This is a genomic window from Allobosea sp. TND4EK4 (assembly GCF_900156025.1).
In the GTDB taxonomy this organism is placed as follows: Bacteria; Pseudomonadota; Alphaproteobacteria; order Rhizobiales; family Beijerinckiaceae; genus Allobosea.
Genome location: NZ_FTMO01000011.1, coordinates 1 through 56399, shown reverse-complemented (window position 1 = coordinate 56399; position 56399 = coordinate 1). Strand labels below are relative to the sequence as shown.

Here is a 56399-nt window from a genome sequence, read left to right as displayed (position 1 = left end):
GCCGCCATGGCCCAGCAGGATTGCGGGCAGTGCGGCTATGTCTGCGAAAGCTATTCCGCCGCGATCGCCTCCGGTGCCGAGCCACGACTGAATCTCTGCGCGCCTGGCGGCAAGGAGACGCTGCGGGCCGTCAAGGCCCTCGTGGAGGAGACCGGCGCGACGCCTGCGGCCGCCGCCGATGCCCGGCCGGCTTCCGCGGAGCTGGGCCCGCCCGGCCGCTGCCGCGAGAACCCGGCCCTCGCCACCTTCCTCTCCCGGCGCAAGCTGAACGGCCCCGGCTCGGAGAAGGAGACCTGGCATGTCGAGTTCGATCTCTCGGAATGTGGACTCGATTACGTCGTCGGCGACGCCTTCGGCATCGTGCCGCAGAACGATCTACGGCTCGTGGATGCGGTCATCGCCCTGCTGGGCGCGAGGCCCGGTGCCGATATCGGCGGCAGGACGCTGCGCGAGCGCCTTCTGACCGACCACGCGCTGGGTCCGGCACCCGACGCCCTGTTCCAGCTCATCTCCTATGTCACGGGCGGGCAGACGCGGGCCAAGGCCCGCCTGCTCGCCGCGGGCGAGGACCCCGACGGCGATCTCGACCGGCTCGACGTGCTCGGCGCGCTGCATAAATTCGGGCAGGCGCGTCTCTCGCCGGAAGCCTTCGTCGAAGCGCTCGATCCCCTGCAGCCGCGGCTCTACTCGATCTCGTCCTCTCATGTCGCGACGCCGGGGCGGGTTTCGCTGACGGTGGACGCGGTCCGCTACCGCATCGGCACGCGTCCGCGCTGGGGCGTCGCCTCGACCTTCCTCGCCGAGCGTGTCCAGCCCGGCGAGGCGGTGCCGGTCTATGTCCAGCGCGCGCATGGCTTCGGCCTGCCGGACAATCCGGAGACGCCGGTGATCATGTGCGGGCCGGGCACCGGCATCGCCCCGTTCCGGGCATTCCTGCACGATCGCCGGGCGACGAAGGCTCCGGGCCGCAACTGGCTGTTCTTCGGCCACCAGCGCCGGACCAGCGACTTCTTCTACGAGGACGAACTGGACGCCATGAAGCAGGAGGGCGTCCTGACCCATCTCACGCTCGCCTGGTCGCGCGACGGCAGGGAGAAAATCTACGTCCAGGACCGCATGCGCGAGCGCGGGACCGAGCTCTTCGGCTGGCTGGAGCAGGGCGCGCATTTCTATATCTGCGGCGATGCCAAGCGCATGGCGAAGGATGTGGAACTCGCACTGGTGGATGTCGTCGCTGCGCATGGCGGGTATTCGGCCGAGCAGGCGCTGGCTTATGTCGCGGGTCTGAAGAAGGCGGGGCGCTACCAGGCCGACGTCTATTGATCGCGTTGGCGAAGGAGCGACGCAGGACGACGGGCGGCCGGAACGAGAGGCCTTATCACCGCTTCAATACGCTCTCCAACGCCTTGGCCGCCTCGGTGATGTCCTCCTGCAGCGCCACCTTCGCCGCCAGGCGATCCCCACTGCGCAAGGCGTCCCGGATTGCCTTGTGGTCCTCGTTGGCCCGCGACCAGTTCTCGGTTTCCTTGAGCAGATTGATATAGGGGCCGATCTGCAGCCAGAGCGATTCGATGATCGCCATCAGCGCCGGCGAGCCCGCGGCCTTGTAGATCGTGAAGTGGAAATCGCGGTTTGCCGGGACATAGCGAGCCCGGTCCTTTACCGCCTTGGCGGCCTCCATGATCGCGATCAGATCGTCGAGATGGCGCAGATCCGCAGGCGTGATCGCGGCCGCGGCCCATTCGGTCGCCATGCCCTCGATCTCGCACCGGACCCGCCGGAGATCCTCCAGCCGCGCGGCACTCAGCGTCGGGATGCCGACCGAGCGCCCCGCCACAACTTTCAGTGCCTTTTCGGCGACGAGCCGGTGCATCGCCTCGCGCACCGGCATGGCGCTGACGCCGAAGGCCTCTGACAGGCTGCTGACGGTCACGGTGCGACCCGGCTCGATGTCGCCATTCAGGATCATCTCCCGGATCCGGCCGTAGACGTTCTCCTGGATGGTCGCGCGGGAGATCGGCGAATAGGGCAGCTCCTGAGGGCGCACGAGGCTCATCGTCTTGAAATCCAAGGTGTTCGTTCGCCCGGACCATAGCGAGGACCGGATCGAACTCAAATCGGCATTGCCTTGATATCTGATTTGTGATCTTTGATCAAAATAATGAGGCATCGCCAGAGATGCCCTGCCGATTGAACAGCGCAGCGTCTGGGAGGACGTCCATCATGAAGAAGAAGCACCTCATCGCGGCAGCCGCCGCGCTAGCTTTGTCGGCGACAGCGGGCGTCGCGACCGCCCAGACCCAAGCCAAGCACAAGATCTTCCTGTCGATGAGCTTCATCGGCAACGATTGGCAGGGCGAAGCCGCCAACATGATCAAGGCGATGGCCGCGTCGAAGACGATGGCCGACAAGGTCGACCTGCAGGTGCAGGTTGCCGGCCCCAACGCCCAGCGCCAGATTCAGCAGATCAACGCCATGGTCCAGGCCGGCGCCAAGGCGATCATCGTCTTCCCGATCTCGCCGACGGCCCTCAACTCCGCGGTCAAGAACGCCTGCGAAAAGGGGGTGACTGTCATCGCCTATGACGGCGAGATCACCGAGCCCTGCGCCTACAACGTCGCGATCGACCAGGAGGAGGCCGGCCGCGTCACCGCCGAATGGCTGGTCAAGAAGCTGAACGGAAAGGGCAACATCGTCGCCATCACCGGCGTGCCGGGCACCTCGGTCGATACGCTGCGGACCAAGGCGGCCAAGGAGGTCTTCGCCAAGCATCCCGACATCAAGATCGTCAACGAGGCGGTCGGCATGTGGAGCCAGGCCGTCGCCCGCACCGAGCTGTCGAAGATCCTGGCCACCCGCAAATGGGACCAGATCGACGGGCTGTGGATGCAGGTCGGCTGCTACACCGCCAACACGATGCAGATCGAGGCCGGCATCGCCGAAGACAAGCTGAAGCCCTGCGCGGGCGAAGGCGCCAATGGCGGGCGCGTGCAGATGCTGCCGACGGGCACCGAGGTCGAGGGCGCCAACGGCACCTACAAGCCGATGGCCGCGCCGCGCATCTCCTATGCCTCGCCGCCCTATTCCGGCGCGCTGGCGCTGAAGCTCGCCGTCGCCAAGCTCGAAGGCAAGGAGGTGGCGAAGAAGACCGTGCTGCCGCTGCCGGTCGTCACCAACGAGACGATCAAGCTCTGCCAGGAAGGCAGCTGGGCGGAGATGAAGGCCGGCTGCAACGCCTTCAAGCCGTCGATCGTCACCAACCCGGGCTGGTTCGCCTCGATCTTCTCGAACGAGACCCCCGAGATCGGCCTGAACGCGGCGCTGGTCGGCCAGCCCGAGAACTGATGGCCTTGGCCGGGCGGCCACCAGGCCGCCCGGCTTCCTTACCCCGATAATGCAGGAAGGACGGCAAACCGTGCTTCAGCGCGAGATTTCCAGCGGCGGCGCGCGCGTCGCGGTCGCCGCTCGCGACCTCCGCAAGGTCTATGGCGCAACGATCGCCCTGAACGATGTCAGCTTCGACATCCTCGCGGGCGACACCCATGCGCTGCTGGGCGAGAACGGCGCCGGCAAGTCGACATTGGTCAAGCTGCTCTCCGGGCTGGTGCGGCCGACGACCGGCGGCTTCGACATCTTCGGTGCGCGCGCCGAACTGCATTCCCCCGCGGCGTCCCACGGCCACGGCATCCACACCGCCTTCCAGGAGCTCAGCCTCGTTCGCGACCTGAGCGTGCTCGACAACATGCTGCTGCCGGCGCCGCCGCGCGGACCGCTCGGCCTGATCCGGCGGACCGAGGCGCGCCGCGCGGTCGAGGCCCATCTCGTCGCGCTGGGGCTCGGCACAATCGACCCGCGCTCGGAAATCCGCGACCTGGACCTCAACGAACGCCAGAAGATCGAGATCGCCCGCGCCCTCTTCCGCAAGCCGCGCATCCTGCTCCTCGACGAGCCGACCTCGACCTTGTCGGGCAGCGACATCGACTGGCTCGGCGAGATCATCGCGCGGAGCAAGGCGCAGGGCGTCACCACCGTCTTCATCTCGCATCGCATGCGGGAGGTCCGCGCCTTCTGCGACCGGGTCACCGTGCTGCGCGGCGGCAAGCTCATCGCGACGCGTCCGCTCGCCGAGGTCGGGGACGAGGAGCTGATCGGGCTGATCGCCGGTGGCAGCGGCGGCCACTCGTTTCCGCCGCGCCCGCCGCGCAGCCTCCTGTCCGACACCGCAGTGCTGTCGACCCGCGGGCTTTCGGTCGGCGACCGGCTCGACAAGCTGGACCTGAACCTTCGCCAGGGCGAAATCCTTGGCGTCGCCGGGCTCCAGGGCATGGGCCAGCTCGAATTGTTCTCCGCGCTCTTCGGCACGGCCGAGAGCGAAGGCGATATCCGTATCGACGGGCACCCCGTCAGCCTGACCTCGCCGCGCGACGCCCTCGATGCACGCATCGGCATCGGGCTCGTCCCGGAAGACCGCAAGACCGAGGCGCTCTTCCTCAAGCTCGACGGGCGCCGCAATGTCTCGCTGCCGGTGATCGAGCGCTACAGCCGCTTCGGCTTCGTCGACCAGGAGCGCGAGGAGGGCGCCGTCGCCCGCGTCATGGCCCGGCTCAACGTGCAGCTGCGTGCCTTGTGGACGCCCGTGAAGGCGTTCTCCGGCGGCAACCAGCAGAAGATCGCCGTGGCGAAATGGCTGTTCGCCGAGAGCCGCATCCTGCTGCTGTTCGACCCGACGCGCGGCATCGATGTCGGCACCAAGAACGAAATCTATGCGCTGATGCGGGAATTCACCGCTGCCGGCGGCTCGATCCTGTTCCATTCGACCGAGACGGCCGAACTCGACCATCTTTGCGACCGGGTGCTCGTGCTCTATCGCGGCGGGCTGGCGGCAAGCCTCGACGGCGACGCAATCTCCGAGGATGCGATCCTGCGCGCGATGCTCGGCGGCGGATCGGCCGTGATCGCCGACGAGCCGGCTCTCGCCTTGGAGGCCGCGCGATGAATGCCCTTGCCGCAACCGCGCCTCGCACCGCGCCATCCTCTCGCGTCCGGAGCTGGCCGGACCGGCTGCGCGGGCCGCTGATCGCGGTCGGCGTCTTCCTGATCTGCCTCGGCCTCGTGCGCTGGCTGAGCGGCGGCACGCTCGGATACTATGAAATCGGCACGCTCGCCGCCGGCGGCGCAACGCTCGCCATCGCCGCGAGCGGCCAGACCATCGTGGTGCTGACGGGCGGATTCGACCTGTCTGCCGCCGCCGTGATCTCGCTGGTCAACGTCTCGCTCGCCGGCCAGATGCAGGACAGCCCGGGCTCGATCGCGCTGTGGGTCGTGCTCGGCATCGGGATCGGCGCCGCGACCGGCGCCTTCAACGGGCTGTTCATCGCCGGGCTGAGGCTGCAGCCGATCGTGGTGACGCTCGCCACCATGTTCATCCTTCAGGGCGTCACGCTCCTCGTGATGGACAAGCCCGGCGGCGAGATTCCATCCGGCTTCGCGCAGGCGCTGACGGGCGATGCCGTGCCGGGCCTGCTGCCGATGCCGGTGCTGCTGCTCGCCCTTCTGATCGCGCTCTGGGTCGCGCTCAAGAACACATTGTTCGGCAAGGCCCTGCCGGCGCTTGGCTCCGACCGGGAGGCGGCACGCGCCGCCGGCCTCAGCGTCCGGCTGCACGAGTTCTTCGCCTACGTGCTGGCCGGCGGGCTCTACGGGCTGGCGGGTGTCTTCATCAGCGCGCAGACCGGCTCGGGCGACCCGCTGGTCGGCAACCCGATGCTGCTGCAGATGTTCGCGGCGGTGGTGCTCGGCGGCACGGTGCTGGGCGGCGGGCGCGGCGGCATCGTCGGCACGATCTTCGGCGCCTATGTGCTGATGCTCGTCGTCAACATCCTGCTGGTGCTCAACGTGCCGGCTTTCTACTCCTCGGTGGTCGAGGGGCTGATCCTGGTGCTGGCGGTGCTTGCCTCCTCGCTCGCCCGCGATTCCGTTCTGTTGCGGACGTTACGGCAGGTGGTCGCCCGCTCCGCCGCCCGCAGCGCCGGCCGGCTGCCGCGCCAGCTCGACCTGCCGCCGGCGCGCGTGGCCCTGCCGATGACGGATCCGACCGTCGAACGCCCGGTCTGGTGGCGCCGCCATGCGGAGGCGCTGCGCAATGGCCTGCCGGCCTATCTCTGCTTCGTCGCCGTGCTGGTCGTCACCCAATTCGTGCTCGGCAATACCATCCTGTCCTGGCCCTATTACGACTCGCTGGTCGTGCTGGGCTGCTTCCTCGCCATCCTCGCGCTCGGCCAGGGCGCGGTGATCCTGACCGGCGGGCTCGACCTCTCCCTGCCCTGGACGATCGGCCTGTGCGGCATCCTCTGCGCCGGGCTGCTCTCCGGCTCGGATGCGGCGCTGGCCTATGCCGTGCCGGCGGTGCTGGCGGTGGGCGCCCTGATCGGTCTCGTCAACGGCCTCGGCATCGTGGCGCTGGGACTCTCGCCGATCGTCATGACGCTGGCGATGAACGGCATCCTGCAGGGCGCGGCGCTGGTCTATTCGGGCGGAACACCGAGCGGCTTTGCCTCCCCCGCCTTGCGCTGGCTGATGACGGCGAAGGTCTTCGGCGTCACGCCCATCGTGCCCTTCGTCGCGCTCTTCGCTGCCGGCGCAGCGATCCTGCTCGGCCGCACGGTTTTCGGCCGGCGCGTCTATGCCATCGGCAATGGCGAGCGGCCGGCGGAACTCTCCGGTGTCCCGGTCAAGGCGACGCTGGTCAAGGTCTACATGCTGTCGGGCCTCTGCGCGGCGGTGGTCGGCATCCTGCTCTCCGGCTTCTCCGGGCAGGCGAGCCTCGGCATGGGCGACGACTACCTGCTGCCCTCCATCGCGGTCGTGGTGGTCGGCGGCGCGCTCATCACCGGCGGGCGCGGCTCCTATCTCGGCATGCTCGGCGGCGTGCTGCTGCTCACCGCGCTCCAGACCCTGCTCGCCGGAACCACCCTGCCCTATGCCACCCGCGCCATCCTTTACGGCGTGGTGGTGCTCGGCGCCGTCGTGGCGCTGCGCGAACGCTCGCATTGAGGAGACGACAAACGATGCCCGCACTTGCGCTCAAGCCCGGCCTGCGCGTCGTCGTCACGGCCGGCGCCTCCGGCATCGGCCGCGCCATCGCCGATCTGCTGATCGAGAACGGCGCACGCGTCCATATCTGCGACATCGATGAAGGCCATCTCGCCGATTTTCGCGCCGCCTATCCCGGCCATGGCGCGACCCGCTGCAACGTCGCCGATGACGATGACGTGGCGCGCCTGTTCGACGATGCGAAGGAGGCACTCGGCGGCCTCGATGCGCTGATCAACAATGCCGGCATCGCCGGGCCGACCGGCGGCGTCGACGAGATCGACCCGGCTGATTGGCGCCGCACCATCGATATCTGCCTGACCGGCCAGTTCCTCTGCACGCGGCTCGCGGTGCCGATGCTGAAAGCCGCCGGCGGCGGGGCTATCGTCAACATGTCCTCCTCGGCCGGGCGTTTCGGCTATGCCTTCCGCACACCCTATTCGGCCGCGAAATGGGGCATCATCGGGCTCACGCAGTCGCTCGCCAAGGAGCTCGGCCCCTCCAATATCCGCGTCAACGCGATCCTGCCCGGCATCATCAAGGGCCCGCGCATGGACGGGGTGATCCGCGCGCGGGCCGAGCAGGTCGGCGTCTCCTTCGAGGAGATGCGCGAGCAATATCTCCAGCGCATCTCGCTGCGACGCATGACCGAGGCAGAGGACGTCGCGGCGATGACGCTCTTCCTGCTGACGCCGGCCGGCGAGAACCTCTCCGGCCAGTCCTTCCCCGTCGACGGCAATCTGGAGTCGCTGTGATGCGGACGAGCATCGTCGGATCGGGCCTGATCGGTCGCTCCTGGGCGATCAGCTTCGCCCGTGCCGGGCATGAGGTCCGGCTCTGGGACCGAGACCGGCAGGCGCCGCATGCGGCTGTCGAGTTTGCCGCCTCCGTGCTGCCGGAGCTGGCCGCAAACGGCCTGCTCGACAGCCAGGAGCCGGCCGAGGTGCTGGCGCGGCTGAAGCCCGTCGAGGCGTTGGATGAAGCGCTTGCAGGTGCGATTCACGTGCAGGAGAGCACGGCGGAGATCGTCGAGAGCAAGCGCGCGGTCTTCGCCGATCTCGACCGACTGGCGCCGCCGGAAGCGGTCATCGCCAGCTCGACCTCCGCGATCCTGCCCTCGCGCTTCATGGAGCATGTCGCAGGCCGCGCGCGCTGCCTCGTCTGCCACCCGATCAACCCGCCCTATCTCGTGCCCGCCGTCGAAGTCTGCCCCTCGCCCTGGACGGCGCCCGAAACCGTCGAGAAGGCCGCCGCCTTCATGCGAGCCTGCGGCCAGCAGCCACTCGTGATGAAGCGCGAGATCGACGGCTTCATCATGAACCGCATGCAGGGCGCGCTGCTCGACGAGGCCTTCCGGCTCGTCGCGGACGGCATCGCCGACGTCGAGGATGTCGATATCGGCATCCGCGAGGGCCTGGCTCTGCGCTGGTCCTTCATCGGCCCCTTCGAGACGATCGACCTCAATGCGCCCGGCGGCGTCCGCGACTATGCGCAGCGCTACCAGCACATCTACAGCGGCATCGCCGAAGAGCTCGCCGGCCGACGCGCCGAGTGGACCGGGCCGCTGATGGATTCTGTCGAAAACCAGCGCACCGCCCGCCTTCCGCGAGAAGATCTCGCCCAGCGCCAGGTCTGGCGGGACCGGCGCCTGATGGCGCTCGCCGCCCATAAGCGCGCCGCCGCGCGCGACATCGGAGAATAGGAGCCCATCATGGCAAAGGCCCGCAAGGTCATCATCTCCTGCGCCGTCACCGGCGCGATCCATACCCCCTCGATGTCGCCCTACCTGCCGGTGACGCCGGAGGAGATCGCCGACGCTGCGATCGGCGCGGCAGAAGCCGGCGCCGCGATCGTCCACCTCCATGCCCGCGATCCGCAGACCGGCGCCCCGGACCAGACGCCGGAGGCCTTTGCCCGCTTCCTGCCGATCATCCGCCAGCGCAGCGACTGCGTGGTCAACATCACCACCGGCGGCGCCCCGACCATGACGATCGAGGAGCGGGTGAGACCCGCCGCGACCTTCAAGCCGGAGCTGGCCTCGCTCAATCTCGGCTCGATGAACTTTGGCCTATTCGGCATGCTCGACCGCTTCAAGGACCTGAAGCATGAATGGGAGCGGACCTATCTCGCCAACAAGGAGATCATCTTCCGGAACACCTTCGGCCAGATCGAGCACATCCTGACCACCTGCGCCGGCAGCGGGACGCGCTTCGAATTCGAGTGCTACGACACCGCCCATCTCTACAACCTGAAATACTTCCTCGACCGCGGGCTGGTGCAGGGGCCCCTGTTCATCCAGACCGTGTTCGGGCTGCAAGGCGGAATCGGGAACCATCCCGACGACGTCGCGCATATGAAGCGCACGGCCGACCGGCTCTTCGGCGACCAATATCGCTGGTCCGTGCTGGGCGCCGGCCGCAACCAGATGAACATCGCGGCCATCGCAGCCGCCCAGGGCGGCCATGTCCGCGTCGGGCTGGAGGACAGCCTGTGGCTCGGACCCGGCCGCCTCGCCGAGACCAATGCGGATCAGGTGCGCCGCGTGCGGCTGATCCTGGAAGGGCTGGGGCTGGAGATCGCCACGCCCGACGAGGCCCGCGAGATGCTGGAGCTCAAGGGCGGCGACAAGGTCGCGTTCTGAAACCACCCACAGGGAGACGGATATGCGCATCGAGGTGCTGGTCGACGTCAAGACGACGCTCGGCGAAGGCCCGCTCTGGGACGCGGAGCAGGAGCGGCTCTACTGGATCGATTCCTTCGACGGCCGGGTGTTCCGCTCGACCGTCGACGGGCGCGAGGTGCGCGCCTGGGACGTGCCGCAGAAGATCGGCTCGATGGCGCTGCGCAAGGACGGGCAAGGCGCCATCGTCTCGCTGCAGCGCGGATTCCATGCGCTGGACTTCAAGAGCGGCGAGGTCACGCCCATTCATGATCCGGAGCCCGACCAGCCGAGCAATCGCCTGAACGACGGCAAGGTCGACAAGCGCGGGCGATTCGTCGCCGGATCGATGGACACGCAGGAGGAAGGCGCCAACGGCGCCCTCTACAGCCTGTCGACCGATTTCAAGGTGACAAAGCTCGACACCGGCATCGTCTGCTCCAACGGCCCATGCTGGAGCCCGGACGGCAGTACCTTCTATTTCCAGGACACCTGGTCCGGCGAGATCTGGGCCTATGACTACGATATCGAGACCGGGGCGGCGACCAACCGCCGGGTCTTCGCCAAGGTCGATACGTCGAAGGGCGGCGCGGCAGACGGCTCGACCGTCGATGCCGAAGGCTTCCTCTGGAATGCGCTGGTCTATGACGGGCGACTGGTGCGCTACGCGCCGGACGGCAGCGTCGATCGTATCATCGACATGCCGGTCAAGAAGGTGACGAGCGTGATGTTCGGCGGACCGAACCTCGATATCCTCTTCGTCACCTCGATGGCGAAGCCGCCCTTGCCACGCTTCCCCGGCGACGGCGTGCTGCGGGGCAGCCTGTTCGCGATCCGCGATCTCGGCATCAGGGGCCTGCCGGAGATGCGCTTCGGCGCCTGAGGGACCAACTCCCGCGGCCGGCCCGTTCCGGCCGCGGAGACGCCCGCAAAAACGCGCCGGCTCGTTGTTCCAGATCAAAGCGGCGGCCGCGAACTTCGGTATCGCTCGGGAGATCACTCCCGAAGCGGCACCTCATGCATCCGGCTCCTTATCGCGACGAGCGGCTCCCCCGCTACACCAGCTACCCCACGGCGCCACATTTCGGCGCGTCCGTCGGCGCGAACGACTACGCCGCCTGGCTAGGCGAGCTGCCGCCGGACCTTGATACCTCGCTCTATGTGCATATGCCGTTCTGCCGGTCGATGTGCTGGTATTGCGGGTGCCACACCACGGTCGCGCTGCGTGACGGGCCGATCGAGGCCTATCTGAAGGCGCTGCATGCCGAGATCGATCTTGTCGCGGCAAACGTGCCCGCATCCCTGCCTGTCAGGCACCTGCATTTCGGCGGCGGCACGCCGACGATCATCGAGCCGGCCGACTTCGCCGCGCTGATGGCGCACCTTCGCGGCCGCTTCGCCATCGCGCGAGACGCCGAGATCGCGGTCGAGATCGATCCGCGCCGGCTGGCGACGGCGATGATCGCGGCGCTTGCCGAAGGCGGCGTCAACCGCGCGAGCCTCGGCGTCCAGAGCTTCGATCCTGCGGTGCAGAAGGCGATCAACCGCATCCAGAGCCTCGACCAGACCGGCGCCGTAGTCGAGGGACTGCGCTCGGCCGGCATCGCCTCGATCAGCTTCGACCTGATCTACGGCCTGCCGCTTCAGACGGAGGCGTCCTGCATCGAGACGGTGGAGCAGTGCCTCGGGCTGGCGCCGGACAGGATCTCCGTCTTCGGCTACGCCCATGTCCCGGCCTTCAAGAAGCACCAGCGCCGGATCCGTGACGAGGAGTTGCCGGGCGGCGCGGCCCGGCAGGAGCAGGCGGAAGCGATCGCGGAGCGGCTCGTCGCGGCCGGCTACCGGCGCATCGGCCTCGACCATTTCGCCCGGCCCGGCGACGCGATGGCACAGGCCCAGGCCGAGAACCGCCTGCACCGCAACTTCCAGGGCTATACGACGGATGCCTGCCAGACCCTGATCGGGCTCGGCGCCTCCGCGATCGGGCGGCTGCCGCAGGGCTATGTCCAGAACGACACCGTCATCGGCCGCTACAGCGAATTCCTGGCGGCCGGCGCCCTGCCGACGGCGAAGGGATACCGGCTGAGCGCGGAGGACAAGCTGCGCGCCGAAGTGATCGAGCGGCTGATGTGCGACATGGAGGTCGATATCGACGCCATCTGCGCCCGCCATGGCGTGGCCGCCGGAACGCTGTCATCCGCCTTCGGCCGATTGCAGCCTCTCGCGGAGGAAGGGCTGATCACCCTGAGCGGCGCCTCGGTGCGGATGCACGACGAAAGCCGGCTCATGGCGCGCAAGGTGGCCTCTGCCTTCGACGCCTATCTCGACCAAACCGCACGCCGCTTCAGCCCGGCCGTCTGAGTCACCGGGAGCCGCATCCATGCCGCCTTTCGAATCACTCCCGCCGACACCCAAACCGACGCTGCCCTCGACCCCAGGTGCGGCGGCCCGGCCCTGTGGCCATTGCACCTGGCTGGATGCCAGCAGCCGCGGCCTGCGCCACGAAGCGGCAAGCATTCCGGCCGGTCAGATCATCTTCCGGGAGGGCGAGCCCTGCGGGCGCCTCGCGCTTGTCCACAGCGGCATGGTGCGCCTGTTCCAGACGCTCTCCGGAGGCCGGCGGCAGATCGTCAGCTTCGCCGTTCCCGGCGACGTCCTGAACCTCTCCGCCTCGCCGAACGAGCTTTCGGCTGAGGCCGTGGACGCGGTCACGCTCTGCCTTCTGGACCGGAGCGATGTCGAGCGCCTGGTGGCGAAGGATGCGGATTTCGGCCGCCGCCTGCTGGAGCGGGCCAGCGCTGATCTGTCGCGGCTGCGCCGGCAGCTCAGCTGGATCGGCCGGCAGACCGCCGAGGAGCGCATCTCCAGCTTCCTCCTCGACCTGCACCGCCGCGCCGAACCGCTGAAGGACGGCGTGCCGATGCTCGCCTTGCCGATGAGCCGGCAGGATATTGCGGACCATCTCGGACTCGCCATCGAAACCGTCAGCCGCATCCTCGGGCGCCTGGCGGCCGAAGGCTCGCTCGCGATCGTCCCCGGCGGCGTCATCCTGCTGGATATCGAGCGGCTCGGCGCCGCCGTCATCCCCGTGCAACCGGGCAAGGCGCCGCGCTATCGCTCCTGGAAGCGGCCAGCTTGATCTGCATCAAGGCCGCGAAATCGGCCCGCGCCTAATCCGAATGCGACCAATTCGTATTCGAGGCAATCGGGGCAAGAGCATGGCAGCGACAGGATATCCGGTCAGGAGGCTGACGGCCGGGGAACTACTGGGCATCGGCCTTTCCATGATCGCAGCCATCGGGCTGCTGCTGATCGCCAGTCTCACCGATAGCGGCGCTTACGCCTTCCACGCGGTGGTGGGCATCCTTGCCGCGCTGGGGACGGTGCTGTTCATCGGCAATCGCAGCTTCGACGGGCGCACCCTGCCCGTGCCGCAGGAGATCGACGGCAAGCCGAACTACAACATGGCGCCGGTCAAGTTCGCGACCGTGGCGGCGATGTTCTGGGGCATCGCCGGCTTCACCGTCGGCCTGATCATCGCCCTGCAGCTCGCCTTCCCGGCGCTGAATTTCGACCTGCCCTGGATCAGCTTCGGGCGGATGCGCCCGCTGCACACCTCGGCGGTGATCTTCGCCTTCGGCGGCAACGTCCTGCTCGGTACGTCCTTCTACGTCGTGCAGCGCACGTCGCGGGCCCGGCTGGCAGGCGACCTGTCGCCCTGGTTCGTGATCCTCGGCTACAACCTCTTCATCGTGATCGCGGGCACCGGCTACCTGCTGGGCATCACCCAGGGCAAGGAATACGCCGAGCCGGAATGGTACGCCGATCTCTGGCTGACCGTCGTCTGGGTGGTCTACCTGCTCGTCTTCGTGGCGACCCTGGCCAAGCGCAAGGAACCCCACATCTATGTGGCGAACTGGTTCTATCTCGGCTTCATCCTGACCATCGCGGTCCTGCATCTCGGCAACAACCTGACCATCCCGGCCTCGTTGCTCTCGCCGAAGTCCTACATCGTCTGGTCGGGCGTGCAGGATGCGATGTTCCAGTGGTGGTACGGCCACAACGCGGTCGGCTTCTTCCTGACCGCCGGCTTCCTCGCCATCATGTACTACTTCGTGCCGAAGCGCGCGAACCGGCCGATCTACAGCTACCGGCTTTCGATCATCCACTTCTGGGCGCTGATCTTCCTCTACATCTGGGCCGGGCCGCACCACCTGCACTATACCGCCCTGCCCGACTGGGCGCAGACGCTCGGCATGACCTTTTCGATCATGCTCTGGATGCCCTCCTGGGGCGGCATGATCAACGGAATCATGACCCTCTCGGGGGCCTGGGACAAGCTGCGGACCGACCCCGTGCTGCGGATGATGGTCGTCTCGCTGGCCTTCTACGGCATGTCGACCTTCGAAGGCCCGCTGATGTCGATCAAGGCGGTGAACGGGCTCTCGCACTACACCGACTGGACCGTGGGCCACGTCCACTCCGGCGCGCTGGGCTGGGTCGCCTATGTCTCCTTCGGCGCCATCTATTGCCTGGTTCCGTGGCTCTGGAACCGCCGCGAGCTGTATTCCCTCAAGCTCGTCAACTGGCACTTCTGGATCTCGACGCTCGGCATCGTCCTCTACATCTCGGCGATGTGGGTCGCCGGCATCATGCAGGGCCTGATGTGGCGCGCCTACACCTCGCTCGGCTTCCTCGAATACTCCTTCATCGAGACTGTCGCGGCGATGCATCCCTACTACGTCATCCGCGCGCTCGGCGGGGCGCTGTTCCTGGTCGGCGCGCTGATCATGGCCTTCAACCTCTGGATGACCGTCCGCACCGGAGCCGCCGAGGCCTCCGAGCAGGATTCCGCCCTCCAGCCCCAGCTTGCGGCTGCGTAAGGACCCAGACCCATGTCCACCACTGCTACTTCCACCGGCGGCCGGCGTTCGCTCTGGTCCAAGCACAAGATCTTCGAGACCAACTCGATCATCCTGATCATCGGCGTGCTGCTGGTGATCTCGGTCGGCGGCCTGGTCGAGATCGCTCCGCTGTTCTACCTGAAGAACACCATCGAGAAGGTGGAGGGCATGCGCCCCTACACCCCGCTCGAGCTGGCAGGCCGCGCCATCTATGTCCGCGAGGGCTGCTACAACTGCCACAGCCAGATGATCCGGCCGCTTCGCGACGAGGTCGAGCGCTACGGCCACTACTCGCTGGCCGCCGAGAGCATGTACGACAAGCCCTTCCAGTGGGGCTCCAAGCGCATCGGGCCCGACATCGCGCGCGTCGGCGGCAAGTACTCCGACGAGTGGCACCGCCTGCACATGACCGATCCGCGGCTGATCGTGCCGCAGTCGATCATGCCGGGCTACCCGTTCCTGTTCCGCAACGAGCTGGATACCCGCGAGATCGCAGCGGAGATGAAGGCCAACCGCCTCGGCGGCGTGCCCTACAGCGACGAGATGATCACCGCGGCGATGGTCGACCTCAAGGCGCAGGCGACTCCCGACCATCCGGGACAGGACGACCTCGCCAAGCGCTATCCGAAATCGCAGGCCCGCGACTATGACGGCGACCCCGCCCGTATCACCGAGGCCGACGCTCTGATCGCCTATCTGCAGGTGCTCGGGACGCTCGTCGACTTCAAGCTCTACGACGACAAGGCGAACATCCGCTGAGCGAGGCTGCCATGGAAACGACCTATCACGTACTGGCGCGCTTCGCGCAATCGGCCGGCCTGCTCTACTTCGTCGGCATCTTCCTGGGCGTCTGCGCCTACGCCTTCTGGCCGAAGAACCGCAGCCGCTTCGAGAAGGCTGCCCTCCAGCCTCTGCAGGAGGATTGAGAGATGACAACGCAAGACCACACCCACGCCTCCCACGGCCCCGAGATCGACGCCCATACCGGCATCGCCACGACCGGCCATGAATGGGACGGCATCCGCGAGCTCAACACGCCGCTGCCGCGCTGGTGGCTCGGCATCTTCTACGCGACCATCGTCTGGTCGATCGGCTACTGGGTCGTCTATCCGGCCTGGCCGCTGATCACCGGCGCCACCAAGGGCGTGATCGGCTATGCCAGCCGCATCGAGATCGAAAAGGACATGCAGGATCTGAAGACGCTCCGGGCGAGCCAGGCCGCCGGCCTCGGCGAAGCCTCGCTCGAACAGATCAAGGCCGATCCCAACCTGTTCCGCATCGCGATGGCCCAGGGCAAGGCCGCCTTCGGCGACAATTGCGTCGCCTGCCATGGCGTCGGCGGCGCCGGCAGCAAGGGCTTCCCGAACCTCAACGACGACGACTGGCTCTGGGGCGGCTCGCTGGAGTCGATCCAGCAGACCCTCCAGCACGGCGTCCGCGCGACCACCGACGCCGATACGCGGGTCAGCATGATGCCGGCCTTCGGCAAGGACGGCACGCTGAAGCGGGACGAGATCAACGCAGTCGCGAACCATGTGCGCGAACTCGCCGGCCTGCCGACCGAGCCGAAGGCGGACCTCGCCAAGGGGCGCAAGCTCTTCGCCGACAATTGCGCCGCCTGCCATGGCGAGGCCGGCAAGGGCAATCAGGAGCTCGGCGCGCCGAACCTGACCGACGCCATCACGCTCTACGGCATGGATGTGGCTTCGATCACCGAGACGATCACCAACGGCCGTGGCGGCGTGATGCCGGCCTGGGGCCCGCGGCTCGATCCGACCACGATCAAGTCCCTGACGGTCTACGTGCACTCGCTCGGCGGAGGCCAGTAAGATGTCTGTTGGCGAGACGGAGGACCTGCCGCTCTTCGCGGCCTCGAAGAAGGTCTATCCCCAGAGCGTATCGGGCCCGTTCCGGCGCCTCAAATGGGCGCTGCTGGTCCTCTGCCTCGCCGTCTACTACCTGCTGCCGTTCCTGCGCTGGGACCGCGGGCCCAACCTGCCCAACCAGGCGGTGCTGCTCGACATCGCCAACAACCGCTTCTACTTCTTCTTCATCGAGATCTGGCCGCAGGAGGTCTACTACTTCACCGGCCTGCTGGTCATGGCGGCCTTCATCCTGTTCCTGATGAACGCCGTCGCCGGCCGCATCTGGTGCGGATATCTCTGCCCGCAGACGGTCTGGACCGACCTCTACCTCGCCGTGGAGCGCTTCTTCGAGGGCGACCGACGCGAGCGTATGCTGCGCGACAGCATGGCCTGGAGCCTCGACACGCTCTGGCGGAAGGCGGCCAAGCATATCACCTGGGTCATGATCGCCTGGTGGACCGGCGGCGCCTGGGTGCTCTATTTCGCCGATGCGCCGACGCTGGTGCGCGAACTCGCCACCTTCACCGCGCCGATGATGGCCTATGTCTGGATCGCCATCCTGACCTTCACGACCTATGCGCTCGCGGGCCATATGCGCGAGCAGGTCTGCAAGTTCATGTGCCCCTGGCCGCGCATCCAGGCCGCGCTGACCGACGACGAGGCGCTGAACGTCACCTATCGCTACGATCGCGGCGATCCGCGCGTCTCCGTCAAGCACGCCGCGCGGCTGCGCAGCGAGGGCAAGCCGGCGGGCGACTGCATCGACTGCCACCAATGCGTCGTGGTCTGCCCGATGGGGATCGACATCCGCGACGGCTCCCAGCTCGACTGCATCCAGTGCGGCCTGTGCATCGACGCCTGCGACAACGTGATGGACAAGGTCGGCCGGGAGCCGAAGCTGATCGCCTTCGACACCGAGGCCAATGTCGAGCGCCGGAAGGCGGGGCTGGCCCCGGTCTATCGGCCGGTGCGGCTGCGCACGCTGATCTATCTCGGGCTGATCGTCCTGGTCGGCGGCGCCATGCTCTGGCAGCTGGCGACGCGGGCGACGGCGGGCATCTCGGTGCTGCACGAGCGCGCGCCGCTCTTCGTCAGGCTCCAGGACGGCTCGATGCGCAACGCCTACACCATGCGCCTGCTCAACAAGCGGCCGGAGACGCGGCCCTTCGCGCTCTCGGTCTCCGGTCCGTCCGGCGTCACGATCGAGGCGGTCGGAGTCTCGGCCACCGCCGATCTCAGGCCCATCGTGGCCGTCGGCCCCGATTCCTCGCGTGAAATCCGGGTGCTCGTCACGGTGCCGCACGACACGCCGCTCGAGCAGAGCCAGACCATCACCTTCACGGCGTCGGATCTCTTCGCGGGCGAGGTCGTCCGGACGCAGGATCATTTCATCGCCCCCTGAATCGAGGACACCATGTCCTGTTGCGGAGTCGTCATCATGCCGCTCGACCTGCCCGCCGCCCCGCCGCTGCCGCGCCGACCCTTCGAGGTTACGGGGCGGCTGGTGCTCGGCAGCCTCGTCGGGTTCTTCCTCGTCGTCGCGGGCGTCAACGCGACGATGATGACCTTCGCGATCCGGACCATGCCGGGTCTCGACGTGAAGAGCGCCTATGAGAGCAGCCAGCGCTTCAACAGCGAGTTCGACCGCATGCGGACGCAGGACCAGCGCGGCTGGCAGGCGGAAGGCACGGCGCGCCGGCAGGGCGAGGGCGCCGTGATCAGCCTGCGGCTGCGCGACCGGCTCGGCGCGCCGATCACGGGGCTGGCGGTCGAGGCCGCGCTCGACCATCCCGCCACCCATGCGCTCGACCGCCAGGCGACGCTGCGCGAAACCGCGCCGGGCACCTACACCGCTTCTCTGGACGCGGTCCATGCCGGCCGCTGGCACCTTGCGATCACCGCCACCCGCGCCGGCGAAACGGTCTTCGTCTCGCAGAACCGGATCGTGCTGAAGGACTGACCATGGCCTCCACACAGGATTTGTCTGTCTTCGTCCGGCACGGCGCGAACGGTACCGCCGGCATGGAGCTGGCCGTCGACGGAATCCGCTGCGCCGGCTGCATGCACGCGATCGAGGACGGGCTGTCGCGCGAGGCGGGGCTTTTGACCGCGCGGGTCAACCTCGCTCTGAAGCGCGTCACGGTGGAGTGGCGCGAGGGCGCGCTGCGGCCGGAGGCGGTCGTCGAGCGCCTCGCCGCGCTCGGCTTCAAGGCCTATCCCTTCCTGCCCGGCGGCCAGGAGGACGCCGACAGCCGCGAGGAACGCCGCCTGCTGCGCTGCCTCGGCGTCGCCGGCTTCGCGGCGATGAACATCATGTTGCTGTCGGTCTCGGTCTGGTCCGGCAATGCCAGCGACCTCGAACCCTCGACCCGCGACCTGTTCCACTGGCTATCGGCGCTGATCGCCCTGCCCACCGCCGCCTATGCCGGGCGACCCTTCTTCGAGAGCGCAATGCGCGCCCTCCGGGCGGGCGGCGTCAACATGGACGTGCCGATCACGCTCGGCGTCGTGCTGGCGCTCGGCATGTCGGTGGTCGAGACCTGGCATCACGGCCAACACGCCTATTTCGACGGCGCGGTGATGCTGCTCTTCTTCCTGCTGATCGGGCGCTATCTCGACCAGCTGATGCGGCGGCGCACCCGCGACCTCGCCGGCAACCTTGCGGCCCTGAAGGCCGAAGCGGCGACGCGGCTCGACGCCGACGGCAACGCCGTCTCGCTGCCGATCGCCGCGATCGCGCCGGGCGACCTCGTCCTCGTCGCGCCGGGCGAACGCGTCGGTGTCGACGGGATCGTCGAACAGGGGCGCTCGGAACTCGACCAGAGCCTCGTCACCGGCGAGACCGCCGCATTCCCGGTCGCTGCTGGCGCCAGGGTCTATGCCGGAACGCTGAACCTCACCGGCGCGCTGCGCATCCGTGTCGAGACGGTCGGCGCCGGGACCCTGCTCGACGAGATCGACCGGTTGATGGGCCAGGCGGTGGAAAGCCGCTCCCGCTATGTCCGGCTCTCCGACAAGGCGGCCCGCCTCTACGCGCCGCTCGTCCATGCGACGGCGCTCGCGACCTTCCTCGGCTGGATCGCCTTCGGCCTCGCCTGGCAACAGGCGCTGGTGATCGCGATCACCGTGCTGATCATCACCTGCCCCTGCGCGCTCGGGCTCGCGATCCCGGCCGTGCAGGTCGTCGCCGCCTCCGCCCTCTTCCAGCGGCGGGTGATGCTGAAGCAGGGCGATGCGCTGGAGCGCCTCGCAGAGGTCGATACGGTGGTCTTCGACAAGACCGGGACGCTGACGCTTCCCGAAGCCGAAATCCTCAATGCCGAGGCGGTGCCCGGGAACCACCGGGCGGCGATCGGGGCGCTGGCGGCCGCGAGCCGCCACCCGCTGGCGCAGGCGCTCGCCAAGGCGCTGAACGCCCACGCCCCGGCGGCCGATACGCGAGAATATGCCGGCCAGGGACTGTCCGCCGCGATCGACGGCGCCGATTGCCACCTCGGCAGCATCGCCTTCTGCGATGCGCAGGCGCAGGCCGAGGCCGCCCGGGCAGAGCACCCTGACGCCTCCTTCATTGCCTGGCGCTGCGGAGACGAGCGCGTCGTCATCGCCATCGGCCAGAAGCTGCGCCCCGACGCCGCGGAGACAGTCGCGATCCTGAAGCAACGCGGCCTCGATGTCCTGATCCTGTCCGGTGACAGGGCCGAGGCGGTCGCGCCGGTCGCGGAGGCCCTCGGCATCGCGCAGGTTCGGGCCGGGCTGCTGCCGGGGGAGAAGCTCGCCGCGCTCGACCGGCTCGCAGCGGAAGGCCGCAAGGTGCTGATGGTGGGAGACGGGCTCAACGATGCGCCCGCGCTCGCCGGTGCGCATGTCTCGATGTCGCCGATCAGCGCAACCCATCTCGCCCAGGCCGCCGCCGATGTCGTCTTCCTCGGCGACGGACTTCTGCCAGTGGCGCAAAGCATCGCCATCGGCTGCCGGGCTCGCAAGCTGATGATGCAGAACCTGTGGTTCGCCGTACTCTACAACGCGATCGCGGTGCCGATCGCGGTGGCGGGCCTCGTCACGCCGCTGATCGCGGCGGCCGCCATGTCCGGGAGCTCGCTGGTCGTCACGCTGAACGCGCTGCGCGGCCGGCTGAACCCGTCAAAGGAGGCCTGAGGATGAACATCATCGCCATCCTGCTGCCGCTGGCGCTGGCGCTCGGCCTCGCCGGTCTCGGCGCCTTCTTCTGGTGCATGCGAACCGGTCAGTTCGCCGATCTGGAGGGCGCGGGCTGGCGTGTGCTGCGCGACGACGACCTCGCCGCTCGGGACGAAGAGGCACGCGGGCGAGAGGCCGAATCCCGCAGCCCGTGACGCGCTCGTCGAAGGCTCTTCGGAACCCCGGCGGCACAGAGTGCTTTAATTCCTCGCACGCGCTGATCATCATGCGCGTTGGCAGCGGGGGTGAAGGTGCGGCAACGGGTCCCTGAATGAGCGCCAGCGACGAGCATGCGCGTATCGACGCAGAAATCGATCGCGTCGAAAAATCATCGGATCCTTTCGCCGCAGCCGTCCGCGCCACGCGGATGCCGATGCTGATCACGAATCCGAACAAGCCGGACAATCCGATCGTTTTCGCAAACGAGGCCTTCCTGCGGCTGACGGGGTATTCTCGCGCCGAAGTCCTCGGCCGTAATTGCCGCTTCCTGCAGGGTCCCGAAACCGACCCGGCCGATATTGCCCGGCTGCGCGACGCGATCCGCCGGCGGGCCCAGATCGAGATGGAGATCATCAACCATCGCAAGGACGGCTCCAAGTTCTGGAACCGCGTGCTGATCTCTCCGGTCTTCGACAAAGACGGGCGGCTGACCTATTTCTTCGCCTCGCAGCTCGACGTGACGCTGGAGCGCGACCGCCTGGTGCGGCTTGAGAAGGATCGTGACGCGCTGGACGTCGCGCTCGATCGACGCACGACCGATCTGCGCCTCTCGGAAGAACGCATGCGCTTCATCCTGACGGGTGCGCGGCTCGGCTCCTGGACATTGACCTTTCCAGATCTGCTCCTGACCTGTTCGGACATCTCACGGCGCCATTTCGGCCTGCTGCCGAACGAGCCGTTCAGCTACGACGACATGAAGGCGGCCGTGGTCGAGAGCGATCGTCTCCGGCTGGAAGCCGCGATCGCGGACGGTCGCGACGAGGCCACCGAGCTCGAGCTGGAATTCCGGACCCGGACACCGGCCGGCGAAACGCGCTGGCTGATGGCGCGGGCAAGGCCGCATGTCGATGCCGACGACGTCGTCACCGGCATGTCGGGCATCATGATCGACCTGACCGACTCCAAGCGCAACGAGGAACAACGGCATATCCTGACCGCCGAGCTCAAGCACCGGGTGAAGAACGCGATGGCGACGGTGCAGTCCATCGTGACCCAATCGCTGCGGAATGCCGTTTCGATCGGCGAGGCGCGCGACGTGATCAGCGCGCGGCTGCAATCGCTCTCGGCCGCGCACGACCTGCTGACACGCGAAAACTGGAACAGCGCCACGATCCCCGAGATCGTGACGGCGGCGACCGCGCCCTTCGATATCCCCAAGGGCGCGCGCTTCTCGATCCACGGCCTGGACCTCAGGATGCCGCCGAGGGCCACGCTGGCGCTCGTGCTCGCTTTCCACGAACTGGCGACCAACGCTGTGAGATATGGCGCTCTCTCGGTTCCGAGCGGGCATGTTGTCGTGGATTGGGATGTGGTGAAGCATGCCTCGGACGACATGCTCGAGTTGCGGTGGCATGAATTCGGCGGTCCGCCCGTTGCGGGGCCTCCGGCCCGCAGGCGTTTCGGCACGCGGCTGATCGAAGCCGTGCTGGCGGCCGAACTCAACGGCAAGGCCGCGATCGACTTCCGGCCGAGCGGCCTCGTCTTCAAGATCGTCGCGCCGGTGCCAGACCAGGACAAGATCGCCGCCACCGCCGAGGACGAGGAGATTTTCCGGCGGCACCTGGCCAGCGAGTGAGGCTGGAGCCGCCGCTCAGGCGGCGCTGCTCGCTGCGGGCACGACCGCGAAAGGCGGCACGTCGATCAGATATTCGATATGCCGCCGGCCCGAGACGCCCGGCCGGATGGCGACCGCCACGCCGAAGACCGACCGGATCGTCTCTTCGGTGAGAACCTCTTCCGGCGCGCCCGCGGCCAGCAGCCGCCCCTCCTGCATCAGCGCGATCTCGTCGCAGAACAGCGCCGCGAGATTGAGATCGTGCAGCGCCACGATGCAGGTGATGCCGAGCTTGCGGATCAGCGTCAGGATGGCGAGCTGGTGCTGGATGTCGAGATGGTTGGTCGGCTCGTCGAGAATGAGTTCGCTCGGCTCCTGAGCGAGAGCACGGGCGATATGGACGCGCTGGCGCTCGCCGCCCGACAAGGTGTGCCAGAGCTGATCGTGCCGGTGCTGCAGACCGACCCGCGCCAGCGCCTGATCGACGGCCGCCTCGTCGGCCTCGCTCCAGGAGGCGAGCGCGGCGCGATGCGGCGTGCGGCCGAGACGGACGACGTCGCAGACCGAAAGCTGCACCTCCGTCGTCGCCTGCTGCTCGACGAAGGCGAGCCGACGCGCCAGCTCCCTGCGCGGAACCGCGGCGATGTCGCGCCCGTCCAGCGTCACCACGCCGCCGGCGACATTACGAAGCCGGCAAAGCAGACGCAGCAGGCTGGATTTTCCCGAACCGTTCGGGCCGATTAGGCCCAGGATCCGACCCGGCGCCGCGTTCAGCGTGACGCCGTCGACGATCATCCGTCCGGCCACGCCCCAACGCAGATCGCGTGCCGCCAATGTCATGACGACCTCCTCATGCTGGCCGGTTTCACGCAGGCCCGTTTCATGCCGGCCTCCTGGCACGATAGAGGATCACTGCGAAGGCGGGGGCGCCGAACAGCGCCGTCACCACGCCGATCGGCAGGATCTGCTGCGGCACCAGCACGCGCGAGAGGATGTCGGCCCCGATCATGAACAGCGCTCCGCCGACGAGGCAGGCCGGCAGCAGCCGGGCATGGCTCGCGCCGACGAGGAAGCGAGCGGCATGGGGAATGACGAGGCCGACGAAGCCCACCGTCCCGACGATCGAGACCATCACCGCCGTCATCAGCGCCGTCGCGACGAACAGCACGACGCGCACCCGGGTCACCGCGACACCCAGCGCGGCAGCGGAGTCGGCGCCGAAGGCGAAGGCATCGAGCGCCTTGGCGTGCAGCATGCAGATGCCGAAGCCGATGAAGGCGATCGGCGTGGCGATCCACAGGTCGCCCCAGCGCACACCGCCGAAATTGCCGAGCAGCCAGAACATCACCCCCCTCGCCTGCTCGGCGCTGGCCAGCGTGGTGACGATGGTCGCCGTCGCCGCGTTGAAGAGTTGCGAGGTCGCGACGCCCGACAGGATGACGCGGTCGCTCGCACCACCGGCACCGGAGGCCAGAAGCGCGACCACAGCCAGCGCCGCGCAGGAGCCGATGAAGGCGCCCGCCGACAGGCCGAGCGTCAGACCGCCGACTCCGAGGATGAGAACCGCGACCGCGCCGGTCGAGGCCCCGGCCGAGATGCCGAGGATGTAGGGCTCGGCCAGCGGATTGCGCAGCAGCGCCTGCAGGATGGCGCCCGAGATCGCGAGCGAGCCGCCGCAGAGCGCCGCCATCAGCGCCCGGCTGAGGCGATAGTCGAAGATCACCCCCTGCTGGATCGGGCTGACCGGCAGGCCGAGGTCGAACAGCCCGTTGCCCAGGGCCTTCAGAGCGGTGTCGAGCGGGATGCGCATCTCGCCGATCGTCACCGCCAGCGCGATGGCGAACGCGAGCGCGATCAGCGAGAGGAAACCGGCGCCGATGCGCGCCGGCCAGTTCGGCCCATGGGCAGCGTGGCTCAAGGAGCGGCGCTCAGTTGACCGGTCGGAAGCCGGCGAGCGAGCGCGCCAGCGTCTCGATGCCGTCGACCGTGTCGATCCCGGCCCGCGTCGCGCCGACATCCATCACGACGATGCGACCGTTCTTCACCGCATCGAGCTTGCTCGCCACCGGGTCCGTCCTCAGGAATTCGAGCTTCTTCTCGATGTCGTCGGCCGGGAAACGGCGGCGATCCATCTTCACGGCGACGATGACCGCCGGGTTGGCGGCGGCGATGCTCTCCCAGCCGACCAGCGGCCACTCCTCATTGGTGGTGATGACGTTCCGGGCACCGAGCTTGGAGAGGATGTAGGCCGGGACACCGTTCCTGCCGGCCATGAAGGCATCGCCCTTGAGGTCCTTGCTGGAGAACCAGACCGCGACCGAGAGATCCTTCGCCTTGAGGTTGGCGACAGCCTCGACCGCCTTCTCCTCGCGGGCCTTCAACTCGGCGACAAGCTTCTCGGCCCGATCCGAAACGTCGAAGATCTGCCCGAATTCGCGGATGTTCTGGTAGACGAGGTCCATCGTGAACATCTTGGTGCGGACGCCGTCGCCGCCGCCGCTGTTGTCCTTGCCGACGCAGTCGGTCGGGGAGACATAGGTCGGCACCTTGACCTTGGCGAACTGCTCGCGCTTACCGACGATGCCGTTGGGACCGATGTGCCATTCGAACATCGCCGTCACCAGTTCCGGCTCCTGGGCCAGCACGGCCTCGAAACTCGGATCGTTGTCCGCCAGGCGCTTCACCTTGGCGTTGACGGCCTCATAAGGCTTGGCGACCGGCGAAAACCAGACCGCCGTGCCGACGACGCGGTCGCCGAGGCCGAGCGCGTAAAGAATCTCGGTCTGGGTCTGGCCGATCGAGACCACACGCTTGGGCGGCGCGGAGAAGGTGACCGTCTCGCGGCAGTTTTCCAGCGTCAGCGGATACCGCGTCGGCTCGGCGGAAGCGGGGCCCGCGAAAGCGAGGCCGAAGACGGCTGCAAGCGCCAGAAGGGGCGTGCGGGACGGAACGCGCATGGCTCGATCTCGATATGTGATAATATTACATTTTCGATAGACCGGGTCATCGCCCAGCGTCAAGCCGCGGCCCGCCGATCGGCACAGGGCCGCCATCTGCTGAATGATCGATATGGACATGGAATTCATCGCTCCCCGAGATGAAGGCGGGAGCAGGCGGACGTGAGCGCAACCGAGGCCATCTCGCAGCCTCGGTCACGACACATCCATCGGAGCACCCCGCCCGAAAGACGTCGACTTCGACCGGGGCAGGTCTCCTGGCTCGCGGGTCTGGGCCTGTTCCGTCCGGCCTTCCCGGCGCCTGACGGCACCAGTGGACGATGGACGAAGGGCTCGCCGCTCACAGTTGCGGGGGCAGCTTCGGCTTCGGCATGGAAGGCCTCACCGAATTCCCTCTTAGCTTCGGGCGGAACCCGAAGAACCTCGATCGGGCGTCAGCATAGAGGGCGGCAGGGGCTCGTCAATGGCCGATCGGCGCCGGCACGGTGATCGGGCGCGCGAGCCGCGCCTGCGCGGTCAGGCGGATGCCGGCGTTCGGAGCGCCATAGCCGGCATAGCCGTTGCGCTGGACGATCTCGAAGAACAGGCCGCCATCGAGCGTCTGGGTGTAGGCCTGATGGAAGCTGCCACCCGCATCGCTGTCATAGAGGATGTTCAGCGCCTTCAGCGCGTCGATCTCCTCGGGCGGCAGGTCGGAGCGCGCCTCGAGGTCATCGTAGTAATTCTCCGGAATCGGCAGCATCGCAACGCCGTTGGCGGCGAGCTTGCGCACTGTCGCGACGATGTCGTCGGTCGTCAGTGCGATGTGCTGCACGCCGGAGCCGAAGAAGTCGGTGACGAAGCGGGCGGAGAGGGTGCGGTGGCTCTGCGAGCCGTTGAGAATGAGCCGCAGCCCATGGCCGCCACTGCCGTCGAGCCCGCTCTCGATCACCTGGCTCTGGACCACGCCACCGGGATCGAGCACGGCCTGGCTCGGCGCCTTCCTGGTGTCGAAGAGCGAGGAATAGAACAGAAGCCAGGTCAGCATCTCTTCGTACTGCATCGTCTGCGAGACGTGATCGACGCCGATGAGGCCCGCATCCTCGCCATGCTCGCCGGTCGCCTCGAAATCGACCTCCGACCAGCGCCCCAGCGCCGAGCTTCCGTCGATGAAATAGATCAGGCTGCCGCCGAGGCCGCGTACGGCGGGAATGTCGAGCTCACCCGGGCCGACCGCCCCGGCATGGGGCACGTCGAGCAGCGCCTTGGCACGGGCAGTCGCGGCCTGTGCATCCCGCACGCGCAGTGCCAGCGCGCAGACCGAGGTGCCGTGGGTGATCTGGTAGCTGTGGGCGAAGCCATCATCCTCGCTGTTGAGCACGATGCGGATGTCGCCCTGGCGCCAGAGCGCGACCTCCTTGGAGCGGTGCGTCCCGGTCCTGGCGAAGCCGAGCGCGCGCAGCAGCGTCTCGAAGCCCGGCCGCTCGACCTCCGCGACCGCGAACTCGATGAACTCGACCGCCTCGACCGGGGCCGGAGGCGGCATCGAAACCGCCCCTGGAACGGGCCTGCCGACCTGACGCGCCGTCTCGTCGAGCAGCCAGATCAGCGAGCGGTGGCCGTCCAGCGCGACGGAGCGTGCCGAGCCGGCGCGGAAACGGTCGTTGAAGATTTCCAGCGAAAGCACGCCCTCATAGCCGGTAGCGGCGAGCACGCGCATGAAGGAGGCGAGGTCGAGATCGCCCTGCCCCGGCAGGCAGCGCCAATGCCGGCTCCAGGAGAGGTAGTCCATCTGGAGAAGCGGCGCGTCGGCCATCTGCACCATGGCGATCCTGTCGCGCGGGATCGTGCCGATGGCCGAGACGTCGAGCTTGCGCGAGAGGATGTGGAAGGAATCGAGCACGATGCCGACTTCCGCGCGATTGGCGCGGCGCACCACCTCCCAGGCATCGCGATAGTCGAAGACGTGCCGGCCCCAGGCCAGCGCCTCGTAGCCGACCTTGAGGCCGCGCTTGCCCGCGCGCTCGCCGAGCTCGGCGAAATCCCCCGCCAGCCGGTCGATGCCGGAGAGCGCCTCCGGCGAGGTGTTGGAGCAGACGAAGAGAAGGTCGGTGCCGAGTTCCTGAAGAAGGTCGAACTTGCGCTCGGCCCGGTCGAAGACGCGCTGGCGGCGCCCCTCCGGCATGCCCTCGAAATCGCGGAAAGGCTGGCAGGTGACGATGGCGAGCCCGAGATCGGCGCAGATTCGCCTGACCTCGGCCGGTGAGCCGGGAAAGGCGATCAGGTCGTTCTCGAAGATCTCCACGGCCTTGAAGCCGGCGGCCGCGATGGCCTCCAGCTTCTCCTGCAGGGTGCCCGAGACGCAGACGGTCGCGATGGAGGGGATCATGGGGCGTGCCCTTTCAGCCTAGCTTCGCGATGCTTCTCAGATCTTCGGCGGTGGTGGACGGAAGGCCGAAGAATTCGAGATAGGCGGGAATCTGCTCGAACAGCATGTCGGTGCCGACCTGAATCTGGCAGCCGCGTGCGCCGGCCGCGGCCAGGAAGGCGGTGACCTCCTGCTTCATCACCACCTCACCGACGAAGGCGGAGGGGTCGAGCCGTGCCACCTCGAGCGGCAGCGGATCGCCCGCCTTCATGCCGAGCGGCGTGGCGTTGACAACGATGTCGAAGCCGGCCGGGTCGTTGGACCCGGTCAAGACGTGCAGCTGCGGATAATGCTCGCGCAGACGCCCCGCCAGGGCCTCGGCCGAGGCGGCGTGGGTGTCGTAGACGGCGAGCGTCGCAGCCTCGGCGCGCGCCAGCGAGGCGGCAATCGCCGAGCCGACGCCGCCGGCTCCGACCACGAGCGCCGCACGACCGGCGACTTGGCGGCCCTTGCGCAGCACGCCGCGCACGAAGCCCTCACCGTCGAACATATCGCCGACGAGCCGGCCTTCTTCATCGAGCCGCACGGCGTTGCAGGCGCCCGCGATCGCGGCGGTCGGCGAGAGGATATCGACCAGTTCCGCCGTCGTGACCTTGTGCGGCATCGTCACCAGCGCGCCCAGCGCATTGGTGAGCCGGAAGACCAGCCTGAGGAAATCCGGATAGTCCTCCGCCTTGCAGCCCATCGGGACGACGACGGCGTCGATGCCGTCGCGCTCGAAATAGGGGTTGTAGATCATCGGCGCCTTGAAGCTCTCGGTCGGATAGCCGAGATGCGCGATCAGGCGGGTGGTTCCGGTGATCATGCGGCGCTCGCAGCCGGGATCGCAGGGGCGACCGCTTCCCCGGTGCGGATGGCGCGCTTGACCGCGTCGATCACCGCCAGCGTCGCCAGCCCTTCGCGGCCGGAGGAGATCGGCGCCGCGCCGTTGCGGATGACGTCGCAGAAGTGGCGGATCTGCACCTTCAGCGGATCGTCCGGCACGAAAGGCACGCGCTCGCGCTGCAAGGGCTCCCACCAGCCGCGTGTCTCGCGGTTCGACCAGACTTCCAGTTGCGGGATCGACAGCGCGCCATGGGTGCCGCCGATCTGGTAGCAGCCCTGGTCCTGCTGCGGATAGGCCGGATTTTCTCCTGTGGTCAGCTCCCAGCTCCAGGGCGCGACGATCGAATCCGACACCGTGACCGTGCCGAGCGCGCCGCTTTCAAAGCGCAGCAGGATCGCAGCCGTCTCCTCGACCGCGTGACCGCGAACCGCATTGGAGCTGAGCGCCTGCACCGAGACGATCTCGCCGCAGAGATAGCGGAAGAGATCGACGTCGTGGATCAGGTTGAGCAGGATCGGCCCCGCACCCTCCTCCCGGCGCCAGGGGACGTCGAAATACGTGTCGGGCTTCATCAGCCAGAAATGGCCATGCAGCGCGAGGATGCGGCCGAGCCGGCCGCTCTCGACGATCTCCTTGGCCCTGGCGATCATCGGGTTGTAGCGCCGGTGATGGCCCGTCAGCAGCGGCACGCCGGCCTTCTCGGCCGTGGCGACGAGGCGTGCGGCGCCGGCGAGATCGTCGGCCAGCGGTTTCTCGATGATCGCGGGCAGGCCGGCGGCGACCGCCTCCAGACCGCCTGAGACATGGAGCTGGTTCGGCGTCGCGATGACCACGCCCTCTGGCCTGCCGGCCGCCAGCATCTCGGCGAAGCTCGCGAACCAGGGCGCGCCCAGGCGCTGCGCCTCCTCGCGGCCGGCCGGCGACGGATCGACGATGGCGGTCAGCGTCGTGCCGGGCTCGTTCGCGACGTGCTCGGCATGGCGCCGGCCGATCAGCCCGGCACCGATGACGGCGAGACGAACCGGATGACCGGCGCCCGTCACTTCGCCGCCTCGTCGAGCAGCTTGGCGATCCGGCGCAGGCCGAGCTGATAGCCCTGCGTGCCGAAGCCGGCGATGACGCCGTCCGAGCGCAGCGAGACATAGGAATGGTGGCGGAAGGCCTCGCGCTTGTGGACCTGCGAGATGTGGCATTCGATCACCGGCCCCTCGAAGGTGTTGAGCGCGTCGAGCAGCGCGACCGAGGTGTGGGTGAAGGCTGCAGGATTGATCACGATGCCCGCCCCGTCCTCGCGCGCCTCATGGATCCAGTCGATCAGCTCGTATTCGCGGTTGGACTGGCGGAAGCGCAGCGCCAGGCCCAGCTCCTCGGCAAGAGCCCGGCAGTCGCGCTCGACATCGGCCAGGGTCTCGTGGCCGTAGATGTGCGGCTGGCGCTTGCCGAGCAGGTTGAGATTCGGCCCGTTGAGGACATAGACGAGGCGGGACATGGCTGCGGCTTCCGTAGAAGGTTTCGGTCGGTCGTCGGTATTTCCGGTATTTAATGCTGGCGCAGGATCTCGCCGAGGAACTTGCGCGTACGCTCGTGGCTCGGCGCGCTGAAGAATGCCTCCGGCGTGGCCTCCTCCACGATCGCGCCGTCCGCCATGAAGATCACCCGGTCGGCGACCTGCCGGGCGAAGCCCATTTCGTGGGTGACGCAGATCATGGTCATGCCTTCTTCTGCGAGGCCGATCATCGTGTCGAGCACCTCCTTGACCATTTCGGGATCGAGGGCGGAGGTCGGCTCGTCGAAAAGCATGACCTTCGGCTTCATGCACAGCGCGCGGGCGATGGCGACGCGCTGCTGCTGGCCGCCCGAAAGCTGGGAGGGGTATTTGTCGGCCTGCTCCAGAATCTTGACGCGCCCCAGCAGTTGCCGGGCCGTGGCCTCGGCCTCCGCCTTGCCCGCCCCGAGCGAGCGCATCGGCGCCAGCATGCAGTTGTCGAGCACGGTCATGTGCGGAAACAGGTTGAAGTGCTGGAAGACCATGCCAACCTCGCGACGGACCGCATCGATGGTCCGCGCGTTGTCGTCGACCTTGGTGCCGCTGACCCTGATCTCGCCCTTCTGGTAGCTCTCCAGATGGTTGATGCAGCGGATCAGCGTCGATTTGCCGGAGCCCGACGGCCCGCACAGGACGATGCGCTCGCCCTTGCGGACCGAGAGGTTGATGTCGGTCAGGGCCTTGTAGTCGCCATACCATTTCTCGACATGGTTCATGGCGATCATGGGTTCCGCTTGCGCGGCGGAACCCTTCATGGCGTCGGCTTGCGTCATGGCCCGCTCCGGCGTTTCGGTTCAGCCGGCGGTGAAGGTGATGCCTTCGAGGCTGTCCGGGAACTTGTGGACCGGCACCTTCATCCACTTGTCGTAGATCTTCTGCAGCTCGCCATTGGCCTTGATCTTGTCGATGAAGGTGTTGATCGCGGCGTTGATCTCCTTCTCGCCGAGGCGGGTGCAGGCGCCGTTGTAGAGGTTCTGGAATTCGAGCTTGTTCTCGAACTCGCCGGGCCGCGCCTGCTCGATGCGCTGAAGGTAGAAGATGTTGCCTCCCAGCGCCTGGACCTGGCCGGAAACCAGCGCCTGAATGGACGGGGCATCGCCGTCATAGCGGCGGATGGTGGTGCTGGAGGGGGCGTTCTTGGTCACCTGCGTGTCCTGGGCCGCGCCCTTGGCGACGCCGATGGTGAACTTCCCCATATCCTCGTTGGTCTTGATCGTGTCCTTCTTGGCCCCGACCAGAACGATGGTGTTGGCGACATAGGGCTTGGAGAACTGCACCGCCTTGGCGCGCTCGGGCAGCATCGCCATGGTGGCGAAGAGCACGTCGACGCGGCCGGTGGTCAGTGCCGGGATGCGGTTGTTGACCTCGAGCGGCACGAACTCGACCTGCACGCCGAGCTCCTTGGCGAAGAGCGTGGCGATGTCGGCGTCGAGGCCGTCCTGCTTGCCGGCGCTCGTGACGAAGCCCCAGGGCGGATTGTCTCCCTGGATGCCGACGATGATCTTGCCGCGTGCCTTGATCTCGGCCGGCGTGATCGCCTGCGCCGGGCTTGCGAGGAGCGCGGGCAGAGCCAGCGCGGCGGCACCGGCGGCAAGCAGGACGCGGCGGGTGGTCTTCATCATGGTTCTCTCCCTTGCGACGTTTCGTGGTTGGTCTTCGTGACGACCCTTCGCGGGTTCGTATCAGCGCGAGGCGATCGCCATGCGCCGTTCCAGATGGCTGCCATAGAGCGAGAGCGGCCAGCAGATCAGGAAATAGAGGATGCCGACGATGCCGAAGACGAGCAGCGGCTTGAAGATCTGGTTCGAGACGATGTTGCCGGCCCGCGTCAGCTCCGTGAAGCCGACGATGGCGGCGAGCGAGGTGCCCTTGATGAGCTGGACGAGGAAGCCGATCGTCGCCGGCAGCGAGATGCGGATCGCCTGCGGCAGGACGACATCCTTCATCCGCGAGGCGTAGTGCAGGCTCAGCGCCTTGGCGGCCTCGGTCTGGCCCTTCGGCACGGCCTCGATCGAGCCGCGCCAGATCTCGCCGAGATAGGCGCTGGCATGCAGGGTGAAGCCGATCGCCACCGCGATCCAGGCATCGAGCCGCAGGCCGATCAGCGCCAGCCCGTAATAGACCACGAAGAGCTGCATCAGGAGCGGCGTGCCCTGGAACAGAGCGATGTAGGCCGAGGTGCCGCGCTCCAGCGGCTTGATGCCGGAGGTGCGCATCAGCGCCACCGCCAGCCCGAAGAACCCGCCGCCGACGAAGCCGACGAGCGACAGCAGCACGGTCCATTTCAGGCCGGTCAGCAGGAAGAGGAATTCGGCCTCGCCCATCGCGCCCTCCTCACTTCACCGGATAGGAGAAATAGCGGCGCGTGATCTCGCCGAAAAAGCGCATCATGACCCAGGAGATCACCAGGTAGAACACCGTGATCGTGCCGTAGACCTCGAAGGAGCGGAAGCTCGAGGTCTCGATCTGCTGCGCCACCGAGGTGAGCTCATAGGCCGAGATCGCGGAGCAGATGCTCGTCGTCAGGGTCAGCAGCACGAACTGGCTGGTGAGCGAGGGAAAGATCGCGCGAAGGGCCGGCTTCAGCACGATCAGCCGGAAGACCTGGCCCTTGTGAAGGCCAAGCGCCAGCCCCGCCTCGATCTGCCCCTTGGGGATCGACTGCACGCCGCCGCGGATGATCTCGATGGCGTAGGCGCCGCCATTGATGCCGAGGGCGATGATCGCGGTCGGCGTCGGGTCGAGGCGCAGGCCGGCCAGCGGCAGAGCGAAATAGATGAAGAAGATCTGGACGAGAAAGGGGGTGTTGCGGATCAGCTCGACGAAGGCCTTCACGGCCCAGCGCACCGGCGCGAGGGCTGAGTCCCGCAGGATCACGCCGCCGATGCCGATCACGATCGCCAGCGCCATGCCGCCGAGCGCGAGCGCAAAGGTGCCGAGGCACGCCGCGAGAAGATCGGGCAGGCCTTCGATCACGGGCGTGAAGTCGAGCTTGTAGTTCATCCTCGCTCCCTGGACGGACGACCTTCTGTCGGGTCGCTCCGCGTTTCCTCGTTTGTCCGCGCCTCTTGATCGGGCGCCGTGGTCCGGCTTGCACTGACGGCCGGCAGTGATAAATGTACCAAGCAGTTAAATCGGTCAAGCGAACCGGCAGGCGGCGCCGCTTGTCTTATTGGCCGAGGCAATGCTGCGGAGACCGGCATCATGGCAAAGGCATCCGCGCTGTCACGCAGGACCGCCGCGGGCAAGCTGCGCCAGTCCTCCTGGACTCAGGACCCCGAGGGGGTGAAGCGCGATATCCTCGACGCGGCGCGGCAGGAATTCGTCGAGAACGGGCTGAGCGGTGCGCGCGTCGACGAGATCGCCGCGCGCACCGCCACCAGCAAGCGGATGATCTACTACTATTTCGGCGACAAGGAGGGGCTCTACCGGGCCGTTCTCGAGGCGATGTACGATCGCATCCGCAGCTTCGAGCGCGATCTCGATCTCGCCTCGCTGCCGCCGCGCGAGGCGATGGTGCGGCTCGTCGAGTTCACCTTCGACTATCACGTCGACAATCCCGATTTCGTCCGCATGGTCATGGTGGAGAACGTCCACCACGCCCGCAACCTGAAGGCTTCGAAGACCATCGCCGGGCTCAACCGCTCGGTCGTCGAGGTGACGCGGGAGACCTACCGGCGCGGCGTCGAGGCCGGGTTGTTCAAGACCGGATACGAGCCGCTCGACATCCACCTCACGATCAGCGCCCTGAGCATCTACAACGTCTCCCACCGGGCCACGGTCGGCCAGGTCTTCGGCTACGATATGTGCGCGCCGGAGATCATCGCACGCCGCCGCGCCATGACGATCGAGGCTGTGCTGGGCATGCTGCGGCTGGACGGATAGGCACGCTTCAGCGCAGCCAGAACACGCCGATCGCCAAAGTGGCCAGCGTCAGCGGCGCGCCGATTCTGAAATAAGCCCAGAATTCGATCGCGATGCCGTCCTTGGCGGCGCGCTCGGCCACGATCAGGTTGGCGACCGAGCCCAGCAGGGTGAAGTTGCCGGCAAGCGTCGAGGCCATCGCCACCACGAGCCAGGCTCGTTGCGGGTCCTGTACCGTCTCGACGAAGGGCTTCAGCACCAGCACGGCGGGCACGTTGCTGACGAGGTTCGACAAAACCGCAGTGAGCCCGGTCAGCACCGCGACATTGCCGAGGTCGAGCTGCGTGGCCTGGGCGATCACCTCCTTGGTCAGCACCGCATGCTCCAGCCCCCGCACCACGACGAAGAGGCCGGCGAACATCAGCAGGAGCTGGCCGTCGATCTCGGCATAGACCTTTTTCGGCGAGACGCGACGGGTCAGAAGCAGCAGGGCCGCCGCGCAGATCGCGACCTTGGCGACGGGCTGGCCGAGGAAGAACAGGGCGATCATCGCCAGCGCAACGAGTGCCGACTTGCCCGCGAGCCAGCCATGGTAGTGCGCCGGCACGGCGACCTCCGGCAGGGCCTGCCTGGTGAGGTATTCGCGCGGGTTGAGCAGCAGCACGAGCAGGACCGTGACGAGCAGGCCCAGCGCCGCCACCGGCACCAGCGCGCCGGTGAAGGCGCCATAGGAAATGCCGGAAAGGTTGCCGATGATCATGTTCTGCGGATTGCCGGTGATCGTCGCCGTCGAGCCGACATTGGACGAAAGCGCGACCGCGATGAGGTAGGGCACCGGGTTGCGGCCGAGCGCACGGGTGAGCGTGATGACGATCGGCGTCATGACGAGGCAGATCGCATCGTTGACGAGGAAGGCGGAAAGGATGCCGGTCGTCACCACGACTGCCGCGAGCAGCAGCGCCGGGTGCCCCGCCCTGCCCACCGCCCAGCCGGTCACCATGCGGAAGAAGCCCGACAGCCTGAGATTGGCGACGACGATCATCATGCCGAGGAGCAGCGCGATCGTGTCGAGGTCGATGGCGCGATAGGCCTCCTCCAGCGGAAGCACGCCGCAGGCCACCATCAGCGCCGCGCCGATCAGCGCCGCGCCGGCCCGGTCGACCCTCAATCCCGGAACGCGCCCGATCGCGATCGCGACATAGGTCGCGAGGAAGATCGCGATCGCCGCGAGTTGAGTCGCTCCGCTTCCCCAGACGCTCATCAGCCTCACGCCGCCTTTTCACCCAGGCCGCCCGGAACAGGGGCCGTGCCGTGGTCGGTCGGCGGCTGATAGTCCCGGGTTTCGGGCATGGCAACGAGGTAGAGCGCAAGGCCGACGGCTGCGATGGCGGCCAATGCCAGGAACGCCGCGTCCAGCCCTGGCAGACCGCCCTTCGAGACCGTGCGTGCTCCCGAGGACGCCGCCGCGCCCTTTGCTTCGACGGCCATCGTCAGTCTATGTCCATTCGGTGCGCGGCTCGGCAGATGTGATGTCAGGTCGGGATGGATGCGAGCCCGCCACAGCCGGGGGCGGGATTGATCGGCGAGCTGGCCTCTGCTTATGTCGCTGCATGCGAATTCGGCGGATCGTTGCTGCATCATCGAAGCGACTTAGCCGCCCGGCGCGTTGAGCGCGCCGGGTCGGGAGGTTTCGCCCATCGCATCGCGCCGCGGCCGCAGGCCCTGCTGCCGGCACGGCACCGACACCACGAAGGTTTTCCATGTCCAGCATGCCGATCTCGAAGTACCGCGCCTACGCGCCGGTCAACCTGCCGGACCGGCAATGGCCCTCCAAGGTACTGACGCAGGCGCCGATCTGGTGCTCGGTCGATCTGCGCGACGGCAATCAGGCGCTGATCGAGCCGATGGGCGTCGAGCGCAAGAACCGCATGTTCCAACTGCTGGTATCGATGGGCTTCAAGGAGATCGAGGTGGCGTTTCCAGCCGCCTCGCAGACCGATTTCGACTTCGTGCGCTCGATCATCGAGAGCGGCGCCATTCCCGACGACGTCGCCATCCAGGTGCTCACCCAGTGCCGGCCCGAGCTGATCGAACGGACATTCGCCGCGGTGAAGGGGGCGAAGAACGTGATCCTGCACTTCTACAACTCGACATCGACGCTGCAGCGCGAGGTCGTCTTCCGGCAGGAACGCGAGGGCATCACCAAGATCGCGGTGGAGGCCGCGACCCAGATCAAGGCGCTCGCGGACGCCGCGCCCGAGACCAACTTCACCTTCGAATATTCGCCTGAGAGCTTCACCGGCACAGAGCTGGATTACGCGCTGGAAATCTGCGAGGCGGTGAAGGCCGTCCTGCGGCCGACCCGCGGGAAAAAGCTGATCCTCAACCTGCCGGCGACGGTCGAGATGGCGACGCCGAACGTCTATGCGGACCAGTTCGAATGGTTCGGGCGGCATATCTCGGACCGCGACAGCGTGCTGCTCTCGATCCACCCGCACAATGATCGCGGCACGGCGGTGGCCGCGGCGGAGCTCGCCCTGATGGCCGGCGCCGACCGCGTCGAGGGCACGCTGTTCGGCAATGGCGAGCGCACGGGCAATGTCGACATCGTCACCATGGCGCTGAACCTGTTCACGCAAGGGGTGGACCCCAAGCTCGACCTGCGCGACGTCAGCACGATCCGCAGCGTGGCCGAATACTGCACGCAGCTGCCGGTGCATGAGCGCCACCCCTATGTCGGCGACCTCGTCTACACCGCTTTTTCCGGCTCGCATCAGGACGCGATCAAGAAGGGTTTCGACGCGCAGCAGAAGCGCAACGACCCGCTGTTCCAGGTGCCCTATCTGCCGATCGACCCGAAGGATGTCGGGCGCGACTACGAGGCGGTGATCCGCATCAATTCGCAGTCCGGCAAGGGCGGCATCGCCTATATCCTGCAGGCCGATCACGGACTCGACCTGCCGCGGCCGCTGCAGATCGAATTCTCGAAGATCGCGCAGGAGCAGATGGACGCCGACGGCAAGGAGCTGACCAGCACGGCGCTCTGGAGCCTGTTCGGCCGGACCTATCTCATCAGCGACGCGCCGCTGGAGCTGCTCTCGCACACGACGCTGCCCACCGGCCGGGGCAGCCGCACCCTGACCGCGGAGCTCAGGCAGAGGGATGGCACGATCCGCACCATCGAGGGCGAGGGCAACGGGCCGATCGACGCCTTCGTCGAGGCGCTGAAGCGGACCTATGGCGTCGAGTTCTCCTTCCTCGACTATCACGAGCATGCGGTCGGCCGCGGCGCCAATGCCACGGCCGCCTGCTATGTGAAGCTCGAGGATGCCCAAGGAGAGGTCGTCCACGGCGTCGGCATGGACCCCAACATCGTCATGGCTTCCCTCAAGGCCGTGCTCAGCGGCGTGCAGCGGATGATGGCGGGCGCAGCCGCCGGCTGAGCCGCGACCGCCCGCCGGCTGGCGCTTCTATTCGGCCGGCGCGGCCGCCGCACGCTCCAGAATCGCCACCGTCTCCTCCAGGCTCTCGCGCACGCCCAGCAGGAAATCCTTGCGGAAGGCGATGATCGTGTCCGGCTGCTCGCCCTTGTGGGTATAGACGACGCTGACCTGGGCCGGATTGACATAGACGGGCTTCCCGTCGCCGGGGGAGGTGAACTTGCAGAGCTTCGGCATTGCGTGTCCCAGATGCGGTCTCGCTGCGCGCATGCAGCCGGTCGACATCTAGAGCATCGGGCGCAGTCGGCGAAGGCCGCTTGGTGCGCTCCGGACCATTCGGAAACGTCCCTCAATGTCATTTGACGTTGCGCGCGAATCCGTGATTGGCAATGAAGGACGTTCCCGAACCCCCTGGCTGGCCGGATGCCCATCTCTCAGGCGTTTTTCAAACGCTCCAACGCGGTGCTGCTGGCGATCGGGATCGTGATCCTTCTCGGCATCGTCGCGACCTCGCTCTGGCTGACGGCGGCCAGCGAGCGCTATTTCGGCCAGGTCATCGCGGCCCGCGAAATCCGCAGCGCTTCGGCGAACCTCATCTCGCTGGTGCAGGACGCCGAAACCGGCCAGCGCGGCTTTTTGCTGACGCGGGACGAGGAGTATCTCGCTCCCTATCTGAGGGCCGTGGCGGGCTTCGACGACACCCTGACACGTTGGCGGGCAGCCGCCGTGACCGTGCCGCAGATCGAAGCCCAGATCAGCAAGCTCACGGAGCAATTGCGCCAGAAGATGGCGGAACTCGCTTCCACCGTCGATCTCGCCCGCAGGGGCGATGTCGCGGCGGCCCTGGCCATCCTGAGGGATGGCAAGGGCAAACAGCTGATGGACGATGTGCGCGATGATTTCACGCAGATTCTCGATCGCTCCGAAGCAGAGCTCCGCCGCGCCATCGAGGCCCAAAGCGCTGCAAGCATGCGGCTGCGCTGGGCGACGATCATCGGCGCGGTGCTGCTTATCGGCATGGCGGCCGCCGCCACCTGGACGATCCTGAGCTACACCAACGAGCTGACCGAGGCCCGGCGGGAGGTTGAGGCCCTCAACACCGGGCTCGAGGAGCGGGTGCGGGAGCGGACCGAGGCTCTCGTCAAGGCGAACGAAGAGGTCCAGCGCTTCGCCTATATCGTCACCCACGACCTGCGCGCCCCGCTCGTCAACATCATGGGCTTCACCAGCGAGCTGGAAGCCACCTTCAAGCCGATCGACGGCTATGTCGAAGCCGGCGAGGCCGCGACACCGGAACAGCGCGAGGCCGCCCGGGAGGCCCTGCGGGACGACATCCCCGAGGCCGTCGGCTTCATCCGCTCCTCGACCCGCAAGATGGACGGGCTGATCAACGCCATCCTCAAGATTTCCCGCGAGGGCCGGCGCACGCTGAAGCCCGAAACGATCGACCTGACGAAGGCGGCAGAGGCGGCGGCGGCGGCGGTGCATCACCAGGCCAGCGGCGAGGATGGCGGCGGCATCGACGTCGACTCGCAGGTCCCGCGGATCGTCACGGACCGGCTGTCGCTCGACCAGATTCTCGGCAACCTGCTGGACAACGCGATCAAGTACCGAGCCCCGGACCGCCCCGTCCGGATCAGCGTGCGGACCCGCCGCGCCGCCGCCGGACGGGTGCAGATCGAGATCGAGGACAATGGGCGCGGCATCGCCCCGGCCGATCACGAGCGCATCTTCGAACTGTTCCGCCGCTCGGGAATGCAGAACACCACCGGAGAGGGAATCGGCCTTGCGCACGTGCGCACCATGGTGCGAAACCTCGGCGGCGACATCACGGTGCGGTCCCAGCTCGGAAGCGGCACCACCTTCACCATCCTGCTACCGCTCGATCTGGCGCTCCACAGAAGGAAGACCGAGGCATGAACCGCGGCAAACCAGTATCGATCGTGATGATCGAGGACGATGAAGGCCATGCGCGCCTGATCGAGAAGAACATCCGCCGAGCCGGAGTGAACAACGAGATCATCCCCTTCGCGAACGGCACCGATGCCCTGACCTACCTGCTGGGCGCCGATGGCTCGGGCGAGGTCAGCGCCGGACGCCAGCTCCTGATCCTCCTCGACCTCAACCTGCCCGACATGGGCGGCGTCGATATCCTGGAGAAGGTCAAGGGCAACGCGCACACCAAGCGCTCGCCGGTGGTCGTCCTGACGACCACCGACGACAGCCGCGAGATCCAGCGCTGCTACGATCTCGGCGCCAATGTCTACATCACCAAGCCGGTGGCCTATGAGGGCTTCGCCAACGCGATCCGGCAACTCGGCCTCTTCTTCTCGGTGATGCAGGTTCCGGAGACGGCATGACGCTCTGGTCTGGCGCCGCCTGATGCCCGAGCGGGTCATCCACGTCCTTTATATCGACGACGACGACGCGCTCGGGCGGCTGGTCCAGCGCATCCTGTCGCGGCGCGGCTATGCCGTCACCCATGTCGCCTCGGCGCAGGACGGCTTCGCCCGCCTGGACGGGCAGCCCTTCGACGTCATCGTCCTGGACCACGACCTCGGCACGACGTCCGGCCTCGAGGTGCTGGCCGCCCTGGCGCAGCGCGATCACATGCCGGCGGTGGTCTATGTCACTGCCTCGGCCGAGCTCTCGATCGCGGTCGAGGCGCTGAAGGCGGGCGCGATGGACTATGTCGTGAAGACCGTGGGCGAGGATCTCGACGTGCTGCTGACGGCGGCGCTGGAGCATGCCGTCGCCAAGACGCGGCTGACCCGGGCCCGGGAGGCGGCCGAGCAGGAGGTGCGCGCGGCGCGTGACAAGGCCGTCGCGCTGCTGGCTGAGGTCAACCACCGCGTCGCCAACAGCCTCGCGCTCGTCGGTTCGCTCGTCAGGATGCAGGCCAACGCGGTGCAGGACCCGGCCGCGAAGGCGGCGCTTGCGGAGACACAGGCTCGCATCACAGCGATCGGCAACCTGCATCGCAGCCTCTACACCTCGGACGATGTCCGCGTGGTGGATCTGGCCGGCTATCTGACGACGCTCGTCGGCGAGTTCGGACGCTCGCTTTCGGGCTCCGAGCTGACGCCGACCATCCGCTTCGAGGCCATGCCGCTATTGGTGAAGACCGACCGGGCGATCTCGATCGGCCTGATCACCACCGAGCTGCTCACCAATGCGCTGAAATATGCCTATCCCGAAGGAAGCGGCGAGGTGCGGGTCAGCCTTTCGGTGACGGAGACGGAGGCTGTGCTGACCGTTGCCGATGACGGCATCGGCTGGAGCGGCCAGGGGCAGATCGCCGGCACCGGGCTCGGCAGCAAGATCGTCCGTGCGATGGCCAACAGCCTCGCCACCGAGCTGCGTTACGAGGATACGGGCGGCCGGGGCACACGGGCCGTCCTCCCCTTGCCGATGCAGGCGATCGCGCCCGAAGACGGCCCTTCGCCCTGAGGGCCTGTCGTTCTCGTCAGAGATAGGGCGGGGTGCAGGCGCTGACCACCATGCAGGGCTCGGTGCCGATGTTGCGGAAGCGGTGCGGCACCCGGCTGTCGAAGAGATAGGCCTCCCCGGGCTTCAGCACCTTGACCTGATCCCCAACCGTCAGCTCCAGCTCGCCCGACAGCACGACACCGCCCTCATGCGAATTGTGCTTCAGCATGGCGACGCCTGTATCGGCACCCGGCTCGTAACTCTCGTGCAGGATCTGGAGGTTGTGGGCCTTGGCGTCGCCGACCTGGCGGAAGGACATGCGGCCGCTGCTCTCGCCGCCATTGACCTGATGCAGGCGCGAGGTCAGGTCGATCAGGTCGCCGGCCGCGAAGAACACCTGGTCGCGCGGCAGATGCCCCTCGTCGAAGAAATTGACCATCGTCATCGGGATGCCGTCGAGGATCTTGCGCAGCGACGCCACGGAGGGGCTGCTGCGGTTCTGCTCGATCAGCGAGATGAGGCTGTGGGTGACGCCCGAGCGCGCAGCCAGTTCGCGCTGCGAGAGCCCCGCTGCCTGCCTGATCTCCCGCAGCCGCGTGCCGACGTCGAATCCCATGAGCGCTTCCTTATCCGCTGACCCCAGCTTGTCAAACGTGCCGATGATGCGAAACCGCCTTCCGGGCGACGACAGGCGCGGCTTTCGCTTCGGCCCGGCGGCAGGAACGCGCGGGCCGCGACCTCCAAAAATTGGAGCAACCCCGCTTTTTGGTGGCATCCGGCCAACCGGCTGCCCCTTCTAAGGCATTGTGAAATTTAACTTTAGCCTTTGGCACGGCGCTTGCGCAGCGGTTCCGCGATAGTGAAAGCGGACGCTCATGCTGTGGCAGGCCCTTGTTGACTTCGACGGCACCATCTCCTGCCGCGACACCACCGACGCCATTCTCCAGCGGTTCGCCGAGCCAGGCTGGGAGGCGGTCGAGGCGGAATGGGAGGCCGGGCTCATCGGCTCGCGCGAATGCATGGAGCGGCAGGTCGCGCTGCTGCGCGTCTCGCCCGACGTGCTCGACACCTTCGTCGCCTCCCTGGAGATCGACTGGGGCTTCGCCTCCTTCGTGCGGCTGTGCCAGCGCCATGGCGTCCCGGTCAGCGTGGTCTCCGACGGGCTTGACCGGACGATCCACACGCTGATGGGGCGGGCCGGGCTGGGGCACCTGCCGGTCGTCGCCAACCATCTGGAATCGATCGGCGGCGATCGCTGGCGGATGACCTCGCCGCATGCGGCGCCGGGCGGCGCCTGCGGCAGCGGCACCTGCAAGTGCCGCATCGCATCCAGCCTCTCCCGGCCGCTGACCCTGCTCGTCGGCGACGGCCGCTCGGATTTCTGCCTCGCCGGCGAAGCGGACCTCGTCTTCGCCAAGAAGAGCCTGATCGCGCATTGCCGCGAAACGGGCATCGCCCACCAGCCCTTCACGGATTTTGCCGAGGCCGTCGCGCTTCTGGAAGCCGTGCTCGCCGGCGCCCCCATGCCGGCCGACAGCCTGACCCTCAAGGACAAGATCGATGGATGACCTGACCTCCCTGCTCGACCGCACGGCGACACCCGCGGACGGTCTGGCGGCGGACGAGGCGCGCCTGCTCGCGCTCGAAGCCGAGTACTGCTCGCATGGCGACACGGTCCACTACACGCAGTTTCCGAAGATCTTCTCGGGCTGCGAAGGCTCCTTCATGCTGGATGCGGCCGGCAACCGCTTCCTCGACCTGCAGATGTGGTATTCGGCCGTCAATTTCGGCTACGCCAATCCGCGCCTGAACAATGCGCTGAAGCGCCAGATCGACACGCTGCCGCAGGTCGCCAGCCAGTATCTGCATCGCGAGAAGATCGAGCTCGCGGCGATGATCGCGCAGGATGCGGAGCGCAAGTTCGGCGAGAAGGGCCGCGTCCACTTCAATGTCGGCGGGGCCCAGGCTGTCGAGGATTCGCTGAAGCTCGTGCGCAATGCCTGCAACGGCAAGAGCCTGATGTTCGCCTTCGAGGGCGGCTATCACGGCCGCACGCTCGGCGCCTCGGCGATCACCTCCTCCTACCGCTATCGTCGCCGCTTCGGCCATTTCGGCGAGCGCGCGCATTTCATCCCCTTCCCCTACCATTTCCGGGGACCGAAGGGCATGAGCAAGGAAGAGTATGGCGAGCACTGCGTTCAGCAGTTCGCCCGGCTCTTCGAGAGCGAATACAACGGCGTCTGGGACCCCAAGGTCGGCCAGGCGGAATACGCCGCCTTCTATGTCGAGCCGCTGCAGGGCACGGGCGGCTACGTCATCCCGCCGCCTAACTTCTTCAGCGGGCTGAAGAAGGTACTCGACGACCACGGCATCCTGATGGTCGTCGACGAGATCCAGATGGGCTTCTACCGGACGGGCAAGCTCTGGTCGATCGAGCATTTCGGCGTGACGCCGGACGTGATCGTCTTCGGCAAGGCGGTCACCAACGGTCTCAACCCGCTCTCGGGCGTCTGGGCCAAGGAAGCCCTGATCAACCCCACAATCTTCCCGCCCGGCTCCACTCACTCGACCTTCAACGCCAACCCGCTCGGCACCGCCGTCGCGCTCGAGGCGATGAAGATGATGGAGGAGGAGGACTACGAGACCATGGTCATGGCCAAGGGCGCGTATTTTCTCGAAGGGCTGAGGGACCTCCAGACCCGCCACAAGATCGTCGGCGAGGTCGACGGACTCGGCATGGCGCTGCGCATCGAGATCTGCGAGCCGCATGACAGCTACACGCCGTCCAAGCGCCTCGTAGACCTGATGTGCGACGAGGGCATGAAGGCCGACCTGGAGGTGGCCGGCCAGCGCTACGGCCTCGTGCTCGACATCGGCGGCTACTACAAGAACGTCATCACCCTCGCACCCGCTCTGACCATGAGCTACGTGGAGATCGATCTGGCGATTGCGCTGCTCGACCAGCTCTTCGCCCGTGTCGCAACTGCCTGATAGCCGCCGAGGGCCAGTTGCGATTGCGTGTGATCGATCTCGACCTAGGCGTGGCGGCTCAGGAGCCGCTGCGCCGGCGCATCGATGCGGGTGCCGCAACCCGCATCGATGCCGCCGATCTTGCCTGCCGCCTGCGTATCGTGGCGAGCCGGGGAGCGCTGCAAAGCCTCGCCTCCCGGCTACAGCCCGGCGCCGGCGGTGGGCGCGAGATCACCGTGACGTTCTACGGGTCGGGTGATTTCCACCACCTGACCGCAAGCCTTGTCGCCACGGTCGACGAGGATGTGACCATCATCCATTTCGACAACCACCCCGACTGGGTGCGCTTTCCCGCCACGGTCAATTGCGGCGCCTGGGTCAACCGGGCGCTGGAACTGCCGCAGGTGCGCAAGGTCGTCACCATCGGCCCCTGCAGCGACGACCTCGTGCGGCCGGAGCTGCAATTCGCGAATCTCGGCGCCGTCCGCGACGGCCGGATTGCCCTTTTTCCGTGGCGTCATGCGCCTTCGCGTGTCTGGGGCCGCTACGGCAGCACGGCGAGCTACAGGCAGGAGGGCCGGCACCTGCACTGGCGCAACCTCGCCGACGAAGACTGGGACGATTTCCTGGGCGAACTGATCGCGGCGATCCCGACCCGGGCGGTCTGGCTCACCATCGACAAGGACGTGCTCGGCCCGCAGGATGCCTGCACCAACTGGGACCAGGGCGAGCTTCCGCTCGGCCATCTCCTTTCGGCCGTCGAGCGCCTTGCGCAGGAGCGGTCCATCGCTGGCATCGACGTCTGCGGCGACTGGTCGGAACCGCTTTTCGCCGACCCTTTCCGGGCGGCTCTCGCCTGGTTCGATCACCCCAGGGCCGTCACGCCCGCGCCTGCGGCGCTGGCCCGCAACGGCGCCGTCAACGCGGCGCTGATCGACTGCTTCGAGCGGGTGCTGGCATGAATGGCTGGATCGTCTTCTGGTTCGCGCTCTCCGTCGTCTGCGACGTCGCCGGCCAGCTCTGCCTGAAGCGCGGTGCCGACGATCTGCCCGATGCGTCGGGCGCGACGCTGGCGCTCGCGACCCTGCGCTCCGGCTGGGTGCTGGGAGGCTGCGCGATCTACATCGCCGAGATCTTCATCTGGCTGCGCATCCTCGCCGAGGTGCCGCTCTCGATCGCCTTCCCGATCGCGAGCCTCAACTTCCTCGGCGTGACGCTGGCGAGCGCGCTCGTGCTCAAGGAGCGGGTCGTGTTGCGGCAATGGCTCGGCGCCTTTCTCATCACCTGCGGCGTCGTCGTCGTCGCCCATACCGCCTGACGGGACATTTTGCCGTGCCGATCCGCGACCACAGCCTCCGCTATGCCGGCGATGCGACGGGATTCCTGCTGATCCACGGGCTGGGCGGCACGCCGGTCGAACTCCGGCTCGTCGCCCGCGCGCTGCACCGCGCCGGCCACACCGTGCACTGCCCGCAGCTCGCCGGCCATTGCGGCACGGAGGCCGACCTGCTCGCCACGGGCTGGCGCGACTGGGCGAAAAGCGTCCTCGCCGAGCTCGACCGCATGCGCGAAAGCTGCGAGCGCGTCATCGTGGGCGGGCTCTCGATGGGCGCCGTCATGGCGATGCACATCGCCGCCGAACGCCCGCTCGACGTCGACGGGCTCGCTCTCTACGCGCCGACCCTGCGCTATGATGGCTGGTCGATCCCCTGGTATTCCTTCCTGCTGAAGCTGCTGATCAACACGCCGGTCGGCCAGCGCTTCAGCTTCGTCGAACGCGAGCCCTATGGGGTGAAGGACAAGCGCACCCGCCACATCATCTTGAATGCGATGGCCTCCGGCGACTCCGCCGAGGCCGGCCTGCACGGCACGCCCTCGCGGTCAGTCCAGCAGATGTGGCACCTGATCGCGAGGACGCGCCGCCAGATGTCCTCGATCACCTGTCCGGCCCTGCTCGTCCATGCGCGCGAGGACGACGTCGCCGGCCTCTCCAACGCCTTCGAGGTGCAGCGCCGGCTCGGCGGGCTGGTGGATGCGGTGATCCTCGACGACAGCTACCACCTCGTCACGATCGATCAGCAGCGCGATATCCTGATCGAGCGCTCGCTCGGACTGGCCCAGCGCCTCTCCAGGGCTGCTCCCGCCAGAAGGCCGGTGCCGCTGCACGCCGACGCGGTGGAATGACGGCGTTCACCGGCCATATCGCGACGGACATCGCCGAGATCCAGCCCTGCGCCTGGGATACCTGCCTTCCGGGCGAAGCGGAGTGCCACGGCTATTTCAAGGCTTGCGACGAGGCGGCCGCGCGCTCGGGCGTCGGCCTGCGCTGCGGCGCGGTCTTCGTGGAGGATTCGGAAGGAACAGCCGCCGTCGCACCGCTCTTTCGGCTCGACTACAGGCTCGACACCCCCCTGCAAGGCCGGCTGCGGCAGGCCGCCGACGCCGTGTTCGGACGCTTTCCCGGGCTCGTCACGCTCAAGGTCATCTGCGTCGGCTCACCCTATGCGGAACGCTGCCATCTGGGTTTCGCGCCGCGGCTCGACGCGGCGGGGCGCGCGGAAGCGGCGCGTGCGCTGCTCGGCTCGCTGGAGCGGCAGGCCGCGGCGGAGGGCGCCCATCTCGTCGCCTTCAAGGACCTTGCACCGGCGGAGGATGCGCTGACGGCACCGATGCTCGGCCATGCCGGCTTCGCGGCGCTCGGCAGCCTGCCGGTGGCCACGCTGGATCTGCCCTTCCCGGACGAGGCTGCCTATCTCGCCTCGCTTTCCGCCTCGACGCGCAAGGACATCCGCCGCAAGCTCGCCAAGGCCAAGGCCGTGCGCATCGAGCACCGCAGCGACATTTCCGGGCTGGAGGAGGTGATCGGCGACCTCTACGAGTCGACGCGCCGGCAAAGCGGTCTCGACTATGGCGACCTCGAAGTGCTGCCGCCGGGCTATTTTCCGGCCGTCGCCAGGGCGCTCGGCGAGCGGGCCGTCTTCGCGCTCTACTGGATCGGCGAGGACCTCGCGGCCTTCAACCTGCTGCTGGTCGAGCCCGGCCGCGTCATCGACAAGTTCCTGGGCATGCGCTACCCGCTGGCCCGCGAACACAATCTCTACGCTGTGAGCTGGATGGCGAATGTCCGCTTCTGCATCGCGCGCAGCATCCCCCTGCTGCAAAGCGGCCAGACGGCCTATGCCTCGAAGCTGCGCTTCGGCAGCCGACTGGTGCCTTCCGTGATCCGCTTCCGCCATCGCAGCGCGCCGCTGCAATGGCTTCTCGGCCGCATCAGCCCCCTCCTGTCCTTCGCGCGCTTCGACCCCGATCTGGCCGCACTCGCAAAGACGAAGCCGGAGAAGGCCGCATGAGCGCCCTCGCAGCACATGCCTTACCAAATCGCTGGCGGCAGGTCCTGATCTGGACCGCCTTCATCGCGCTCGACACCGGCACGCAGATCGCCTTCAAATGGGGTGCCGACGGCCTCACCGATCTCGATTTCGGCGTCGAGATGCTGACGCGCGCGCTTGCGCTGCCCGGCGTGTGGCTGGCGGCGCTCGGCTATGTCGGGACCTTCTTCGTCTGGATGGCGATCCTGAAGGACATGCCGCTCAGCCGCGCCTTCCCGATGACGGGGCTGGCCTATGTCACCGTTCCCTTGCTCGCCTGGCTGGTGCTGGGCGAGAGCATCGATCTTACACGCGCCTGCGGCATCGGGCTGATCGTCGCCGGCGTCATCGCACTCGGAGGAGAGAGCAAGGATGCGTAGCGCTCTCGCCGCACTGGGTCTGGCCGTCGGCTTCATGGGCGCGGCGCAGGCCCAGAGCGCGGCCGACATCGCGGGGCGCTGGAAAGATTCCGACGGCGAATCCGTCATCGCCATCGCGCCCTGCGGCCCGGCCCTGTGCGGCAGGATCGTCTGGCTGAAGCAGCCGCGCACCGACCGCAACAACGGCGATGCCAAGCTGCGCGAGCGCTCGCTGATGGGCGTGCAGGTCCTCGGTGGCTTCAAGCCGGACGGATCGGGCAAGCTCGCCGGGGACGGCTACAATCCCGAGGACGGCAAGACCTACCGCACCACGCTTGCGCTCGACTCTTCGGGACGGCTTCTTGTGCGGGGCTGCGTGCTCGGCGGCTTGATCTGCGACGACGACATCTGGACAAGAGAACCGTAAGACCGCGTGAAACAGGCGAGAAGGCACCGATGTCGGCGCGGATGAGCACGCTCAGACTCAGGCTGGTGATCGCCTTCATGCTCGTCAGCGTGCCGGCGATGCTGGCTTCGACCTATGTCGCCGCGCGGTTGATCTCCGGCGCCTTCGAGCAAAACGTCGCGCAATGGCTTGGCGAGACCTCTCGCTTCTTCCGGCTCGAGGTGATGGACGCCACGCAGGAGGCCCAGCGCGTCGCGACGGTGATCGGCCAGCGGCTGGAGCGCACCAACCACTCCGACCTCACCGCGCCGCGCGCGATCGAGCACGAGTTCCAGCTGCTGAACTCGGTCGGCTATGATCTGATCGCGATCTATGACGAGAACCGGACCGTTTTGTTCTCGTCGCGGAGCTTCACGCCCGACGCGCCGCTGCCGACGCGCAGCGGCGAAGGCATCTTCAAGGTGCGGGCCAACGAGACCCATCTGATCATGGCCGGTGCGGTCCAGGAGATCCACGTCAAGGGCCAGGCGGCCTATGTCCTCGTCGGCAGCTGGCTGGACGAAAGCTATCTTGGCGGCATCCGGGTGGTGACCTCGCTCGACGTCAGGCTCTTCGCCGATTTCGGCGACGAGCTCGTCCCGGTCCTGCAAACGCATCCGGAGCGTACCGCGCCCATCCCGCAGGCCGTCAGGGCCCAGCTCGCCTCCGGCGAGGAAGACGAGATCTTCGACGGCCAGGCCGATGCCGGGCGTTACCGCGCCGTCTATGCCGGCTTCCGCGGCATCGACGGCAAACTGGCGGCGATCGGCTTCATCGGGCTGTCGCGCGATGCCGGCTTCTTCGAGCAGCTCAGCCGGCGCAGCCTGTTCTTCGGCATCTTCGCCTTCGGCTGCCTAATCTCGGTGCTGGTCGGCATCCTGATGTCGGACCTGCTGGTGCGGCCGCTGCGTGCCCTGACGCGCGGCGTGCGCGCCATCGCCTCGGGCGATTTCGGCCACCGGGTCCCGGCCGGCAGCGGCGGACACGAGCTCAACCAGCTCGCGGCCGGCTTCAACGGCATGGCCGAGCAGCTCGGCAAGCTGCAGGAGCTCGAAGGCGAGCTGAGGCGCCGGGACCGACTCTCGGCTCTCGGCCAGGCGGCCACGGTGATCGCTCATGAAGTCAGAAACCCGCTCGGCATCATCAAGACCTCCACGGAGGTGGTGCGCAACCGGGCCAAGCTCGCCGGGTCCGAGGACCGGATGCTCGGCTACGTCATCGATGAAGTGCGCCGGATCGAGACCCTGGTGCGCGACTTCCTCGATTTCGCCCAGCCCAAGGCACCGGTGACGACCGAGCTGCCGATGCGCGCGATCATCGACCGCGTTGCCGCCGTCGCCGCGCCCGAGCTCAGCCGACGAAAGGTCGCAATCGCGGTCGCCGACGACAGCGGCGGCGCGACGATCCTGGGCGATCCCGACCAGTTGCACCAGGCCTGCCTCAACCTCGTGCTCAACGCCATCGATGCCATGCCGGAGGGCGGGGCGATCCATGCGAGCGTCACGGCGACGGAAAACTGCGTGTCCCTGACCATCCGCGACGAGGGCCCGGGCGTTGCCCCCGAGATCCGCGAGCAGATCTTCAATCCGTTCTTCACCACCAAGGCCAAGGGGACGGGGCTCGGCCTCGCCAAGGTGCAGACGGTCGCGGAATCGCATGGCGGTAGCGCCTCCTGCACCAGCGAACCGGGACGGGGGGCCTCGTTTACGCTTACGCTGCCGCGTCCCGATTCCGGAGCCCGCGCATGAGCCATTCCATCCTGGTCGTCGACGACGAGACCCGGCTCGCCGACGTGCTGGCGGCGGCGCTGGAAGACCTCGGCTACCGCACGACGGCGGTCGACAGCGCGCGGGCGGCGCTGGAGGAGCTGGAACAGGCGCGCTTCGACCTGGTCCTGACCGACCTTCGGTTGCCGGTGATGGATGGGCGCGCGCTGCTGCGCGAGGTGCGCAGGCGCTGGCCGGAGATTCCCGTGGTGATCATCACCGCCTTCGCCGCCGTGCGCGACGCGGTCGAGCTCGTGAAGGAAGGCGCCTTCGACTACATCGCCAAGCCCTTCGAGATGGAGGATGTGGCCGCCACGCTGCGACGGGCGCTCCGTCTCGCCGATGTGGTGCGCGAGAACGACCGGCTGCGCGGCGAGCTGGAGGGACGCTACTCCTTCGACACGCTGATCGGCAGCAGCCCGGCCTTCCGACGGGTGATCGAGCAGGTCACCGAAGTCTGCGAGACACGCGCGACCGTGATGCTGAACGGCGAGAGCGGCACCGGCAAGGAACTCGTCGCCCGGGCCATCCATTTCAACAGCCCGCGCCGGACCAAGCCCTTCGTCGCGGTGAACTGCGCGGCCATTCCCGAGGGGCTGCTGGAGAGCGAACTCTTCGGCCATGTGAAAGGGGCCTTTACCGGTGCCCTTGCCAACCGCGTGGGCCGCTTCGCCGCCGCCGATGGAGGAACCCTCTTCCTCGACGAGATCGGCGACATGCCGATCGGACTCCAGGCCAAGCTCCTGCGCGTCATCCAGGAGCGCAGCTTCGAGCCGGTGGGCGCCAGCCGCAGCCAGAGTGTCGATGTGCGCCTCGTCACCGCCACCCACAAGGACATGCGGCAGGCGATCGCGGACGGACGCTTCCGCGAGGACCTCTACTACCGGCTGAACGTGTTCCCGATCGCGCTGCCCGCCCTGCGCGAGCGCAGCGAGGATATCCCTCTCCTGGCGAGCCATTTCATCGGGGAGCTTGCCGAGACGATGGGCAAACGCGTCACCGGCTTCACGCCGGCCGCGCTCGCGGCGATGAGCGGCTATGACTGGCCGGGGAACATCCGCGAGCTGCACAATTGCGTCGAGCGCGCGGTCATCGTCGCGCGGGGGGACACGATCGACGTCCCGGACCTGCCGCGCGACCTGTTCGAACCCGGCCGCCGCGAGACGCACAACGCCTTGCCGCGCGACCTCGACGCCGAACTGGAGCGGCTGGAACGCGGCTTCATCATCGAGGCGCTGCGCCGGACGGACGGCGTTCAGGTTCAGGCGGCCAAGCTGCTCGGAATCGCGGAGCGCAGCCTGTGGCACCGGATCAAGAAGCTGGGGATCAAGGTCGGCCGCTCGGTCGGCGAATAATCGGGGACAGGGGTGCCGATGCCGTTATGGCGGCATCAACATGGCTGGGCTATAGGGCAGGCCTCTCACGGCAGGATGCCGGAAGGATGACGTCATGCGTGCGACCGCCCTCGCGAGCCTGCTCGCCCTGAGCCCGCTGGGGGCCTGGGCGGCCGACATCACGCCGGCGCTGAGCGACCCGACGCCTGCAAAGGGCTGGGTCGTCACCATTGGCGGATCGGTCCAGCTCGGCCCGAAATATGACGGTGCGAGATCCGCCGGCCTGTCGTTCATGCCGTCGCTGAGCTGGCGCCGCGTGGGCGAGCCTGACGGGTTCAGCGCCCCGGATGACGGCCTCGACCTTGCCCTCTACGAGACGGACCGGTTCAGCATCGGCGCGGTCGGCGATATCCGCTCCGGCCGCTATTCCGGCAGCAACAACCGGCTCTTCGGCCTGCGCGACGTGCCCTGGTCGATCGAAGCCGGCGCCTTCGTCGAGTTCTGGCCGATCGAGGATCGGCTGCGCACCCGGCTGGAGGTCAAGCAGGGTTTCCATGGGCATCACGGCATCACCGCCGATTTCTCGATGGACTGGGTCGAGCGCCTGAATGGCTTCACCTTCGCGATCGGTCCCCGTCTGGCCCTCGGCGACAACCGCTTCATGCGGCGCTACTTCGGAGTCTCGCCGCTGGAGGCCACCTTCAACCGTTACTTCATTGCCTATTCGCCCGGTGGCGGGCTGAAGAGCGTCGGTCTTGCCAGCTCGCTCGACTACAAATGGTCCGACACCTGGTCGACGACGCTGTTCGGCCGCTATGACCGGCTGGCGCAGGATGCGGCCCATTCCCCCCTCGTCGCCACGGTCGGCCAGCGCCATCAGGTCACCTTCGGCCTCGGGCTGAACTATTCCTTCCAGATCGGCGGCTGACGGGCCGCCCCCTCTCCGCCGGATCACGACCATGCCAGCGACCGCCCCCACCGTCGTCTTCGATGTCGGCAATGTCCTGCTGCGCTGGGACCCGACGCTGGTCTATCGCGAGCTGATCCCGGAGGCCGGGAAGCGCGACTGGTTCATGCGCAACGTCTGCACCGGGGCCTGGAACATCGAGCAGGATCGCGGCCGCTCCTGGGAGGAGGGCGTCGCGCTGCTGGTCTCCCGGCATCCGGAATGGGAGCGCGAGATCCGCGCCTATGACGAGCGCTGGCACGAAAGCGTGCCGGGCGTGATCGAGGACAGCGTCGCGGTGCTCGCGGAACTGAAGGCGCGGGGCGAGAAGGTCTATGCCATCACCAATTTCTCGCGTGAGAAATGGGCCGAATGCCTGATCCGCTTCCCGTTCCTGCAGAGTTTCGACGGCGTCGTCGTCTCGGCCCATGAGCGCCTGATCAAGCCCGATCCGGCCATCTACCGGGTGCTGTTCGAGCGCTATTCGCTCGGGGCCCGCGACTGTATCTTCATCGACGACAGCGAGAAGAATATCGCCGCCGCGAGCGAGACCGGCATGAAGACCGTGCATTTCATCGAGCCGATCGACCTGCGCGCCGCGCTGCGCGGCCACGGCGTCAGCCTCTAGCCGGGTCAGGTCAGCTGGGCCGCGCGTTTCGCGAAGGCCGATGCCAATTGGCCGGTATCGGCGGCGTTCCCCGCCGAGGCGTTGCCTGCCTTGGCCCGCGCCGCGATCCCTTCGAAGATCGCCGCCCAGCGGAACAGCGCGAAGGCCAGGTGGAAGGGCTGCAGCGCCACGCCATGCCGGGCACGGCCGGCATAGAACCCGGCGAAACGCTCCAGGGAGGGGATGCCGAGCGTGTCGAGAGCGAGCCCCGCGAGCCCGCCATACTCATCGGGAGCCGATTGCCAGGCGATGGCGCAATGGGCGAGATCGGCGAGCGGATGACCAAGGGTCGAGAGCTCCCAGTCCAGCACCGCGACGATACGCGGCTCGCTCGGATGGAACATGACGTTGCCGATGCGATAGTCGCCATGGACGATGCTGCTGGTCTCGTCCAAGGGGATATGCGCCGGCAGCCAGGCGCGCAGCCGTTCGATATGCGGGTCGGCGCGATTGCCGGACAGCTCCCATTGCCGGCCCCAGCGCGTGATCTGCCGCGCGAAATAATTGCCGGGCTTGCCATAGTCGGCGAGGCCGGCCGCTGCCGCATCGACATTGTGCAGGGCCGCCAGCGTTTCCGCCAGCGCGGCATACATCGCCGTGCGCTCGGATGCCGGCAAGCCGGGCAAGGTGCAGTCGTGGAAGACGCGGCCCTCCACCTTCTCCATCACGTAGAAGGGCGTGCCGACGATCGGCCTGTCGTCACAGTAAAGCAGGGCCGGCGGCACCGGGACCGGCGTATCCCGCAGGGCGCGGATCACGCGGTATTCGCGGTCGATGGCATGGGCCGAGGGCAAGAGCTCGCCGGGCGGCTGCTTGCGCAGGACGAGCGCGCGGTCGTCGTAGTCGACGAAGAAGGTCGGGTTGGACTGTCCGCCGCCGATCGGCTCGATCCGCATCGGGCCCGAGAGATCGAGCGCGCGGCGCAGATATCCGTCGAGCGCTCCGAGATCGAAGCCGAAGGAAGAGGCGTCAGCCACGGCTCTCACGGGCCGGCGACCTCCCACCGCCAGAAGTCATCCCCTTCCTTGTCGAGGAAGCGGTTGAGGACCATCTGGTGCACCTCATCGGCCCCGTCGACCAGCCGCGCCTGCCGGGCATAGCGGTAGATCCATTCCAGCACCGTATCCTTGGAATAGCCGCGCGCACCGTTGATCTGGATCGCCATGTCGGCGGCCTCGTGGAGCGTGTTCGCGGCCTGCACCTTGGCCATCGAAACCTCCTTGCGGGCCTGCCCGCCACGATCCAGCTCCCAGGCTGCCTTCATCACCAGCAGGCGGCCGATCTCGATTCCCATCGCCGTGCGCCCGAGCTTGAGTTGGATGCTCTCGCGATCGGCCAGCCGGATGCCGAAGCCCTCGCGCGTCGCGGCGTAGGCGCGCGCGATCTCGACGCAGCGCTTGGCCAGGCCGAGCCAGCGCATGCAATGGGTCAGCCGCGCGGGCCCGAGCCGGATCTGCGTGACCTTGAAGCCGTCGCCCTCCCCCATCAGCACGTCTTCCGGCGGAATGCGCAGGCCGTCGAAGGCGATCTCGCAATGCCCGCCATGCTCCTCCGGACCCATGATCTCGATGCGGCGGACGATGTGCCAGCCCGGCTGGTCTCGATGAAACAGGAAGGCGGTGAGCCCGCGCCTGGCATCGTCCGAGGTGCGTGCGACCACGGTGAAATGCGCCGCCTGCTCGGCGCCGGTGATGAACCATTTGCGGCCATAGAGGCGATAGGAGCCGTCCGCCTGCTTCTCGGCCCGCGTGCGGATCATCGTCGGGTCGGAACCGCCGCCCGGATGCGGCTCCGTCATGGCGAAGGCCGAGCGCACATCGCCGGAGACGATGGGGGCGAGCCAGCGCCGCTTCTGGTCCGGCGTCGCCACCGCTTCCAGCATCATCATGTTGCCGTCGTCGGGCGCGGCGGAATTGAACACCACCGGCCCGAAGATCGAGCGGTTCATCGCCTCGTAGCAGACGGCCATGCCGATGCGCCCGGCGCCGAGACCGCCGTTTTCGGGCTTCAGCTGCAGGCACCAGAGCCCGGCGGCACGCGCCCTGGCGCGTAGCTCGGCCAGCGCGGTCTCGGCGATGTTCTCATGCGCGTCCCAGCTCGCCCTGTCGCTTTCGCGCGGGATGATCTCGTGCTCGACGAAAGCCGCGATGCGGCGGCGCAGATCGTCGAGCTCGGCGGAAATCGTGAAATCCATGGCGGCGAGAGACATCCCAGGCGGTGGGCGGAGGCATCGGGAAGCGCCGGTCGCGCTATCTGGCGGCGATCGTAGGCCATCGCTGCCGCGCCGGTAAAGCCGCGAAACGGCGGCGGGCGGGGCGGCGGGCGGGGGCTGCGAAAGCGCGCCTCATTTAGGTCGCGTTAACTCTGCCGGGCTAGCTCTTGGGCCTCGGTTTACGGTGAGTCCTGTTCGCTGGTTTGGCATGTATAAGCGCGATCGTCTTCAGCGAACAAATCTCTTCGCTTCCAACGACTTGGGCGTCCATCCGATAGAGGAGGGCGCGGCCCGCCCGAGCGCTGCGAACGCGCCCGCACCACCCGTCGAGCGCCCTGCGGCGCTGCCCGGCGTCTATGTCCGCCAGAGCCGCGCGACGGCCCGGCGCGCGGCGTCCCAGCCGGACGGAGCATCGGCGGCCGTCGGGCTCACCGCATCGTTCAGCGCGTCGCTCAGCGCCTTCTGGCAAGGCGGCATCCACCCGCCGGCCGTGCCGCTCTCCGAGCAGACGAAGGTGCGGTTCTGGCGCACGCCGCGGCATCTGATGCAGCAGATCTGGGGCACGGCCGTGCCCGGCATGGAGCCCGCCGCAGAGGCGGCCCCGGAGCCTTTCGAGCCCATCCCGGCGACAATCGCCGTGTCGGAAAGCGATGGCGATGACGCCGTCGATGATCTCGCGGACTGGGCCGACGAAGCCGCCTTCCTCGGCGACACGGAGCCCGGCCCGGCCGAGCCTGTGACGCCCTTCGCCTTCCTGTCCGACCATGCCTTCTGGGATCTCGTGCCGGCCATCGAGCAGCACGAGGATGTCGTGGCGCCCTCCGCGCCGGCCCAGCCGCCGGCGCCCGTGCCTGTCCCGAGCGCGACCCGCCCCGCGCCAGCCCCGGCTCGGCAGTCCCGCCCTTCCCCGGCCCCGGCACCGCGGCCGGAGCCGGTCTGGCAGGGCTATTCGGTCAATCTCAGCTTCTCGATGCCGTCCTACGCGCCGTCCGCTCCTGCGGCGCCGGTGCCGCAGGCGCCCCAGGCGATGACCGTCGCCGCCCCGGCCGAGAGCGAGCCCGCTGCCGCGCCAAGGCCGCACCGGCAGACCAGCCTGCGCGACATGAAGGTGCGCGCGATCGCGAGCGAAGGCGGCTTCCAACTGCCGCCGATCGAGTTCCTGGCCGAGCCGCCGCAGACGCAGGACGAGGTGCCGGTCGAGACGCTGCAGCAGAATTCCGGCCTGCTCGAAGGCGTGCTGGAGGACTTCAACGTCAAGGGCGAGATCGTCCAGGCCTGCCCCGGGCCTGTCGTGACGCTGTATGAGCTTGAGCCTGCTCCTGGGACGAAGTCGTCGCGGGTGATTTCGCTGGCGGACGACATTGCGCGGTCG

General features: G+C 67.6%; 55 protein-coding genes and 1 riboswitch (1 of these 56 running past the window's edge). Of the genes, 37 read left to right on the top strand and 18 right to left on the bottom strand.

What is annotated here, in order from left to right; all coding sequences use genetic code 11:
- Positions 1-1323 carry the 3' portion of a sulfite reductase subunit alpha gene (locus BW981_RS16300; RefSeq protein ID WP_076441112.1) on the top strand. The gene continues 264 nt to the left of window position 1, outside the view, so 1323 of the gene's 1587 nt are visible here — the last part of the coding sequence; its start codon lies beyond the left edge, outside the window; its stop codon occupies positions 1321-1323.
- 55 nt (positions 1324-1378) lie between these two features.
- Here the strand turns inward: BW981_RS16300 and BW981_RS16295 are convergent, their stop codons facing one another.
- Complete coding sequence (locus BW981_RS16295) at positions 1379-2056, bottom strand: GntR family transcriptional regulator (protein WP_076441186.1); 678 nt, start codon at positions 2054-2056, stop codon at positions 1379-1381.
- Positions 2057-2223: 167 nt separating this feature from the next.
- On the opposite strand from BW981_RS16295, the gene BW981_RS16290 reads away from it, so the two are divergent.
- The 18 genes from BW981_RS16290 (at position 2224) to BW981_RS16205 (ending at position 22512) form a co-directional block, all read left to right on the top strand.
- Positions 2224-3345: a sugar ABC transporter substrate-binding protein gene (locus BW981_RS16290; RefSeq protein WP_076441110.1), complete on the top strand. Its 1122-nt coding sequence runs from the start codon at positions 2224-2226 to the stop codon at positions 3343-3345.
- Positions 3346-3415: 70 nt separating this feature from the next.
- The gene (locus BW981_RS16285; RefSeq protein ID WP_244560351.1) at positions 3416-4996 is read left to right on the top strand and encodes a sugar ABC transporter ATP-binding protein; all 1581 of its coding nucleotides are present in this window, start codon (positions 3416-3418) and stop codon (positions 4994-4996) included.
- Positions 4993-7053 carry an ABC transporter permease gene (locus BW981_RS16280; RefSeq protein WP_076441106.1) on the top strand — a complete coding sequence of 687 codons (2061 nt, stop codon included), beginning with the start codon at positions 4993-4995 and terminating at the stop codon, positions 7051-7053. Before BW981_RS16285 ends, BW981_RS16280 begins: the two co-directional genes overlap by 4 nt.
- Before the next feature lie 14 nt (positions 7054-7067).
- Entirely contained in the window at positions 7068-7847 is a 780-nt protein-coding gene (locus BW981_RS16275) for an SDR family oxidoreductase (RefSeq protein WP_076441104.1), read from the top strand.
- Complete coding sequence (locus tag BW981_RS16270; RefSeq protein WP_076441102.1) at positions 7844-8794, top strand: 3-hydroxyacyl-CoA dehydrogenase; 951 nt, start codon at positions 7844-7846, stop codon at positions 8792-8794. Before BW981_RS16275 ends, BW981_RS16270 begins: the two co-directional genes overlap by 4 nt.
- Positions 8795-8803: 9 nt before the next feature.
- Positions 8804-9733, top strand: coding sequence for a 3,5-dioxohexanoate:acetyl-CoA acetone transferase (locus tag BW981_RS16265; protein WP_076441100.1), 930 nt, complete (start codon positions 8804-8806; stop codon positions 9731-9733).
- Between the two features lie 22 nt (positions 9734-9755).
- Positions 9756-10634, top strand: coding sequence for an SMP-30/gluconolactonase/LRE family protein (locus BW981_RS16260; RefSeq protein WP_076441098.1), 879 nt, complete (start codon positions 9756-9758; stop codon positions 10632-10634).
- Positions 10635-10768: 134 nt separating this feature from the next.
- A complete protein-coding gene (gene hemN, locus BW981_RS16255) occupies positions 10769-12112 on the top strand; it encodes an oxygen-independent coproporphyrinogen III oxidase (protein WP_076441096.1) in 1344 nt (447 codons plus the stop codon).
- 19 nt (positions 12113-12131) lie between these two features.
- Entirely contained in the window at positions 12132-12890 is a 759-nt protein-coding gene (locus BW981_RS16250) for a Crp/Fnr family transcriptional regulator (protein WP_076441094.1), read from the top strand.
- Positions 12891-13035: 145 nt separating this feature from the next.
- A complete protein-coding gene (gene ccoN, locus BW981_RS16245) occupies positions 13036-14634 on the top strand; it encodes a cytochrome-c oxidase, cbb3-type subunit I (RefSeq protein WP_139333808.1) in 1599 nt (532 codons plus the stop codon).
- 12 nt (positions 14635-14646) lie between these two features.
- The gene (gene ccoO, locus BW981_RS16240) at positions 14647-15414 is read left to right on the top strand and encodes a cytochrome-c oxidase, cbb3-type subunit II (RefSeq protein ID WP_076441090.1); all 768 of its coding nucleotides are present in this window, start codon (positions 14647-14649) and stop codon (positions 15412-15414) included.
- An 11-nt stretch (positions 15415-15425) separates the two neighbouring features.
- Complete coding sequence (locus BW981_RS16235; protein ID WP_076441088.1) at positions 15426-15581, top strand: cbb3-type cytochrome c oxidase subunit 3; 156 nt, start codon at positions 15426-15428, stop codon at positions 15579-15581.
- 3 nt (positions 15582-15584) lie between these two features.
- A complete protein-coding gene (gene ccoP / locus BW981_RS16230; RefSeq protein WP_076441086.1) occupies positions 15585-16484 on the top strand; it encodes a cytochrome-c oxidase, cbb3-type subunit III in 900 nt (299 codons plus the stop codon).
- A gap of 1 nt (position 16485) precedes the next feature.
- Positions 16486-17922, top strand: a complete 1437-nt coding sequence (ccoG, locus tag BW981_RS16225) for a cytochrome c oxidase accessory protein CcoG (RefSeq protein WP_076441084.1) — start codon at positions 16486-16488, stop codon at positions 17920-17922.
- Between the two features lie 36 nt (positions 17923-17958).
- Positions 17959-18480 (top strand): FixH family protein, encoded by a 522-nt coding sequence (locus tag BW981_RS16220; protein WP_076441082.1) that lies wholly within the window; start codon positions 17959-17961, stop codon positions 18478-18480.
- Between the two features lie 2 nt (positions 18481-18482).
- Entirely contained in the window at positions 18483-20675 is a 2193-nt protein-coding gene (locus BW981_RS16215; RefSeq protein ID WP_076441080.1) for a heavy metal translocating P-type ATPase, read from the top strand.
- A gap of 2 nt (positions 20676-20677) precedes the next feature.
- Positions 20678-20872 carry a cbb3-type cytochrome oxidase assembly protein CcoS gene (gene ccoS / locus BW981_RS16210; RefSeq protein WP_076441079.1) on the top strand — a complete coding sequence of 65 codons (195 nt, stop codon included), beginning with the start codon at positions 20678-20680 and terminating at the stop codon, positions 20870-20872.
- Between the two features lie 116 nt (positions 20873-20988).
- On the top strand, positions 20989-22512 hold the full coding sequence (locus tag BW981_RS16205) for a PAS domain-containing protein (protein WP_076441078.1): 1524 nt from the start codon (positions 20989-20991) through the stop codon (positions 22510-22512).
- Positions 22513-22527: 15 nt separating this feature from the next.
- Here BW981_RS16205 and BW981_RS16200 read toward each other — a convergent pair whose 3' ends face one another.
- The 11 genes from BW981_RS16200 to BW981_RS16150 form a co-directional block, all read right to left on the bottom strand.
- The gene (locus BW981_RS16200; RefSeq protein WP_076441184.1) at positions 22528-23331 is read right to left on the bottom strand and encodes an ABC transporter ATP-binding protein; all 804 of its coding nucleotides are present in this window, start codon (positions 23329-23331) and stop codon (positions 22528-22530) included.
- Positions 23332-23371: 40 nt separating this feature from the next.
- Complete coding sequence (locus BW981_RS16195; RefSeq protein ID WP_076441076.1) at positions 23372-24409, bottom strand: FecCD family ABC transporter permease; 1038 nt, start codon at positions 24407-24409, stop codon at positions 23372-23374.
- A 10-nt stretch (positions 24410-24419) separates the two neighbouring features.
- Entirely contained in the window at positions 24420-25448 is a 1029-nt protein-coding gene (locus tag BW981_RS16190; RefSeq protein WP_076441074.1) for an ABC transporter substrate-binding protein, read from the bottom strand.
- Positions 25449-25677: 229 nt separating this feature from the next.
- Positions 25678-25889: riboswitch (cobalamin riboswitch) on the bottom strand.
- 19 nt (positions 25890-25908) lie between these two features.
- Positions 25909-27816: a bifunctional sugar phosphate isomerase/epimerase/4-hydroxyphenylpyruvate dioxygenase family protein gene (locus BW981_RS16185; RefSeq protein ID WP_076441072.1), complete on the bottom strand. Its 1908-nt coding sequence runs from the start codon at positions 27814-27816 to the stop codon at positions 25909-25911.
- 13 nt (positions 27817-27829) lie between these two features.
- Positions 27830-28660 carry a shikimate dehydrogenase family protein gene (locus BW981_RS16180; RefSeq protein ID WP_076441070.1) on the bottom strand — a complete coding sequence of 277 codons (831 nt, stop codon included), beginning with the start codon at positions 28658-28660 and terminating at the stop codon, positions 27830-27832.
- Positions 28657-29724, bottom strand: a complete 1068-nt coding sequence (locus BW981_RS16175; protein WP_076441068.1) for a Gfo/Idh/MocA family protein — start codon at positions 29722-29724, stop codon at positions 28657-28659. Before BW981_RS16175 ends, BW981_RS16180 begins: the two co-directional genes overlap by 4 nt.
- Entirely contained in the window at positions 29721-30170 is a 450-nt protein-coding gene (gene aroQ, locus BW981_RS16170; protein WP_076441066.1) for a type II 3-dehydroquinate dehydratase, read from the bottom strand. Before aroQ ends, BW981_RS16175 begins: the two co-directional genes overlap by 4 nt.
- Before the next feature lie 50 nt (positions 30171-30220).
- Complete coding sequence (locus tag BW981_RS16165) at positions 30221-30952, bottom strand: amino acid ABC transporter ATP-binding protein (protein WP_139333807.1); 732 nt, start codon at positions 30950-30952, stop codon at positions 30221-30223.
- A 69-nt stretch (positions 30953-31021) separates the two neighbouring features.
- A complete protein-coding gene (locus BW981_RS16160) occupies positions 31022-31849 on the bottom strand; it encodes a transporter substrate-binding domain-containing protein (RefSeq protein WP_076441061.1) in 828 nt (275 codons plus the stop codon).
- A 60-nt stretch (positions 31850-31909) separates the two neighbouring features.
- Positions 31910-32551 carry an amino acid ABC transporter permease gene (locus BW981_RS16155; protein ID WP_076441059.1) on the bottom strand — a complete coding sequence of 214 codons (642 nt, stop codon included), beginning with the start codon at positions 32549-32551 and terminating at the stop codon, positions 31910-31912.
- A 10-nt stretch (positions 32552-32561) separates the two neighbouring features.
- Positions 32562-33230 carry an amino acid ABC transporter permease gene (locus BW981_RS16150; RefSeq protein WP_076441057.1) on the bottom strand — a complete coding sequence of 223 codons (669 nt, stop codon included), beginning with the start codon at positions 33228-33230 and terminating at the stop codon, positions 32562-32564.
- A gap of 201 nt (positions 33231-33431) precedes the next feature.
- Between BW981_RS16150 and BW981_RS16145 the strand changes: the two genes are divergently transcribed.
- Positions 33432-34112 carry a TetR/AcrR family transcriptional regulator gene (locus tag BW981_RS16145; protein ID WP_076441055.1) on the top strand — a complete coding sequence of 227 codons (681 nt, stop codon included), beginning with the start codon at positions 33432-33434 and terminating at the stop codon, positions 34110-34112.
- 7 nt (positions 34113-34119) lie between these two features.
- On the opposite strand, the gene BW981_RS16140 is transcribed toward BW981_RS16145, so the two are convergent.
- Both BW981_RS16140 and BW981_RS23445 read right to left on the bottom strand, forming a co-directional pair.
- A complete protein-coding gene (locus BW981_RS16140; protein ID WP_076441053.1) occupies positions 34120-35352 on the bottom strand; it encodes an anion transporter in 1233 nt (410 codons plus the stop codon).
- Between the two features lie 5 nt (positions 35353-35357).
- A complete protein-coding gene (locus BW981_RS23445) occupies positions 35358-35579 on the bottom strand; it encodes a hypothetical protein (protein ID WP_076441051.1) in 222 nt (73 codons plus the stop codon).
- 281 nt (positions 35580-35860) lie between these two features.
- Between BW981_RS23445 and leuA the strand changes: the two genes are divergently transcribed.
- Positions 35861-37534, top strand: a complete 1674-nt coding sequence (leuA, locus tag BW981_RS16130; RefSeq protein WP_076441182.1) for a 2-isopropylmalate synthase — start codon at positions 35861-35863, stop codon at positions 37532-37534.
- A 27-nt stretch (positions 37535-37561) separates the two neighbouring features.
- Here leuA and BW981_RS16125 read toward each other — a convergent pair whose 3' ends face one another.
- Complete coding sequence (locus tag BW981_RS16125) at positions 37562-37768, bottom strand: hypothetical protein (protein ID WP_076441049.1); 207 nt, start codon at positions 37766-37768, stop codon at positions 37562-37564.
- Positions 37769-37954: 186 nt separating this feature from the next.
- Between BW981_RS16125 and BW981_RS16120 the strand changes: the two genes are divergently transcribed.
- From BW981_RS16120 to BW981_RS16110, 3 genes are read left to right on the top strand one after another with little or no spacing between them, the layout of a single operon-like run.
- On the top strand, positions 37955-39451 hold the full coding sequence (locus BW981_RS16120; protein WP_076441047.1) for a sensor histidine kinase: 1497 nt from the start codon (positions 37955-37957) through the stop codon (positions 39449-39451).
- Positions 39448-39891 (top strand): response regulator, encoded by a 444-nt coding sequence (locus BW981_RS16115; RefSeq protein WP_076441045.1) that lies wholly within the window; start codon positions 39448-39450, stop codon positions 39889-39891. Before BW981_RS16120 ends, BW981_RS16115 begins: the two co-directional genes overlap by 4 nt.
- 22 nt (positions 39892-39913) lie before the next feature.
- Positions 39914-40981 (top strand): sensor histidine kinase, encoded by a 1068-nt coding sequence (locus BW981_RS16110; protein ID WP_076441043.1) that lies wholly within the window; start codon positions 39914-39916, stop codon positions 40979-40981.
- A 16-nt stretch (positions 40982-40997) separates the two neighbouring features.
- On the opposite strand, the gene BW981_RS16105 is transcribed toward BW981_RS16110, so the two are convergent.
- Positions 40998-41576 carry a cupin domain-containing protein gene (locus BW981_RS16105; RefSeq protein WP_076441041.1) on the bottom strand — a complete coding sequence of 193 codons (579 nt, stop codon included), beginning with the start codon at positions 41574-41576 and terminating at the stop codon, positions 40998-41000.
- A 259-nt stretch (positions 41577-41835) separates the two neighbouring features.
- Here BW981_RS16105 and BW981_RS16100 point away from each other — a divergent pair, with 259 nt between their 5' ends.
- The 12 genes from BW981_RS16100 (at position 41836) to BW981_RS16045 (ending at position 52776) form a co-directional block, all read left to right on the top strand.
- Positions 41836-42528 (top strand): MtnX-like HAD-IB family phosphatase, encoded by a 693-nt coding sequence (locus BW981_RS16100; RefSeq protein WP_076441039.1) that lies wholly within the window; start codon positions 41836-41838, stop codon positions 42526-42528.
- Positions 42521-43951 (top strand): aspartate aminotransferase family protein, encoded by a 1431-nt coding sequence (locus BW981_RS16095; RefSeq protein WP_076441037.1) that lies wholly within the window; start codon positions 42521-42523, stop codon positions 43949-43951. Before BW981_RS16100 ends, BW981_RS16095 begins: the two co-directional genes overlap by 8 nt.
- Before the next feature lie 17 nt (positions 43952-43968).
- Positions 43969-44892 carry an arginase family protein gene (locus BW981_RS16090; protein ID WP_139333803.1) on the top strand — a complete coding sequence of 308 codons (924 nt, stop codon included), beginning with the start codon at positions 43969-43971 and terminating at the stop codon, positions 44890-44892.
- Positions 44889-45248 (top strand): EamA family transporter, encoded by a 360-nt coding sequence (locus BW981_RS16085; protein WP_076441033.1) that lies wholly within the window; start codon positions 44889-44891, stop codon positions 45246-45248. The genes BW981_RS16090 and BW981_RS16085 overlap by 4 nt, the downstream gene beginning before the upstream one ends.
- 14 nt (positions 45249-45262) lie before the next feature.
- Positions 45263-46114 carry an alpha/beta hydrolase gene (locus BW981_RS16080; RefSeq protein ID WP_210188679.1) on the top strand — a complete coding sequence of 284 codons (852 nt, stop codon included), beginning with the start codon at positions 45263-45265 and terminating at the stop codon, positions 46112-46114.
- On the top strand, positions 46111-47280 hold the full coding sequence (locus BW981_RS16075; protein WP_076441031.1) for a GNAT family N-acetyltransferase: 1170 nt from the start codon (positions 46111-46113) through the stop codon (positions 47278-47280). The genes BW981_RS16080 and BW981_RS16075 overlap by 4 nt, the downstream gene beginning before the upstream one ends.
- Complete coding sequence (locus BW981_RS16070) at positions 47277-47678, top strand: DMT family transporter (protein ID WP_076441029.1); 402 nt, start codon at positions 47277-47279, stop codon at positions 47676-47678. The genes BW981_RS16075 and BW981_RS16070 overlap by 4 nt, the downstream gene beginning before the upstream one ends.
- Positions 47671-48084, top strand: a complete 414-nt coding sequence (locus BW981_RS16065) for a DUF2147 domain-containing protein (protein ID WP_076441027.1) — start codon at positions 47671-47673, stop codon at positions 48082-48084. Before BW981_RS16070 ends, BW981_RS16065 begins: the two co-directional genes overlap by 8 nt.
- A gap of 41 nt (positions 48085-48125) precedes the next feature.
- A complete protein-coding gene (locus tag BW981_RS16060) occupies positions 48126-49850 on the top strand; it encodes a sensor histidine kinase (protein WP_175624149.1) in 1725 nt (574 codons plus the stop codon).
- On the top strand, positions 49847-51223 hold the full coding sequence (locus BW981_RS16055; RefSeq protein WP_076441023.1) for a sigma-54-dependent transcriptional regulator: 1377 nt from the start codon (positions 49847-49849) through the stop codon (positions 51221-51223). The genes BW981_RS16060 and BW981_RS16055 overlap by 4 nt, the downstream gene beginning before the upstream one ends.
- A 94-nt stretch (positions 51224-51317) precedes the next feature.
- Positions 51318-52130, top strand: coding sequence for a MipA/OmpV family protein (locus BW981_RS16050; protein WP_076441022.1), 813 nt, complete (start codon positions 51318-51320; stop codon positions 52128-52130).
- Between the two features lie 31 nt (positions 52131-52161).
- Entirely contained in the window at positions 52162-52776 is a 615-nt protein-coding gene (locus BW981_RS16045) for an HAD family hydrolase (protein ID WP_076441020.1), read from the top strand.
- Positions 52777-52781: 5 nt separating this feature from the next.
- Here BW981_RS16045 and BW981_RS16040 read toward each other — a convergent pair whose 3' ends face one another.
- Together BW981_RS16040 and BW981_RS16035 are read right to left on the bottom strand one after the other, a co-directional pair.
- A complete protein-coding gene (locus tag BW981_RS16040) occupies positions 52782-53792 on the bottom strand; it encodes a phosphotransferase family protein (RefSeq protein ID WP_244560350.1) in 1011 nt (336 codons plus the stop codon).
- Between the two features lie 5 nt (positions 53793-53797).
- Positions 53798-55009, bottom strand: a complete 1212-nt coding sequence (locus BW981_RS16035; RefSeq protein WP_076441016.1) for an acyl-CoA dehydrogenase family protein — start codon at positions 55007-55009, stop codon at positions 53798-53800.
- Positions 55010-55286: 277 nt separating this feature from the next.
- Between BW981_RS16035 and BW981_RS23635 the strand changes: the two genes are divergently transcribed.
- Positions 55287-56399, top strand: a 1113-nt coding sequence (locus BW981_RS23635; protein WP_280174203.1) for a DNA translocase FtsK, incomplete at its 3' end; no start/stop codon positions are given.

What these genes read in the sequence shown, in the direction of transcription:
- BW981_RS16295 (WP_076441186.1), bottom strand. Translation starts at nt 2,056, where the DNA reads ATGAGCCTCGTGCGCCCTCAGGAGCTGCCCTATTCGCCGATCTCCCGC.
- BW981_RS16290 (WP_076441110.1), top strand. Translation starts at nt 2,224, where the DNA reads ATGAAGAAGAAGCACCTCATCGCGGCAGCCGCCGCGCTAGCTTTGTCG.
- BW981_RS16280 (WP_076441106.1), top strand. Translation starts at nt 4,993, where the DNA reads ATGAATGCCCTTGCCGCAACCGCGCCTCGCACCGCGCCATCCTCTCGC.
- BW981_RS16275 (WP_076441104.1), top strand. Translation starts at nt 7,068, where the DNA reads ATGCCCGCACTTGCGCTCAAGCCCGGCCTGCGCGTCGTCGTCACGGCC.
- BW981_RS16265 (WP_076441100.1), top strand. Translation starts at nt 8,804, where the DNA reads ATGGCAAAGGCCCGCAAGGTCATCATCTCCTGCGCCGTCACCGGCGCG.
- BW981_RS16260 (WP_076441098.1), top strand. Translation starts at nt 9,756, where the DNA reads ATGCGCATCGAGGTGCTGGTCGACGTCAAGACGACGCTCGGCGAAGGC.
- hemN (WP_076441096.1), top strand. Translation starts at nt 10,769, where the DNA reads ATGCATCCGGCTCCTTATCGCGACGAGCGGCTCCCCCGCTACACCAGC.
- BW981_RS16250 (WP_076441094.1), top strand. Translation starts at nt 12,132, where the DNA reads ATGCCGCCTTTCGAATCACTCCCGCCGACACCCAAACCGACGCTGCCC.
- ccoN (WP_139333808.1), top strand. Translation starts at nt 13,036, where the DNA reads ATGATCGCAGCCATCGGGCTGCTGCTGATCGCCAGTCTCACCGATAGC.
- ccoO (WP_076441090.1), top strand. Translation starts at nt 14,647, where the DNA reads ATGTCCACCACTGCTACTTCCACCGGCGGCCGGCGTTCGCTCTGGTCC.
- BW981_RS16235 (WP_076441088.1), top strand. Translation starts at nt 15,426, where the DNA reads ATGGAAACGACCTATCACGTACTGGCGCGCTTCGCGCAATCGGCCGGC.
- ccoP (WP_076441086.1), top strand. Translation starts at nt 15,585, where the DNA reads ATGACAACGCAAGACCACACCCACGCCTCCCACGGCCCCGAGATCGAC.
- ccoG (WP_076441084.1), top strand. Translation starts at nt 16,486, where the DNA reads ATGTCTGTTGGCGAGACGGAGGACCTGCCGCTCTTCGCGGCCTCGAAG.
- BW981_RS16220 (WP_076441082.1), top strand. Translation starts at nt 17,959, where the DNA reads ATGCCGCTCGACCTGCCCGCCGCCCCGCCGCTGCCGCGCCGACCCTTC.
- BW981_RS16215 (WP_076441080.1), top strand. Translation starts at nt 18,483, where the DNA reads ATGGCCTCCACACAGGATTTGTCTGTCTTCGTCCGGCACGGCGCGAAC.
- ccoS (WP_076441079.1), top strand. Translation starts at nt 20,678, where the DNA reads ATGAACATCATCGCCATCCTGCTGCCGCTGGCGCTGGCGCTCGGCCTC.
- BW981_RS16205 (WP_076441078.1), top strand. Translation starts at nt 20,989, where the DNA reads ATGAGCGCCAGCGACGAGCATGCGCGTATCGACGCAGAAATCGATCGC.
- BW981_RS16200 (WP_076441184.1), bottom strand. Translation starts at nt 23,331, where the DNA reads ATGACATTGGCGGCACGCGATCTGCGTTGGGGCGTGGCCGGACGGATG.
- BW981_RS16190 (WP_076441074.1), bottom strand. Translation starts at nt 25,448, where the DNA reads ATGCGCGTTCCGTCCCGCACGCCCCTTCTGGCGCTTGCAGCCGTCTTC.
- BW981_RS16185 (WP_076441072.1), bottom strand. Translation starts at nt 27,816, where the DNA reads ATGATCCCCTCCATCGCGACCGTCTGCGTCTCGGGCACCCTGCAGGAG.
- BW981_RS16180 (WP_076441070.1), bottom strand. Translation starts at nt 28,660, where the DNA reads ATGATCACCGGAACCACCCGCCTGATCGCGCATCTCGGCTATCCGACC.
- aroQ (WP_076441066.1), bottom strand. Translation starts at nt 30,170, where the DNA reads ATGTCCCGCCTCGTCTATGTCCTCAACGGGCCGAATCTCAACCTGCTC.
- BW981_RS16165 (WP_139333807.1), bottom strand. Translation starts at nt 30,952, where the DNA reads ATGATCGCCATGAACCATGTCGAGAAATGGTATGGCGACTACAAGGCC.
- BW981_RS16160 (WP_076441061.1), bottom strand. Translation starts at nt 31,849, where the DNA reads ATGATGAAGACCACCCGCCGCGTCCTGCTTGCCGCCGGTGCCGCCGCG.
- BW981_RS16155 (WP_076441059.1), bottom strand. Translation starts at nt 32,551, where the DNA reads ATGGGCGAGGCCGAATTCCTCTTCCTGCTGACCGGCCTGAAATGGACC.
- BW981_RS16150 (WP_076441057.1), bottom strand. Translation starts at nt 33,230, where the DNA reads ATGAACTACAAGCTCGACTTCACGCCCGTGATCGAAGGCCTGCCCGAT.
- BW981_RS16145 (WP_076441055.1), top strand. Translation starts at nt 33,432, where the DNA reads ATGGCAAAGGCATCCGCGCTGTCACGCAGGACCGCCGCGGGCAAGCTG.
- BW981_RS16140 (WP_076441053.1), bottom strand. Translation starts at nt 35,352, where the DNA reads ATGAGCGTCTGGGGAAGCGGAGCGACTCAACTCGCGGCGATCGCGATC.
- BW981_RS23445 (WP_076441051.1), bottom strand. Translation starts at nt 35,579, where the DNA reads ATGGCCGTCGAAGCAAAGGGCGCGGCGGCGTCCTCGGGAGCACGCACG.
- leuA (WP_076441182.1), top strand. Translation starts at nt 35,861, where the DNA reads ATGCCGATCTCGAAGTACCGCGCCTACGCGCCGGTCAACCTGCCGGAC.
- BW981_RS16125 (WP_076441049.1), bottom strand. Translation starts at nt 37,768, where the DNA reads ATGCCGAAGCTCTGCAAGTTCACCTCCCCCGGCGACGGGAAGCCCGTC.
- BW981_RS16120 (WP_076441047.1), top strand. Translation starts at nt 37,955, where the DNA reads ATGCCCATCTCTCAGGCGTTTTTCAAACGCTCCAACGCGGTGCTGCTG.
- BW981_RS16115 (WP_076441045.1), top strand. Translation starts at nt 39,448, where the DNA reads ATGAACCGCGGCAAACCAGTATCGATCGTGATGATCGAGGACGATGAA.
- BW981_RS16110 (WP_076441043.1), top strand. Translation starts at nt 39,914, where the DNA reads ATGCCCGAGCGGGTCATCCACGTCCTTTATATCGACGACGACGACGCG.
- BW981_RS16105 (WP_076441041.1), bottom strand. Translation starts at nt 41,576, where the DNA reads ATGGGATTCGACGTCGGCACGCGGCTGCGGGAGATCAGGCAGGCAGCG.
- BW981_RS16100 (WP_076441039.1), top strand. Translation starts at nt 41,836, where the DNA reads ATGCTGTGGCAGGCCCTTGTTGACTTCGACGGCACCATCTCCTGCCGC.
- BW981_RS16095 (WP_076441037.1), top strand. Translation starts at nt 42,521, where the DNA reads ATGGATGACCTGACCTCCCTGCTCGACCGCACGGCGACACCCGCGGAC.
- BW981_RS16085 (WP_076441033.1), top strand. Translation starts at nt 44,889, where the DNA reads ATGAATGGCTGGATCGTCTTCTGGTTCGCGCTCTCCGTCGTCTGCGAC.
- BW981_RS16075 (WP_076441031.1), top strand. Translation starts at nt 46,111, where the DNA reads ATGACGGCGTTCACCGGCCATATCGCGACGGACATCGCCGAGATCCAG.
- BW981_RS16070 (WP_076441029.1), top strand. Translation starts at nt 47,277, where the DNA reads ATGAGCGCCCTCGCAGCACATGCCTTACCAAATCGCTGGCGGCAGGTC.
- BW981_RS16065 (WP_076441027.1), top strand. Translation starts at nt 47,671, where the DNA reads ATGCGTAGCGCTCTCGCCGCACTGGGTCTGGCCGTCGGCTTCATGGGC.
- BW981_RS16060 (WP_175624149.1), top strand. Translation starts at nt 48,126, where the DNA reads ATGAGCACGCTCAGACTCAGGCTGGTGATCGCCTTCATGCTCGTCAGC.
- BW981_RS16055 (WP_076441023.1), top strand. Translation starts at nt 49,847, where the DNA reads ATGAGCCATTCCATCCTGGTCGTCGACGACGAGACCCGGCTCGCCGAC.
- BW981_RS16050 (WP_076441022.1), top strand. Translation starts at nt 51,318, where the DNA reads ATGCGTGCGACCGCCCTCGCGAGCCTGCTCGCCCTGAGCCCGCTGGGG.
- BW981_RS16045 (WP_076441020.1), top strand. Translation starts at nt 52,162, where the DNA reads ATGCCAGCGACCGCCCCCACCGTCGTCTTCGATGTCGGCAATGTCCTG.
- BW981_RS16035 (WP_076441016.1), bottom strand. Translation starts at nt 55,009, where the DNA reads ATGGATTTCACGATTTCCGCCGAGCTCGACGATCTGCGCCGCCGCATC.